The organism is Empedobacter sp. GD03739 (genome assembly GCF_029843245.1).
GTDB classification, from domain to species: domain Bacteria; phylum Bacteroidota; class Bacteroidia; order Flavobacteriales; family Weeksellaceae; genus Empedobacter; species Empedobacter falsenii_B.
In genome coordinates, this window is record NZ_JAOCHX010000015.1 from 1 (window position 1) to 57,671 (window position 57,671).

A 57,671-nucleotide genomic window follows, 5' to 3' on the forward strand; every position below is an offset into this window, starting at 1 on the left:
TTTTTGAATTATTGTTCAAATGTCTTGATATTTAATAGATTATTAACATGGGAAAGTGAATCTTAAGCGAATCTTAAGTTTGCGATTCTTGAATGAAAGATAGAAGCAGAAAACGTTAATAATTCGTGAAAAAATGGTTTTGATTAGAAATAGTTGTAAATTTGTAATTGGTTTATAAAGTAGGTATAATGGAAGAGATATTAATCAATGAAAAAGAAGAAAAGTTTTTAACATATTGGGAGAAAAGATTCTCTACAATTTTTAAAGACAATACAAGTTGGACAACTTTGTTTATGACAGTTAACAAAGCTACTTTTCCAGATTCATTAAATATAGAAACGTTTTGCAAAAAGTTTATGCAAGATTTCAATATGAAATTATCATATAAATATGATGAATCAGACAACGAATACGATTTGACAATTACAAGATAATTACGTAAAACGAAAAATCCTTATCAATTTTGATAAGGATTTTTTTGTGTCAAAATGGGACATTTGATTGATAATCATGCTTAAATTTTAAGAAAAATATTTAACCAAAAAATTAAATAAAATATTGTTGATTTAGATTTGATTTTACTAATTAAAATGTTTAATTTTGCAGTTCACTTTTAAAGGTGATTTAGTTTTTAAAGTTTACAACATTTGTATAGCTCATAATAAGGTTGAGCGTCTCTACGGCAGACCATAAAAAATTGCCACTACAAATGAATTTTTTTTCTACAAAATGAGTCTTGAACCACTCTTGTTAGAAAATAGTTTGTTTGTTGATGTAGATGATACAAATGGTTTAAACACATTAAACCAAATAGTACAGCAAACAATACAATGAACCACAGACTTTTCATTCAGAAGAAATCGAATTTTGACGTTATCAGTCAGAAGACTACAATAGAACTCAAAAACCTTGTACCTACAATTGTGTGCAAGGTTTTTGTTATTTATGATCTATTTAATATAGAAGAAAGCCAATTACAAGAGGTTCAAAATAAGGTGTTTGTCGATCCTGTGACAGACATTGTTTTCAAATACGTAGAAGACGCAGTTAACGAAAGCATTCCTTATTCTAAAAACTATTTTGCAACCGAATTTTTACCTGGTCAATACAATCAACGCGATGATTCTTCGGAACAATGTTTAGTGTTGATGAATGTTGAAAATGTAACCGTAAAATCTGGTTTATTATATGTTTTCAATGATGATTTGTCTGCGGAAGATTTAAAGAAAGTAAAAGATTACTTAATCAATCCAATTGAGTCGCGCGAGAAAGATCTTTCTAAAATGGAAATTCCAGCAAATCCAGAAGCTACTGAAGTTCCAATTATTGAAGGTTTTATTTCTGCTGACGAAAATAAACTACAAGACATTTACAACCAATTCGGATTATCGTTAGAGATGGATGATTTAGTTTTTATTCAAGACTATTTCAAATCAATCAATCGTAATCCAACCGAAACTGAGTTAAAAGTTTTAGATACTTATTGGTCTGATCACTGTCGTCATACAACTTTTGAGACGGAGATTACAGATGTTCAATTTAATTCTAAATTTAACGAAACACTTCAAAAAACATTCGATTATTACCAACAAGTTCGTCAAGAATTAGGAATAACTAAACCAATTCGTTTGATGGATTTAGCAACTGTGATGGGAAAATATCTTTCTCGTACAGGAGTTGTGAAAAATATTGATGTTTCTGAAGAAATTAACGCATGTTCTATTGTCGTTCCAATCGATGTAGATGGTGTTGAGGAAGAATGGTTATTACAATTCAAAAACGAAACACATAATCACCCAACAGAAGTGGAACCATTTGGTGGAGCTTCGACATGTGTTGGTGGAGCAATACGCGACCCTTTGAGTGGACGTTCTTACGTTTTCCAAGCGATGCGTATTACAGGAGCTGCAAATCCTTTAGAAAAAATTGAAGATACGTTACCAGGTAAATTACCACAACGTAAAATCTCTAAAGAAGCAGCAAACGGATACAGTTCTTATGGAAATCAAATTGGTTTAGCGACAACTTTTGTGAAAGAAATTTATGACGAAGGGTACAAAGCAAAACGCATGGAAGTTGGTTTTGTGGCTGGAGCTGTAAAAAAAGAATATGTTCGTCGTGAAGAACCCGTTGCAGGTGACCGAATTATTTTATTAGGAGGAGCAACAGGTCGTGATGGAGTAGGAGGAGCTTCTGGTTCATCTAAAACACACGATGGTCTTAAATTAGACGATTTATCAGCAGAAGTTCAAAAAGGAAATGCAATTGTTGAACGTAAAATTCAACGTTTATTCCGTAATCCAGATGTTTTAGCATTAATCAAAAAATGTAATGACTTTGGAGCAGGAGGTGTTTCTGTTGCAATTGGTGAAATTGCACGCGGAATTAATGTTAATTTAGATTTAGTTCCATTGAAATATGCTGGATTAAACGGAACAGAATTAGCGATTTCTGAATCTCAGGAACGTATGGCTGTTGCGGTTGAGGCTAAAGATGTGGAAACATTTATCTCATTAGCAAAAGAAGAAAATCTTGATGCGACTTGTGTTGCTGAGGTAACGGGAGATGATACAATGACTTTGGTTTGGAAAGGAACAAAAATTGTTGAATTAGACCGTAAATTTTTAGATACAAATGGCGTTCGTAAACAAGCTAAAATCGAAGTTACGGACGAAGAATATACAAATCCTTTTGAGAATAAAGCCTTCAATAAAGAAGCGTTTATTGCAATGATGCAAGAGTTAAATCATGCGTCGCAAAAAGGTATGGTAGAAATGTTTGACAATAACGTTGGACGTTCTACTATTTTGAATGCTTTTGGTGGACAAACAATGGATACACCAGAAGATGTTTCGGTACAAAAATTCCCAACAGACGGATTTACAAATGCAGTTTCTATTGCTTCATTTGGTTACAATCCTACAATTTCTCGTTGGTCAAATTATCACGGAGCTTATTTTGCGGTAATTGATTCGATGACAAAAATTGTTGCTGCTGGTGGAAATTACGCTGATATTCGTTTAACTTTTCAAGAATATTTTGAAAAATTACGTGATGAAGCTACGCGTTGGGGAAAACCATTTGCGGCTTTATTAGGAACGATTGAAGCACAAAAACAGTTCGGAATTCCTGCAATTGGAGGTAAAGATTCGATGTCTGGTTCTTACCAAGATATTGATGTTCCGCCAACGTTGATTTCTTTTGCAGTTGCGCCTTCTTTGGCTGAAAAAATTGTACAAGGAACTTTAGTTGAAAAGAATTCTAAACTTTCAGTTTTTATTCCAACATTAACAGAAGATTATTTAATCGACGAAGCAAATACAAAAGCTATTTTTGATTTTATCGGAACAATTAATGCTGATGTAAAATCAATGATGACGGTTAAATTTGGTGGAATTGCAGAAACTGTAGCGAATATGGCTTTTGGTAATGAAATCGGATTTGAAATCAAAACTGATTTAGATGTAGCAAAATATTATCCAGCTTCGATTGTAATTGAACATTCAGATGATTTAAATATTCCTGCTGAAATCGCTCAAAATTATCATGTTTTAGGTCAGACAAATGATTCAACTTCGTTCAACTTTAATGGAGAAGAAATTAATTTGATTGAATTAAAACAACAATGGAAAGAAACATTCAATTCATTGTTTCCATATAAATCAACTACTGAAACTGTTGTTGAGGAAAAAGATTTAAAAGCAGAACAAATTTGTTTTGCCTTCGCCGATCATAAAGTAGAAAACCCAAAAGTTTTCATTCCAATTTTCCCAGGAACAAATTCAGAATATGATTCAGCAAAAGCGTTCCGTAGAGAAGGAGCAATCGTTTCGACTTTGCCTTTCCGTAATTTAACACAACAAGATGTTGAAGAATCAGTTGATGCTTTTGTAAATGAAATCAATCAAGCCAATATTTTCTTTGTACCAGGAGGTTTTTCAGCTGCTGATGAGCCAGATGGATCAGGTAAATTTATTGCAACGGTTTTACGCAATGAGAAAATCAAAAATGCAATTCACAATTTATTAGAGCGCGATGGTTTGGTTTTAGGAATCTGTAATGGTTTTCAAGCATTGATTAAATCAGGATTATTGCCTTATGGACGTATTCAAGATTTAGAAGAAGATACACCAACATTAACGTTCAATGAAATTGGTCGTCACATTACACAATTAGCGAAAGTGAGAGTGAATAAATCGCACTCACCTTGGTTAAAAGGAATGGAAGGTCAAGAATTCTGGATTCCATTTTCGCATGGAGAAGGTCGTTTCGTAGCAAATGAGGTTGAATTAGAAAAGTTAATTGATAAAGGACAAATCGCAACTCAGTTTGTAGATTTGGATGGAAAATTAGCTGGAAAAATGCCTTATAATCCAAATGGATCTACGTTTGCGGTAGAAGGAATTGTATCGCCTTGTGGAAAAGTTTACGGACGAATGGGACATCCAGAGCGTTACGAAGAAGGATTATTCAAGAACATTCCAGGAAATGGATATATGAATATCTTCAAAAATGCGGTGGAGTATTTTAGAGGGTAGATTATAGATATGAGATATTAGAAGTTAGATATGAGAAAATTTAACTTCTAAAAATTAAATAAAAAATGTCATTTAGAGTTTGTTGAGGAATCTAAAAAGATTTTTCATTACGCCAAGGCTTCATTCAGAATGACAATTGAAGAATAAAGTTTGAGTCATCCTGAACTTGTTTCAGGAACTCATCTTAAAAAAGTGAGAAGCTGAACTGAATTCAGCTTGACATTGAAAATAAAATAAGGAATTTTGAAGTTAGAAATAAGGTAGAAGAAAAAAAATCTAAATATTAAATATCTAACATCTAAATACTAAAAAAAGAAACAAACAACAAACTAATACCAATTTCGATCCTGAACCAATCGAAATTAATCTCGAAAGTTAACCTTGAACAAGTTAATTTTCAAAACAAACAACAAACACGAAGTGGACTTTTTCATTTCAAACAAAACAAAAAAACGATGTAATGAAGTTAGAAATAAGAAACTAGAAGTTAGATGAATTATAACTTTGAATTTCGAAAATCGAGCTTCGAAAAAACAAACAACAACGATGAGCTTAACAAAAAAAGACTTCATTTACGAAGGGAAAGCAAAACAAGTTTACTCAACAGAGGAAGCAGACAAAGTAATTGTTTATTACAAAGATGACGCAACTGCATTTAATGCACAAAAGCGCGGAACTGTTGAGGACAAAGGAGAAATGAACAACAAAATTTCGACTTTAATTTTCAACTATTTGATTGAAAAAGGAGTTAAAACTCATTTCATCGAGCAGTTGAATGATCGTGAGCAATTGGTGAAAAAAGTATCAATTATTCCAATTGAAATGGTTGTGCGCAACTATGTAGCTGGGTCTATGGCTCAACGTTTAGGATTAGAAGAAGGAGCGAAATCTCCAGTTACAATTTTTGATATCTGTTACAAAAAAGATGAATTAGGAGATCCATTAATCAACGATCATCATGCGGTTTTATTAGGAGCTGCAACATATGATGAGTTAGATGAAATGTACACACAAACAGAAGTAATTAACGAAGCGTTGAAAGAATTGTTCTTAAAAGCTGGATTAATTTTAGCTGATTTTAAAATTGAATTTGGTAAAGATGTTGATGGTAATATCATTTTAGCTGACGAAATTTCTCCAGACACATGTCGTTTATGGGATGTTGAAACAGGAAAAAAATTAGATAAAGACCGTTTTCGTCGTGATTTAGGTGATGTTTCAGAAGCTTATCACGAAGTATATAATCGTTTGACAGAAGTTTTAAAATAAACATTTTTTTCATTCTATAATGATTGATAAAAAATTACATAAAAGCCAATTAAAAGCTGAATATTTAACGAATTTCTACGAAAGAAATTTATTAAAAAAATATGCAGCCGATACTGTGGATAGTGTAAACGAAGAATGTGGTGTTTTTGGGGTTTATTCGCCAAATAATATCAACACATATTCTATTGCACAGTTTGGTTTATTTGCGCTTCAACACCGTGGACAGGAAGCGTGTGGTGTTTCTTTCTTGAAAGATGGAAACATTAAAACGGTGAAAAAAACAGGATTGGTATTAGACGTTTTCAAAACAATGGAAGCCGAGATTGAAGAATACCAAGGAAATGCTGCGATTGGACATACACGCTACACAACTGCTGGAGGTGGAAGTCGTCGTAACATTCAGCCACTTTACACGTACAATATTTATGGAAAACCTCATTTCTCTATTGCTCATAACGGAAATTTAATTGAAGTTGAAGCATTAAGAGCTGAATTAGAAGCAGAAGGTTTACCATTTTTAGCAACTTCGGATACGGAGGTTTTATTACGTTCTATTCAAAAATATTCGCATTTAGATATTGTAGAAGCTATACAGAAAGGTACAGAAAAGGTAAAAGGAGCTTATTCGGTTTTGTTATTAGCGAATAATCAAATGGCAGCTTTTCGCGATCCAAATGGTATTCGTCCTTTATGTTTAGGAAAATTGGACGATGCCTATGTTTTCTGTTCAGAAACATGTGCATTAGACGCTGTCGGAGCTGAATTTATCCGTGATGTAGAGCCAGGTGAATTGATTGTTGTAAATGAACAAGGTTTGAAATCTTATTCATTAAATCAACCAACGCAGCGTAATATTTGTGCTTTTGAGTACATTTATTTTGCACGTCCTGACTCGAATATCGAAGGAAATGAAATCTACGATTTACGTGTAGAATCTGGTCGAAAATTATACGAACAATCTCCTGTTGCTGCCGATATTGTAATTGGTGTTCCAGATTCTGGGATCCCGTCTGCAATTGGTTATTCAGAAGCTTCGGGTATTCCTTACGAACCAATTTTGATTAAGAATCGTTATATGTCGCGTTCGTTTATCGTTCCTTCACAAGAAATGCGTGAACGTGTGGTCAACTTAAAATTGAATCCCATCAAAAATAAAATCAAAGGAAAACGTTTGGTTGTTTTAGATGATTCGATTGTACGTGGAACAACTTCGAAACTTTTAATCAAAATCTTAAAAGAAGCAGGAGCAAAAGAAATTCATTTCCGTTCTGCTTCGCCTCCAATTATTGCACCTTGTTATTTAGGAATTGATATGCCTTCTAAAGCAGATTTAATTTCAGGAAATAAGTCAATTAAAGAGGTTGAAGATTATTTGAATGTCGATTCGTTAGATTTCTTAACAGTTGATAATCTGATTGATTTATTAGGAAGTAAAGAACATTGTTTTGGATGTTTTACAGAAAAATATCCCGTAAATTATTCTAATGAAGAATGTAAAGAGGTAAAACCTTTGCATATAGATTAATAAGTTATACGAATTTCGAATCTCGTATTTCGAAAAACTAAATCATAATTAAAATGAGCAATACATATAAACAAGCCGGAGTAGATAAGGAAGAAGGTTATCAAACGGTATCGAAAATTAAAGATGCAGTTGCAGCAACACACAATTCAAACGTGTTGAATGGAATTGGAAGTTTTGGTGCATTTTACCAATTAGGAGGTTACAAAAATCCTGTTTTGGTATCAGGAACCGATGGTGTAGGAACTAAACTACGTGTGGCTTTAGATTCTAAAGTTTACGATACAGTTGGGATTGATTGTTTCGCGATGTGTGCAAATGATATTTTGTGTCATGGAGCAAAACCATTATTTTTCTTAGATTATTTAGCTTGTGGAAAATTAGATTCTGATATCGCAGCAGAAATTGTAGGTGGAATTGCACAAGCGTGTAAAGAAACTGGAACAGCATTAATTGGTGGAGAAACAGCAGAAATGCCAGGAATGTACCAAGTTGGTGATTATGATGTTGCAGGATTTTGTGTTGGAGTAGTAGAACGAGATGAAATTATCGATGGTTCTAAAATAAAAGCTGGACAAGTAATTATTGCGTTACCATCAAGTGGTTTCCATTCGAATGGATTCTCTTTGGTTCGTAAAGTTTTCCCAGATTTTAACGAAGAATTTGAAGGTAAACCTTTGTTCGAAACATTATTAGTTCCAACAAAATTATATCAAAATGATATTTTCAAAATCAAAGATGCTGGAATCGAAATGTCTGGAATTGCTCATATTACAGGAGGTGGATTAATCGAGAATGTTCCTCGTATTATAAATGACGGATTAACTGCTGTAATAGAAAAAGCAAAAATAAATGTACCAACAGTGATGCAAGAATTAGCTAAACGCGGAGGAATTGCAGAAAACGAAATGTTTGGAACATTTAATATGGGTGTTGGAATGGTTGTCATCGTTGACCAAACTGATGCTGAAAAAGTATTGAATATTATTGATGGAAGTGCGTTGATTGGAGAAATTCAAGAAGGTGCTGACAAAATTATATTGAAATAGTAGATTAAATAGTTTAAAAAAGCCGGATAAGATTTCTTATCCGGTTTTTTTATTTTTTGGGGTTATTTGTTTTTGATTAAGATTGATCCTTGTTATAAAATTTTGTAGTTATTTTTCTTAAATAAAAAAGCTTAATTAAAATACAATAGCTTTTAAAGTTAATTCATTTTCTTTTTTTTAATTTATTAAGCATTTCCTCACCTCATTCAATCTTCGTATCTTTGCATTTCATTCAAAAAACTCCAAATTCACTCATAAGTTATGCAACAATCAAAGGCTTTGGCAATTCTAAAATCTGGTCGAAATGTATTTTTAACAGGTTCTGCGGGTGCCGGAAAAACTTATGTGTTAAATCAATACATTCAATATCTTAAACAACATGGCGTTCCTGTTGCTATAACGGCTTCTACGGGAATTGCTGCGACGCACATGAATGGTCAAACGATACATTCTTGGGCTGGAATTGGAATAAAAGATTATGTTTCTGATCGATATTTGGCTTCGCTTCGCGACAAGAAATATTTCCGAGATAAAATGGACAAAGTAAAAGTCTTAATTATTGATGAAATCTCGATGCTGCACCGAAATCAGTTGGATGCGGTTGATTATGTTTTGAAGTTTTTTAAACAAAACGATGAACCTTTTGGAGGTGTTCAAGTAATTTTTTCGGGAGATTTTTTTCAGTTACCGCCGATTGGTGAAGAGTGGGAAGAATCGAAAGATAAATTCTGTTTTATGTCCGATGCTTGGGTTCAAGCAAAAGTGCATATTTGTTATTTGACAGAGCAATATCGTCAAACAAATAATGCATTGAATGATATTTTGAATGAAATTCGTTCGGGGAATATTTCGCAAAAAACAGTTGATTTATTAGAAACTCGAATCGAATATTTTCCAGATGAAATAGATTCACAAACTCGTTTGTATACACATAATATGGATGTGGACCGAATTAATAAAGGTCAATTGATTAATATTGATTCTTCTTCCAAAACATTTGAAGCAAAAGTTGCGGGAAATCCAGCTTTGGTTGAGGTTCTTAAAAAATCTGTTTTAGCAGAAGAAGTTTTAGAATTGAAGATAGGAGCGAAAGTGATGTTTGTTCGTAACAATTTCGAAGTTGGTTTTGTAAACGGAACGCTTGGAAATGTTTCGGGGTATACTGAAAAAGATGAGCCAATTATCAAAACATTAGATGGAGAATTTTACGTTGCAAAACCAGAAACGTGGGCAATAGAGGACGAAAGCGGAAAAGCATTGGCTTCATTCACACAAGTTCCGCTGCGTTTGGCTTGGGCGATTACAATTCATAAATCGCAAGGAATGACGTTAGATTCTGCGTTTATAGATCTATCAAAAGCGTTCGAAAAAGGACAAGGGTATGTTGCACTTTCACGTTTACGAGATTTAAATTCGTTGATGTTACACGGATTGAATCAAACAGCTTTAGAAATTGATTCACTTGCAATGAAGGCAGATAGACGTTTTCAGGTTTTATCGAATGAAATGGATGAGTTTCTAGATGAAAAAGAATTGCAAAACTCTTGGGCTGCTTTTATCCGATATTCTGGTGGAACTTTGGATAAAAAACAAATTGCAAAAAATATCGAAAAGAATAAAACCAAAGAAAAAGGACAAAAGAAATCGACTTACGAAATTACATTAGAATATGTGAAAGAAGGTTTGTCTTTGGATCAAATCGCAGAGAAAAGAGGTTTAACTACTTCAGCAATTGTCGATCATATTGGTAAAATCAAAGAAAGTGAGCCTGATTTGGATTATTCAAAATTTAAACCTTCTGATAAAATTATTGATAAAGTTCGATTAGCGTATAGTGAAATCGAATTTGAAGAGAATAAAGTTTTAAAACCAATTTATGATTATTTCAATGGTGAAATTGGTTATGAAGACATCAAAAAAGCATTACTTTTTATAGATTAAATAAAAATTGTCAGTTCAAAAATCTAAATAACTGACAAAATTGGTCAAATTATTCGAAAGGAATAGTTGTTGTTAAAAGATAAGTATTAAAAATGAACGCTTTTTAAAAGCATCCATAATTTACAATTTATGTCAATAGAAAACAATAATGTAGTTTCAGTAAACTACTCATTACATACCATCGAAGCGAATGGTGAAAAAGTATTTGTAGAACAATCAAATACAGAAGAGCCATTAACTTTTTTATTTGGAGCTGGAATGATGATTCCAAAATTTGAAGAAGAATTAAAAGAATTAACAATTGGTGATAAAAAATCATTCGTAATTACTCCAGCAGAAGGATACGGTGAAAGAGTAGAAGAAGCTGTTGCTCAATTACCTTTAGATATGTTCAAAGAATCTGGATTGCCACCAGTTGGAGCAATTTTACCTTTGACTGATGATGCAGGAAATCAATTCCGTGCTTCAGTTGTAGAAGTGACAGAAGAGGCTGTAATTGCAGATTTGAATCCTCCAATGGCAGGAAAAACATTAGAATTTGAAGTTGAAATTCTTAATGTTCGTCCAGCAACTGAGGAAGAATTATCTCACGGACACGCACATGGAGTTGACGGAACTCAAGGGCACTAAAAAATATTTTCAAAAGGCTATTTCAATTTGAGATAGCCTTTCTTGTTTTTAATTGTGAATAAATCATTAATAAATAGATTAAATCCACGTTATATTTTTCGACTTGCATCAACTAAAATCTTATCTTTGTAAAACAAACAAGATTACTTACAAACAAACATGAAAATAGCTGTATTTGTTTCCGGTGGCGGAACAAATCTTCAAAATATTATTGATGCAGTTGAAGACGGAACGTTACCAAATGTCGAGATTTCGATGGTAATGGCAGACCGAGATTGTTATGCAATAGAACGATCGTTGGATAAAGATATCCGAACGTATGTCTTAGACCGAAAAACTTTTTCGGAAGATGCTGAACATAATTTAGAAGGAGAAGAAATCGACTTAATTGTTTTGGCAGGTTTTTTAACCATATTATCTCCAGAATTTACCTCGAAATGGGGCTCGAAAATGATTAATATTCATCCTGCATTATTACCAAAATTTGGTGGAAAAGGAATGTATGGCGCGAAAGTTCACAAAGCAGTTTTAGAAGCTGGTGAAAAAACATCAGGAGCAACTGTACATTTTGTAACGGCTGGTGTAGACGAAGGACAAATTATTTGTCAAGGAATTTTTGAAATTGAAGAAGGTGATGAAGTAGCAGATTTACAGCGTAAAGTTGCTGAGGTAGAAAGTGAAATCTACATTAAGGCAATCAAGCAAATCAGCGAAGCATAAAATATAGAATGCCTCAATGTTGTGTACATTGAGGTTTTTCATTTCCAATAAAATAGTAAACAAACAATAAACTTTAAAAACTAAACACAATGCAAAAACAAGCGCTAATAAGTGTTTCGGACAAGTCGAACTTGTTAGAATTTGCAAAATTCTTGGTTGAACAAGATTACAAAATCTTATCAACTGGAGGAACATTCAAACATTTACAAGACAACGGAATCGAAGTTACAGAAGTAAAAGATGTAACTGGTTTTCCTGAGATTTTAGATGGTCGCGTAAAATCTTTACATCCTGCAATTCATGGTGGTATTATGGCGCGTCGTTCGGACGAAAATCATATGGCAACAATTGCGGAACATGGAATTAACCCAATTGATATCGTTATTGTAAATCTTTATCCTTTCTTCGAAAAGATGAATACAGGTCTTTCTGAAGCGGAAATGATTGAATTTATTGATATCGGTGGTCCATCAATGTTACGTTCTTCTGCAAAGAATTTTTATGATGTAACAGTTGTAACGGATGTGAATGATTATGAAGTAGTGATGAATGAAATTCGTGAGAATGGTTCAACTTCTATCGAAACGCGTAAATTATGTGCTGGTAAAGTATTCAACTTAACTTCTGCTTATGATGCGGCGATTTCTACTTACATTTTAGGAGAAGATTTTCCTCAATTTTTAGAGTCTTCTTACGAGAAAGTGATGGATTTACGTTATGGAGAAAATCCACATCAAAAAGCAGCTTATTATGTTGATAAAACGAAAAATGGCGCAATGAAAGATTTCGAATATTTACAAGGAAAAGAACTTTCTTTCAACAATATTCGTGATATGGATTTGGCTTATAAAGTGGTTTCAGAATTTGAGGAAACAACTTGTTGTGCAGTGAAACATTCAACGCCTTGTGGAGTGGCAATTGGAGAGAATGTTTTAGAAGCTTATGAAAAAGCGTATGAATGTGATCCAATGTCAATTTTCGGTGGAATCATCGCTTTCAATAGAGAAGTTGATGGAAAAACTGCGGTTGAATTAAATAAAATTTTCTTAGAAATTGTAATTGCACCTTCATTTACAGAAGAAGCGTTAGAAATTTTTAAACAAAAGAAAAATTTACGTATCATCAAAGTGAAGAATCCTGTGTCGGATAAAGTAACTTACGTAAAAGTTGATGGAGGATTAATTGTTCAGTCTACAGATAATCAGTTTTCAACAGATCTTAAAGTTGTAACAGAAGCTCAACCAACAGATCGTCAAATGACTGATTTAGTTTTTGCTCAAAAAATTGTAAAATGGGTAAAATCTAACGCGATTGTTGTAGCGACAAATGGTCAAGCTTACGGAATCGGTGGAGGTCAAACGAATCGTATTTGGGCGGCTCAACAAGCGATTGCACGTGCAAAAGAAAAAGTGGAAGATGATTTAGTTTTAGCTTCAGATGCATTTTTCCCTTTCCGTGATGTAGCTGATTTTGCAGCAGAAAATGGAATTAAAGCAATTATTCAACCAGGAGGATCAATCAAAGATCAAGAGTCTATCGATGCTTGTAATGAACGCGAAATTCCGATGGTTTTCACAGGAATGAGACATTTTATGCACTAAAATTCGATATGCGATATTCGTTTTGCGATGTTGGAATTTAAGATTAACTTAGTGTAAATGAGAAGTTATAGAAATTTAGACATATGGCAAAAAAGTTTGGAGATTTTGAGATTGGTTTACGATCTTTCGAATAAATTTCCAGAATCAGAAAAATATGGATTAACTGTTCAAATAAAAAGAGCCGTTGTTTCAATTCTTTCAAATATCGCGGAAGGTTCTGGAAGAAATTCAAATCAGCAAATGATTAATTTTCTATCTATTTCAAAAGGTTCTGCTTTTGAAGTTGAAGCTCAATTAATAATAGCTTTTGAGTTGAATTATATAACAGAGGCAGAATTAAATGAAGCTTTAGAATTAATTGATCATTATTGTAGAATGAATCAAAATTTTCAAAACTATTTAACAAAGAAAAACAATGGAACAAAATAATAGCGCAAACCGCGAATCGCAAACCGCAACTCGCATCTTAGTAATCGGTTCAGGTGGTCGTGAACATGCAATAGGATGGAAGTTTGCTGAAGATTTCAAGCAAAAAGGACAAGATTTAGAATTGTTTTTTATTCCAGGAAATGCAGGAACAGCTCAAATCGGAACAAACGTTTCAGTTTCTTCGATTGAAGAAATGAAAAATTTCGCGAAAGAAAATCAAATCGATTTAACTTTTGTTGGACCAGAAGCTGAATTAGCAGAAGGTATCGTTGATATTTTTCAGAAAGAGAATTTAAATGTTTTTGGACCTCATAAAGCAGCTGCGCAATTAGAAGCTTCTAAAGCTTTTGCGAAGGATTTTATGGATAAATATGGTGTGAAAACAGCAAAATATAAAAATTTTCAAGGACCAATGTTGGCGATTGATTATTTGAAAACACAAGATTATCCAATTGTAGTGAAAGCCTCTGGTTTAGCGGCTGGAAAAGGAGTTATTATCTGCCAAGATTTTGAAGAAGCAAAACAAGCTGTTTTGGATATCATGGAAGATAAAACCTTTGGTGATGCAGGAAACGAAGTGGTTATTGAAGAATATTTAGAAGGTTTTGAAGCCTCTATTTTGTCTTTCTTTAACGGGAAAAAAATCGTTCCATTTGTTTCGGCAAAAGATCACAAGAAAATTGGTGAAGGAGAAACTGGTCTTAATACTGGTGGAATGGGCGTTATCGCTCCAAATCCATTGTTTACGGAAGAGCATTTCAAAATGTTCGAAGAAGAAATTATGGAGCCAACAAAATGTGGTTTAATTAAGGAAAGATCAGAGTTTGCTGGTGTTATTTTCTTTGGATTGATGATTACAACAAAAGGTGTTTATTTGTTGGAATATAACCTAAGAATGGGCGATCCAGAAACGCAAACAACTTTACCTTTGTTAGAAAATGATTTGGCTGAGGTTGTAAATAAAGCAATTAAAGGAGAAGATTTTGACTTGACTTTCAAAAATCAACATGCGTGTTGTGTGGTGATGGTTTCGGGAGGATATCCAGGAAATTACGACAAAGGTTTTGAGATTCGTGGTTTAGAAAATGTAACTTGTCCTAATTTTATTGCTGGTGCAAAATTATCAGGTGAACAAATTGTTACTTCTGGTGGACGCGTAATCAACATAGTTGGATTAGGAAATACATTAGAAGAAGCACGTGAAACTGCTTACGAAAACATCAAAAAAGTACATTTTGATTACGAATATTATCGAAATGATATTGGAGTAATTCAATAAAAAATACAGTTTATATTATTAAAAAATGCGTTTCAAATGAAACGCATTTTTTTTAATTTATTCTGAAAATTCGACGTGATAAACATCGCTTTTATTTCGATTTATTTTTCGATATTCAAATCCTCCAGCTTGCGGAATAATTTCGACTAAATCAAATGATTGACAACTTTTTGGCAAACCATTAAAAATTAAAGTGAAATGAAGAGACGAACCTTCTTCGATATACGTCCAATTTGGATACATTGTAATTCCGTCCGCAAAAACCAATTGACAACGTTTTCCTGATTGATTATCAATAATAAAAGTAGAAGGCCAAATACGTGCAGCATTTGCATATTCATCTGCCGCCATACAACAATGTATAATAACCTGACTTTCTTCTTCGATATTGGTTAAGAGCTCAGAATCAATAAAAATCTTTTCTTCAAGAATAGTTGCACTCATTATTTTGCAATTTTCTTAATGTACAATTCTTCTACTTTTGCACGTGCCCAATCTGTTTTTCGAAGAAATTTCAACGATGATTTCAAACTTGGATTATCATTAAAACATCTGATGTTAATTTGATTTCCCAAACCTTCCCAACCGCCGTAATAAATTACTAATTCTTCGATAATATCGTCTAAACGTTTTCCGTGTAATGGATTATTTTTTTGACTTTCCATTTTGCAAATTTACGAAAATGTTTTTGGTGAATTTAGAATAGTTCAAGCTTTCTAAAATTCATATTTTTCTTCCAATTGTTCTGCTAAATGTAAAATATCATTCACTCGCGCTAATTGCTCAATCCAATTGGTCGGAATTGTTTCTGCATCATAATAAATCCCTGCAATTCCACCAGCAATACAAGCAATTGTATCGGTATCATGTCCTAAATTCACCGCTTTCAAAACACAATCTTTATACGAACTTGTATGTAGCAAACACCAAATAGAAGCTTCTAAACTATCCATGACATAACCAGTTGATTTAATTTCATCTTCTTTTAAATCAATTAGTTTTCCACTTAAAATTCGTTCGAAATATGTAAATTCATTTTTATAAATTTCATTTTCTTCTAAGAATAATTTTAACCAAAAATTTGTGTTCAGATAAGCTTCTTCTAGATTTTCGGCATCTAAAACGTTCAACGCAAATTCAATATAATAAATACACGCCAAAACAGAACGATTGTGCGCATGCGTGATAGAAGAAACTTCTTTGACGATTTCACAGCGTTCATCAATCGATAAATCTTTCGTGAAAATTGCTAAAGGAAGAATACGCATTAACGATCCATTTCCATTATCAGATTCGGATGTAGAACCAGCCTCAATTGGATTTTTTACAACTCGTAAACGATTTATTGCTTTTCGTGTAGAAATTCCAACATCAAAGACTTCTCCGTCAGCCGTCCAATAACCTTCGTGCATCCACATCTGAAATTTTTCTGCAATATCATTCACATTATAACCATTACACAACGATTCAGCCAAGCAAAACATCATCGAACTATCGTCAGAAAAAGTGCCAGGAGGCATATTGTATGTTCCATAACCCATCATATCTGTGACAGGATTTTGTTGTAAATATTGCCTACTTTTAAACTCAACTGGAACTCCTAATGCGTCACCAACCGCCGATCCAATTAATATATTTTTCGAAAAATTTTTTCTATTCATAACTTTCTTTTATAAATGAAAAATAATTGATTTTTTTGAATATATCCAAATTATTTTAAAATTTTTATAAATTAATCATAATAAATTTATCTTTTTCGGATAAAATATTAAAAAGTTTAAAATAGATAAAAAAGTATAAGTCGTATTGTCAGTTTTGATTAAATTGGAACTGATTTTGATTAAATTACCACACAAACTTATTATTACTATGGCTTTTATAGATTATTATACAACATTAGGTCTGCAAAAGACCGCATCACAAGATGAGATAAAAAAAGCTTATCGGAAATTGGCACGTAAGTATCATCCCGATCTTAATCCAAATAACGATGAAGCTGCACAGAAATTTAAAGAATTAAATGAAGCAAACGAAGTGTTGAGCGATCCAGAAAAACGTAAAAAATACGATAAATATGGAGAAAATTGGCAACATGGTGAAGAATATGAAAAAGCTCGTCAGCAACAACAACAGCAACAATATCAATATAGTAATAGCGATTTTGATGGAGCTGAAGGTTTTGGTGATTTTGATGGCTATTCAGATTTTTTCAGTTCGATGTTTGGACGCGAAGGAAGGAGTAGATCAACAGGTTATAAAGGGCAAGATGTTAATGCCAGTTTGACACTAAATTTGACAGATACATTGACTTCGCATAAACAAACTTTTGCTGTGAATGGTAAAAATATACGAATTACAATTCCAGCTGGAGTAGAAGATGGGCAAACGATTAAGATAAAAGGTCACGGAGGAAAAGGTTATAACAATGGTCCAAATGGAGATTTGTATATCACGTTTCATATCGAAAATAATACGTCTTTTGAAGTTAATGGAGCAGATTTATCTACAATTGTTGAAATCGACTTATACGATGCAATTTTGGGTGGAGAAGCAATGGTTGATACGCTTTCTGGAAAAGTAAAAGTTCCGATAAAAGAAGGAACGGAAAATAATAAAAAGGTAAAATTGAAAGGAAAAGGTTTGCCAATTTATAAGAAAGATGATCAATTTGGAGATTTGTATGTGACATTTTCTGTAAAAACTCCAACTAATTTATCAGCAGAAGAGAAAGAATTATTCGAGAAATTACGTTCACTTAAAAAAGCTTAAAACCATGAAAAATGTAACGATATCTGTTATTCAGTTTAGTAAATATCATCAGATTGAACCTCAATTTGTGATTGATTTGTACAAAAATGATTTGGTTGTTTTGCATGAACGTAACCAAGAATATTTTATCGAAGAAAATGATTTGAAATTAATCGAACGATTTATTGAATTTCATTATAATTTGGGCGTTAATTTAGAAGGTTTAGAAGTGATTCATCATCTTTTGAAACAAATCGAAACTCTACAAAAACAACTTAAATAATCGAAATCAAAAGCAACCTTTGCAGAAAACTGCAAAGGTTGTCTTATTTTTGCATAAATATTTTTGTATGGATACTCCCGAAAAGAAGAGTAAATTAAAAAAATTACATTCGCGCAATCGTCATTTAGCGCCTTATAATTTCGAAAAATTGTGTGCGATTTATTCGCCACTTTCCAAATATATCAAACCCAATAAAGAGAACGAACCAACGATTAATTTCTCGGATAGAGAAGCTGTAAAAGCGTTGAACAAAGCGTTGTTGAAAACATATTATGACATCGATTATTGGGAATTGCCAAAAGATAATTTGTGTCCGCCAATTCCTGGTCGCGCCGATTATATTCATTACGTTGCCGATATTTTGGGCGAAAGTTTCGATGGAGTAATTCCGCGAGGAAAAGATGTAAAAGTCTTGGACGTTGGTGTTGGTGCGAATTGTATTTATCCGATTATTGGAAATTACGAATACGATTGGAATTTTGTTGGTGCAGAGTTGGATTATGCTTCTTTCAAAAATGCGGAAGAAATTGTCAAGAAAAATGCTCGATTACGTAACAAAGTTGAGATTAGAATGCAATTTAATCCAAACAATATTTTCAAAAATATCATCAAACAAGGCGAAAAATTTGATATTACAATTTGTAATCCTCCATTTTTTAGATCAAATCAAGAAGTGATGGAGCAAACAATGCGTAAACTGAAAAACTTGGGTCAAAAATCTGATCAAAAACCAATTCAAAACTTTGGTGGAAATAATTCTGAGCTTTGGTGTAGAGGAGGAGAGCGCCTGTTTATCACAAAAATGATAAAAGAAAGTGCAGACTATAAACATCAAGTAAAATGGTTTACAACATTGGTTTCTAAGAAAGAAAATGTTCGAATTTTAGAAGGAATTTTAAAACGCGAAAAAGTAAGAGATTACCGAATTGTAAATATGCAACAAGGGAATAAAATTTCGCGTTTATTAGTTTGGAGATTTTAATTGATTTATTTTTAATTAATTAAAGATTTTATTTAAAATTATTCCAAATTTTTCTGAAGGGTTTATTCGGTTTAAGATTTGTTTTACCTTGTATAAACAAAATTATTACAAATGAAAACAAATAGAATAATGGCTTCTTTGGTAGTTGTAGCGTTGATGTTTAGTATTTTTTCGTTTACGACTTCTCGTCAAATTGACACAGGAAAAGCAATTTCAAGTTCAGAATGGAAAAATCTAAAAGTGTTACCACAAAACATTTCGGAAGATAGTTTGAAAGGTTTGATGCGCGGATACAACGCTGCTTTAGGAGTGAAATGTAATTTTTGCCACGCCGAAAATCCAGATACGAAAAAGATGGATTTTGCAAGTGATGCAAAAAAAGAAAAGGAATTTGCACGTCATATGATTGTAATGACACGTGATATTAACGCGAAAAATTTCAATTGGGAAAATGCAAAAAATCCTGAAATGATCAATGTTGTAACATGTGTAATGTGTCACAGAGGAAATGAAAGTCCTACAAAATCATTGATTGAGCCTGTAAACGCTGAGTTAAAAAACGTGAAAGATGTTGCAAAAGAAAAATTAGCTCCCACATCTGGTTCAACGAAAGTTGAGAAAAAATAAAGAATAGAAATATAAGCTCCATTTTTGGAGCTTTTTTTATTTTCAAAATTCAATAAATCGTATAACTTTGCTTTCAAATTTAAAGAAATAAAATGTTTAAATTTATTCGTAAGGTTATACTTTATCTTTTTGTAGCTCATCTTGTATACATTGTTGTGTTAAAGTGGATTAATCCGCCGTTCACGATTACGCAAGTTCAGCAAGGTTTTGAACAAGGAAAATTTAAGCGCGATTATATTTCCTATGACGAAATGGGACGAAATATAAAATTGGCTGTAATTGGTTCTGAAGATCAAAAATTTCCTGTGCACAATGGATTTGATATGGATGGAATACAGGAAGCGATTGAAAAGAATAAAGAAGGTAAAAAACTTCGTGGAGGTTCTACGATTTCTCAACAAGTCGCGAAAAATGTGTTTTTGTGGCAAGGTCGTTCTTGGTTGAGAAAAGGATTGGAAGTTTATTTTACGTTTATGATCGAAAAAATTTGGGGCAAACAACGTATTTTAGAAATGTATTTGAATACTTCTGAAATGGGAATTGGTGTTTTTGGTGTTGAAGCAGCTTCTGAATATTATTTTAATAAGCCTGCTAAAGATTTAACTAAAAATGAAGCGGCTCGAATTGCAGCAGCTTTGCCTTTGCCACGAAAATATAATGTGAATCCGCCTTCGTCTTTTATCAGTAGACGCGCCAATCATATTGAGCGACAAATGCGAAATATACAAGGAAGCACTGATTTGGAAAAGGTTTTAGGAGAATAAAATAGAAAAGAGAAGTTAATAAGCTTCTCTTTTTTTATTTTTATTACTCTCTCCAATTAATTTTAACCGCAGAAATTTTATCCAATTCCAAACGGATTTCAGGAAGTAATTTGAAATCATTTTTTATGTAAAAAGCCAAAGGAGAACGATAAGGCTCTCCATTCGCTTTTGTATCTTTTTCGTGGTCGATTACCCAACCATTTAGTTCTGTCGAAAATGTTTTTAATCGATTAAGAATTTTACGTCCCAAACCAATTTGATGCAATTCGCTATCCACAATTATTGCAAACCATTTTTCATAATCTCTTTCGAAAATCACCGCCCAAGCTTGCATTTGATTGTTTTCATCTACAGCAAAAAAATGTTTAGCTTCAATCAAACTATTCAAATAATTTTCGGTATCTTGTAAACTTTCAAAAGCTAGATTAATAGGATATTCATTGTTCCAAATTTTAAAAATATAGTCTTTATGAATTTGGTTTAATGTTGTAAATGAATAGATTTCGAATGAGTTAAGTTGAGGCATAAAATGATTTCTTATTCCGCTAAATATACTAATTTATTTAGTCAAAATTTCTTTTAAAATCAAAGGTTTATCAGTTGTAATATAATCAGCTTTCATATCAATCATTTCTTGCATCACTTTTGGGTCGTTAACTGTCCAAACATTAACCAATAAGCCCAAATCTTTCGCTTCTTTCACCCAAGTAGGATTTTTCTGAAAAACGCTATAATGATAATCAATTCCATTCCAATTTCTTGCTTTTACTTCTTGAGGAGACAAATCTCCAGCTAAATAAGAAACGTGAAATTTAGGAGCTAATTTCTTGAATTCATCACAAATATTTTGACTAAATGAAATGATTTCAACTTGTTTTTCTACTTTATGTTTTTTGATGATTTCAATCGCTTTTTTTACCGCACGATCTTCATTTTCTTTTGATGAGTGAGGTTTTAATTCGAAAATTAATTTAACTTTCTTATTCTTTTTTCCTTGTTCAAAATATTCTTCTAAAGTTGGCATATTTTCGTTGTTAGCCAATTTCAAGGTTTTCAAAATCGAAGAATTAGTCATTTCTATTGCATGACCTTGAAAATTATCATCATGATTTACCATCAAAACATCATCAGCGCTGATTAAAACATCAAATTCAGAACCATAAGCACCAATTTCTTGTGCAGATTTTAAAGATTTGATCGAATTTTTTGCATTATTCTCGGTGTCCCAATAACCGCGATGAGCAATAATTTTTTGAGCATTTGCCATATTCGTAAGCATAAAAGTTGTTAAGGCAGTAAATATAAATTTTTTCATGATGAATTGTTTTTTCGAAGTAAAATTATTTTGTTTAAAGGATTTTGACGTTACCTAAAGATTAAGAAGTTGAATTTATAAAAGAATCTGTCGAAAAGCAGTAAATTTTGACTGGAATAAAATTGCGATTGCGCCGAATTTCACTTAATTTTGCACAAAGACAAACACAATGACGCAAGGAATTATTATTTTAGATTTTGGCTCGCAATACAATCAATTAATCGCGCGCCGAATTCGAGAATTTGGAGTTTACACAGAAATTATTCCCTACAACACTTCGATCGAAGAAATCAAAAAACACAATCCAAAAGGAATTATTTTATCAGGAGGACCTTCTTCAGTTTTTGGAGATGAAGCCGCTTTGGTAGATAAAGAATTATTCGAAATGGGCGTTCCTGTTTTAGGAATTTGCTACGGAATGCAATTGATTTCGCACTTATTAGGCGGAGAAGTTAAGAAAGGTGAAAAAGGTGAATATGGAAAATCTGAATTAACAGTTTTAGCTCAAAACAGTTTATTTGCAGGTGTTCCAGAACAATCTACAGTTTGGATGAGCCATTTCGACGAAGTAATGACAGCGCCAACTGGATTTACAATTTCAGGAAAATCAAACATAGATATTGCGGCAATCGCAAATGAAGATAAAAAGATTTTTGCGGTACAATTTCACCCAGAAGTTACACATTCAGAATATGGTTCAACAATGTTAGAAAACTTTGTTTTCAATATTTGTCAGGCTGAAAAGAATTGGGTTTTAAAAGATTTTATCGAAACAGAAATTGCTCGTATAAAAGAAGTAGTTGGTGATAAAAAAGTAATTTTAGGACTTTCTGGAGGTGTTGATTCTTCTGTTGCTGCGGTTTTGATTCATCGTGCAATTGGCGATCAATTAACATGTATTTTTGTTGATACTGGTTTATTGAGAAAAGATGAAGGAAAAAAAGTAATGGAAAATTACGGAAAACACTTCAACATGAACATTAAAATGGTAGATGCTTCAGAACGTTTCTTAACAAACTTGAAAGGTATTGACGAACCAGAAGCAAAACGTAAATCAATTGGTAAAGATTTCGTGGCTGTTTTTGATGAAGAATCAAATAAATTTGAAGATGCAGCATTCTTAGCACAAGGAACTATTTATCCTGATGTAATCGAATCGCAATCTGTAAAAGGACCTTCTGCAACAATCAAATCGCATCACAATGTTGGTGGATTACCAGAAGATATGAAACTTCAATTATTAGAACCATTACGCGAATTATTCAAAGATGAGGTTCGTAAAGTTGGAGTAGAATTAGGTATTCCTCGCGAATTAGTTTACCGTCATCCATTTCCAGGACCAGGTTTAGGAATTCGTGTTTTAGGTGAAGTAGACGAAGAAAAAGTTAGAATTTTACAAGAAGCAGATCAAATTTTTATTGACGAGCTTTATGCACATAATTTATACGACGAAGTTTCTCAGGCTTTCGTGGTTTTATTACCTGTAAAATCTGTTGGTGTAATGGGAGACGAGCGTACGTACGAATATACGGCGGTTGTTCGTTCTGCAAATACGATTGATTTTATGACAGCAACTTGGTCAAAATTACCTTACGAATTCTTAGAATTAGTTTCGAATAGAATTATCAATGAGGTAAAAGGAATTAACCGTGTAGCCTACGATATCAGCTCAAAACCACCAGCAACAATCGAGTGGGAATAAGCTAAAAAATATATCAAAGCCAGCCAATGTGCTGGCTTTTTTTCTATGTAAACTTTAAAAAACTAAATATTAAATGGAACTTTTAAAAGAAAGAATTCTGAAGGATGGAAAAAGTTTCGATGGTGGAATTCTAAAAGTTGATAGTTTTATCAACCACCAAATGGATCCTGTTCTGATGAAAGCAATTGCGTTGGAATTTGTCCAGCGATTTTCGGATTTAAACATTAATAAAATCATTACAATCGAAGCGAGTGGCATTGCACCAGCGATTATGGTTGGATTAGAATTGAATTTGCCTGTTGTTTTTGTGAAGAAAGCAAAACCTAAAACGATGGCAGATTTTTATGCGTCGCAAGTGTATTCATTCACGAAAGACCGAACGTACGATGTTTGCGTAAGTAGTCAATTTTTGAATGAAAATGATCATGTTATTTTTATTGATGATTTTTTAGCGAATGGAAATGCAGCTTTAGGTGTTAAAAGTTTAATAAAACAAGCAGGTTCTGATTTGGTAGGAATGGGATTCATCATTGAAAAATCATTTCAAGAAGGAAGAGAGAGATTGATAGATCAGGGAGTGAGAGTAGAATCTCTCGTTCGTATTGATTGGCTTGCTGAAGATTCAATTGAATTCGTCAAATAATTTGACAAAATTGTTAAATTTATTTTTTTATAATTTTAAAGATTAACTTAGAAATAAATTAAACACTTACTATTATGAAAAAAACTTTATTTATAGCAACAATATTACTATCTCAATTTTCTTTTTCTTAGGAAAAACCATATTTAGACGCATATGAAAGTAAAATTACTTGCTTTAACACTTACAATCTTACTATTTACAGCTTGCAATTCGTACAAAACGGCGAATTCAGCATTAGTTTCTGGTAATTTTAAGCAAGCTTTTGAGCAATCTACACAAGCTTATTTCAAAAATCCATCGGAGAAAAATGGAATCAAATATGTTCCATTAATTTTTGAAGCTTATCATAAAGGACAGCAAGAAGATGAAAATAGATTAAAACAAATTGAAACGTTGACTAATCCTTCTAAATATCAGGAAGCGTATCAAATTATTAATCGTTTGCAAGAAAGACAAAAAACGATTGCTGGAATTGATGGAAGATCGATTAGCGGGAAAACCTATAATTTCAAAACCAAAGATTATTCAGTAGCTTATAAAACAATTCAAGAAAAGTATGCGCAATTTTTGTACGATGAAGGAAAATCTTTTCTAAATCAAGGAGGAAAACTGAATGCACAAACGGCTTATCAAAAGTTTCAAGTTTTAGAAAGTGTTTATTCAAATTATAAAGATACTCGTAGTTTGATGAATACGGCTCGTACAAACGGAATGTATAAAGTTTTGGTGCAATTGGTGAACAACACCGAAGTTGTTATTCCTAAACTATTAGAGAAAGATTTGTTAGATTTTAATTCGTATGGATTGGATTCTAATTGGACTGAATTTTACACGGGAAAATTAAATAGTTCTTATGATTATGTAATTCAATTAAGTTTTGAGACGATAAATGTTTCACCTGAACGAGAAAAAATTGAGGTGCATAATTTTGAGAAAAAAATTGTTGATGGTAAAGAAGAATTGGTGCAAAATGGAGTAGTGGTAAAAGATAAAGACGGAAAACCCGTGATGGTAGATCGTTATATTACAGTAAAAAGTAGATTCGAAGAAGTACAACGCATCAAGGAAGCTGCAATTACGGCAAAATATTATTTGATCGATAATCAAAAAGAGCAAGCCATCGATTCTAAAAATTTAGCAAGTCAGTTTATTTTTAGAGATTCTTACGGAACTTACAAAGGTGATCGACGTTCTTTGGATCGAGATTATATAAATATGATTGGTAGAAGACCAGCTCCATTTCCATCAAATGAGCAAATGATTTTTGATTGTGGACAAGATTTGAAACGTAAATTCAAGAACGAAATCATCCGTATGAAGCTTTGATAAAAAAAATGTAAAAAATTTAATCATTTTTTAAAATTCATTTTCAATAGCTTATCACATAAAACGTCTGTTTTAGCTAAAAACTTGTAAAATTAGTTTTGGTGAATTAAAAAACCTTTCTATATTTGCACAGCAATTAAGACATAGACCCATGGTGTAACGGTAGCACATCGGTTTTTGGTGCCGCTAGTTGGGGTTCGAATCCCTGTGGGTCTACAAAAGTCTTATGCCTCGATAAGCAATTGTTGAGGCATTTTTATCTAACCTAGTTAAGAGAAAAGTTGCAAAAATTGAAATAAAATTTAGTCAGACCCATGGTGTAACGGTAGCACATCGGTTTTTGGTGCCGCTAGTTGGGGTTCGAATCCCTGTGGGTCTACAATTTTTTCTTTTCAATTTTAACATAATAATCATGGACAGACCCATGGTGTAACGGTAGCACATCGGTTTTTGGTGCCGCTAGTTGGGGTTCGAATCCCTGTGGGTCTACAGATTTTAAGCTTCAATATTTTTATTGAAGCTTTTTTTATACTATATATTTTGTTATATTTATCATAATTGATTTAGTAAATGACATTAGAGGACATAATTTTAGAAGCTAAAAAAGGGAAACGAAATGCTCAGAACGCAGTGATAGAGGTTTTGTGGAACAAAGTTTATCATTATGTATTTTCTAAGATTAGAAACGAAGAAGAAGCCGAAGATATCGCTATAGAAACGTTTACGAAGGTTTTTACAAAATTGAAATTATATAACGAAGATTTTGACTTTACGACTTGGGTAATTTCTATCGCACATAATACGATGATTGATCATATCAGAAGATCTCCAAAACTGAATATTTCTCTTGATGATGAAACCAATTTTTTAGAAATTTTAGAAGATCATCCTTCGCCAGAAGAACATTTGATTTTAAAACAAGATAATGACACGCTGATAAAAGCTATTGCAAAATTGAGAGAACCTTATCAAAAAATTATAGAATTGCGTTATATCGAAGATAAAACATACAAAGAGATTGCTGATGAACTCAATTTGACCTTGCCAAATGTTAAAGTTCGTCTTTTAAGAGCCAAACAATTGTTAACAGAGGTGATGCAAGATAATATTTAGTAAATTTATTCGTTGAAAATTTGTTGAAGAAAACCGGACCGAAAATGAAGAAGCATATATACCTTACAACAATTATTATCGCAAGTTTATTCTTGACGTCTTGTGGAAGTAGTAAAGTAACTTCGTATAAGAAAACTGGTTCTAAAAAAGTTTATACTTCTTCCAAAAAAAACGAATCTATAGAGGTTTTTCGTTCTAAAAATGCTGATGATAGTGCGCCTCGTGATATAAATAAAATTCTAAAAACTGCAAAATCTTACTTAGGAACACCTTACAAATATGGTGGAGTTACGAAAACAGGTTTCGATTGTTCGGGATTGGTATATATAAGTTTTAAAGAAATGAATTTAGAATTGCCTCGTCGTTCGAGTGATCAAGCTGAATATGGAAAAGAAATTACAATCGAAAATGTTAAAATAGGTGATTTAATATTTTTTAATACTTCAGGAAATTCAATCTCTCATGTAGGTATTGTAGAAAGTATTAATCATGACGGATCAATCAGTTTTGTACATTCTTCAACTTCGAAAGGTGTCATCATTTCTTCCCTTGATGAAAATTATTGGAAAACTAGATTTGTAAAAGCGGTTAGACTTTTATAACTTGACGTGTGCTTAAAAAAAGAACTATATTATTAACTTTTTTTGGATTACTATTTTTTAGTTTATCCATAGTTGTTAATGCTCAAGAAGATAGTGTCAAAATTGATACAGTTAGAATTGAGAATAAAAATCATTCTAAGTTTAGAAAGTTTTACCAAAAATTATTATTCAAGAAAAAACCAACGAGTTTTCCTATTCAGCCCAATAATAATGTAGGTGATGGAAAATATCAAGGAAAAATTATTCGAAATATTTACTACAAAACACAAGACCCTTTCGGATATTCTTTGCAGGACACGACAAGAAAACCGACAAAATGGATTGAAAGAACTGGAAATACACTACACGGGAAATCTAAGCAATTTGTGTTGCGCCAAAATATGTTGTTAAAGCCTGGAGATAGATATGATTCTGTTAAGGCAGCGGAATCCGAGCGTTTGATTCGTACCAATCGTTCTATTCGTCGAGTAGAGATTAAGGAAGAAGCTGTCGGGAATGATTCGGTTGATTTATATGTCAATTCAATTGACTCTTGGAGTATGTTTATCACAGGTTCGGTTTCGAGCTCGAAAGCTGGGATTCGCATTCGTGAGCGAAATTTTTTAGGTTTAGGACATGTGTTTGATAATCGTTATCGTCACAATTACAAAACAGGAAATTCGTTGTATCAATTTAATTATACGGTTCCAAATATTGCTCAAACTCGAATTATTGGGAATGTACGTTATTTCAAAAATGAAGACAATCATTATACAAAATCAATCAGTTTTGTACGACCTTTTTATTCGCCATTAGCGCATTATGCAGGTGGAGTTTCGGTTGGACAAGTGTATTTTAAAGATTCATTAGATTTCGAAAAACCTATTTTGGTTGATAACCATTTCAAATATAATTACCAAGATTATTGGTTGGCAAGAGCGTTTAGAATTGATGATGGTCATTCAGAAAATATTACCAATTTTATTGTCTCAGGGAGATTTTATGATCGATCTTATACCGAAACACCAACTCCAGAAAACGATCCTGTGAACTTTTTTTCTGACCAAACGAATTATTTAGTAGGGATAGGAATTTCTTCGAAACGATATATCAAAACAAAATATATTTTCAATTATGATATTGAAGAAGATATTGCGATAGGAAAATCATTGGGAATTATAGGAGGTATTCAAAATATTCGTCAAACTGATCGTTATTATCTCGGTGGAAAAGCATCTACTGGAGGTTTTCTGAATACTGGTTTTTGGGGATTTGGAGTTGAGTTTGGAGGATTTTTTAATAAAGGAAAATTTGAACAAAAAACGCTGTCTGTAGAATTACAATATATGGCAAAATTGATAAATTGGGGAAAATGGAAGTTTAGAAATTTCATGAAAACTAATTATCTTTTGGGACATGATCGTTTAGATTCTCCTGCGGATCAACTTTCGCTTCATGAACATGATTATTTGGGAATGGCAGGTTTCAAATCGGATAGAGGGTTAACAGGTCAACAGAAATTAATGTTCGAGTATCAATTGCAATCTTATACGCCTTACGAGTTTTTAGGATTTCGTATTTCGCCATTTTTCAATGCGATGGTTGCGGCAATTGGAGATAACAAAAAATTTATACTGAATAATAATCCAATTTATTCGCGTTTTAGTTTGGGTGTGATGTTGACAAATGATTATTTTGTGTTCAACAATATTCGTTTTTCATTGTCGTATTATCCATCAATTCCTGCACAAGGCGATAATCTAATCAAGACAAATTTGATCGATAATAGAGATTACCAAATGATGGATTTCGACTTCTCAAAACCAAATTATATTCGTTGGAATAGGTGGGATTAAGATATAAAAAAAGCTTGAAGATTTCTTCAAGCTTTTTTTATGTCTTAATATTTTTTATTTCACTTGTCTGGAAACAATCCACGAAACCAAGCTTCCCAAACCTAAAACAGTTACAATAACTGCAACAAAGTTTTCGACAGAAAAGATAAATGGAAACGGAACAGTTGGCGAAGCCATAACCAAACCAAAATCTATTTGTAATAATCCAATAACAGAGGCGATTAATAAACCTGTTGTCATCGCAATAAAGGTGATAATAAAACCAGTTTGGAAGAAAATATTACGAATGTTTTTTCGTGATAATCCAAAACTATACATCGTCTGAATTTCTTTCTTTTTATCCAAAATCAAGATAATAATTGTTCCTGCCAAATTGAAACATGCAATGATAATGACTAACGTGAAAATCAAATAACTGATTAAATTTTCCATATTCATTACTTTCAAGAAAGCTGAATCTAAATCTTGTCTAGTTTCGATTTTATAATGAGAACCTAATGCTTTTTGAAGTTGAATTTTCACTTCGTTAAACGATTTTTTTCCAGTTGTTTTTACCTCAATTGAATAACATTGATTTTCATTTAACAACAATAATTCTTGCGCCAAACCTAAAGTCGTAAAGACGTGTTTGTCGTATTGTTCGTTCAAAATAAACACGCCAACGCTGTACGCATCTTTGCGTGTAAAAGCATCACTTTCTTGTTTTATTAAACCTGTTCCAGCTTTTGGCATCATCAAATCTGCTGGCGTTATCGGATCGATATAAAGTTGCAAACGCTCTGCAATTCCATTCGAAACAATAAAATTATCATCGCGATTAAAATCTAAATATTGTCCACCATAAATCACCGTATCTAAACGCGTAACTTTGGTAAAATTTTCGTCAACACCTTTCAAATAGGCAATATCTTGCTTTCCTTTGTAATCGATGTAGACTTTTTCTTCGATGATTTTAGAAAAAGCTTTGACATCTTTTTGTTGCTTTAATTGATCCACAACAAAAGTTAAACTGTCCAATACTTTTCCTTTCGAAGGTGATATTTTAATTTCAGGATTTACATTGCTATAATACTTTAAATTCATTTTTTCTAATCCCGAAAAAACGGATAAAATAATGAACAAAGCCGCTGTAGCAACCAAAATAGCACCAACAGCAATCGATGTAATAATGTTTACGGCGTTTGTATTCGTTTTCGAAAAAATGTAGCGTTTCGCAATGTAAAGTGAAATGTTTCTCATTATAAGATTGGATTATTTCCTTCTCCTCTTAGCGCTTTGTCGATTTTATCCATTTCGTCTAACGAATTATCTAAAATGAAAATTAATTCTGGTGTAATACGCATTTGTTTAGAAGCACTTTTTGATAAAATTCCTCTAAATAATGGTGTATTCACTCTAATTTCTTTGAAAATTTCGTCTTTTTGAGTACTTGGAAAAATACTTACATAGATTTTAGAAACGCTTAAATCTGGTGTTACTTTTACTTCTGTAACACTAATCAAATTTCCAGGGAATTCCTTTACAGCCCATTTTCTAAAAGCTTCTGCTAATTCTTCTTGAAATAATTTACTTACTTTTTGTTGTCTATTGCTATCCAATTCTATTCATTTTTATAAGACCGTAAAATTACTGCATTTTTTCGTGATTAAAAACATTGATGAATTGAATTAAGTTCTTTGTAAATTTGTTTTAATGAAAAAAGATATCGAAACTTCAGAAGATGTTGCTTTATTGGTAAATACGTTTTACGATAAAGTGCAAAAAGATGATGTCATTGGTTACTTTTTTTCGGAAGTTGCAAAGGTAAATTGGGACGAACATTTGCCGCATATGATTCAGTTTTGGGAAACTGTTTTATTAGGAAAAGCAACTTTTGAAGGTTGGCCAATGCGAACACATTTGGTTTTGAGTCAGAAAGAGAAATTAAAACCGCATCATTTCGAGCGTTGGATTGAATTGTGGTACGGAATAATTGACGAAAAATTTGAAGGAGAAATAGCAAATGAAGCAAAAAATAGAGCAAAAATTATGCGTGATTTAATTCTTTTCAAAATTGACCAAATGGAACAAAAACAAGGGTTTATTCAATAAAAAAAATGCAGCTTCATAAAAGTTGCATTTTTTGTATAATTTGATTAATGATTGAAAAATTATTTCGCAATCATGATTAATTTTTTATTGATAAACTCCATAATTCCAGCTTTAGAAAGTTCGCGTCCGTAACCCGAATGTTTCACACCACCGAAAGGTAAATCTGGGCTTGAAGAAACTTGTTTGTTTACGTAAACCATTCCCGAATCTATTCTGCGAGCGATTTTCTCCGCATTCGGAACATCTTCTGTATAAATAGAAGCACCTAATCCATAAGGCGTGTCATTCGCAATTTTGATTGCTTCTTCTACATCTTTCACTTTCCAAATACAAACCACAGGTCCAAAAACTTCTTCGTCATAAGCCTTCATTCCAGGTTTTAAATCTGTCAAAATTGTTGGTTGTAAAAAGAAACCATCACGATCAATACGTTTTCCTCCCGAAACAATTGTTGCACCTTTATTAGCTGAATCATTAATTTGATCCAATAATTTTTCTAATGCACTTTCCGAACTTACAGGTCCCATGTTAGTATCTGTCTGTGTAGGATCACCAACTTTCATTCCGTTTACATAATCCGTAATTTTTTTCAAATATTCGTCGTAAATACCTTCTTGTACAATAATACGTTTCGAAGAAGTACACGCTTGTCCAGCATTACGTAAACGACCATTAATTGTTCCGTTCATCACTTTTTCGATATCCGCATCATTCAAAACAATCATTGGATCAGAACCACCAAGTTCTAAAACTGAAGGTTTTACATTTTTACCAGCGATACTTGCAACCACTGCACCAGCAGCTTCGGAACCAGTTAAAGAAACACCAACAATTTTTGGGTTATTGATAATTGCATCTGTGTCTTTTCCTGACATCAACAAGTTTTTATACAAACCTTTTGGAGCGCCAGCAGCTGTAAACATTTCTTCGAAAGCGATTCCACATTGCGGAATATTAGAAGCCGTTTTCAAAACAACTGTGTTACCAGCCATAATGTGAGGTCCAGCAAAACGCGCAATTTGAGAAAAAGGGAAATTCCAAGGCATAACACCTAACAACACACCAATTGGTTCTGAAACCACATAAGCGTCACCTTTTTCTGTTTGTAAAGGAACATTTGCCAAGAATTCTTCAGCATTATCTGCATAATATTCGATAATATTTGCACTATAATCAATTTCGATTTCGCTCTCATAGAGTGGTTTTCCCATTTCTGTTGTAATCAAAGCAGCTAATCGAGTTTTTTGCTTGCGCATTTCGTTTGCGACACGTTTCATAACAGCTTTTCTTTCTTCGAAAGATTCGAATCGCCATGTTTGATATAATTCGTTTGCGTCGTCTATATATTGATTGATTTCTTCGCTTGTGTAGGCTTGAAATTCTTTTTCGATTTTACCTGTAGCAGGATTTAATGTTCTGATTGAACTTGCCATTTCACTCTTTATTTAATGTATACAAAGTTGTAGCAATTCTCGTTCCTAACAAAACTTTTGGGATAAATAAAACTGATAGTTGATGAGATTTTAGAAGGTTTGAACAATAAAGTAAGTATAAATGAACAATAGAAATTAGAAGAATGATTATTTATCTAAATCAGTTGCTGAATTTGTTCGTGATAAAAACCAAATTGTTCCGTTTTTACTTTTCATTTTTTTATTTGCTAAAATAATTCCTAATATTAATCCTGTTAGAATGAAGATAGAACCAATAATTAAATTAGAAATTGATTTATTTTGAAAATAAATCAACAATCCAATTATGAAGCCAATAATAAAGGGTGATATAAAGATTTGAATCCAACCATAAAGTTCTGCAATAAATTCTAGATTCTTTTTCATAAAGTAAATATTTATGATTGATTAAAATTATCAAATCTTAATAGAACAATTCGTTCAAAATAAAATCATTCTTTTAAAACGGTAAATTATCGTCGTCGTTGTTCATCGAACTTGTGAATTCTCCGCCGAAATCTCCAAAAGCATCAGAAGGATCGATAGCAGATAAATTCATGGTACTTCCCATTTCTTGAGAACCATCATTCATCGAGCTTTGAATTTCGAAATCTCCACCAAATGAAGTTTCTAAATCGGTAAATTTAGCTTGCTCATTAATGAATCGTAGACGCACATTTTCTAACGCACCATTACGGTGTTTAGCAATGATAAATTCGGCTTGACCAGCGCAAGGTTCACTTTCATCATCCCAATATTCTAATTTATAATATTCGGGACGATAAATAAACGAAACGATATCGGCATCTTGCTCAATCGCTCCAGATTCACGTAAATCCGATAATAATGGACGCTTGCTTCCTCCACGAGTTTCTACCGAACGAGATAACTGCGAAAGTGCAATAACAGGAATACTTAACTCTTTTGCGATTGCTTTTAAGGAGCGCGAAATCATCGAAATTTCTTGCTCACGGTTTCCATTTGCTTTTCCACCAGCAGTCATTAACTGTAAGTAGTCAATCAAAATCATTTTTACACCATGTTGAGAAACCAAACGACGCGCTTTTGCTCTTAAATCGAAGATAGAAAGGGCAGGCGTATCGTCAATGTAAAGCGGTGCATTTTCAAGACCTTTTACTTTTGTATATAATTGTTTCCATTCGTGATCGGCTAATTTTGCTTTACGCAATTTTTCACCCGAAATTCCAGTTTCACCCGAAATCATACGCGTAATCAACTGAACAGAAGACATCTCTAATGAAAAAACAGCAACTGGAATATTTTTGTCCACCGTCATATTTTTCGCCATCGAAAGGATAAAAGCGGTTTTCCCCATACCAGGACGAGCGGCTAAGATAATCAAATCCGATTCTTGCCAACCCGAAGTAATTTTATCAATTTCTGTAAATCCAGAAGATAAACCAGACATTCCTTCTTTGGTAGATTGGGCTTTAATTTTGTCAATCGCTTCTGTAACTAAATCTCTTGCTTCCGAATAACTACGCTTGATTCCACCTTCTGTAATTTCGAATAATTTCGATTCAGAATAATCCAGTAAATCAAATACATCGGCAGTATCATCGTATGATTTTTCAATGACTTGATTCGAAATTTCAATTAAACGACGAAGAATATATTTTTCTTGAATGACACGAGCATAATACTCCACGTGTGCAGAAGAAGAAACTTTTTGCGTTAATTGAATCAAATAATAATCACCGCCAACACGATCTAATTTGCCTTCACTTTTCAACTCATTCGAAACCGTTAATAAATCAATAGGTTCTGAATCGTTAAATAATTTTTGAATGACAGCATAAATCGCTTGATGCTCTGGACGATAAAAAACTTGCGGTGTAAGAATGTCAATGACTTCATCCAACCCTTTTTTATCAATCATCATCGCACCAAGTACAGCTTGCTCTAAATCAACAGCTTGTGGAGGAAGTTTACCTTTCTCTAAACCAATGACATTGTGCTTGTTAGCTGGTATTTCGGGATTATAATTTGCTTGTTCCATAAGAGTTTCAAAATTAAATAAAAAAACGAGATATAACTAATTTTATATCTCGTTTTAAAATTGTATATTCTACAATAAGTATTATTGTAAAACAATATTTTATCCTGAAAATTCTCCGAATTTGATGTAACGTTCTTGACGTTGTTGTTGTAATTCTTTTGGAGAAAGTTTTTTCAATTCGTTGTAAGTGTCTAAAACTTTATTTTTCAAGTTTGTGTACGCAACTTCTGGTTTGTAGTGTGCTCCACCAAGCGGTTCTTGAATGATGTCTTCAATTAATCCTAATTCTAACATATCAGGACCAGTTAATTTCATTTGCGAAGCAGCTTGCTCTTTGTAATCCCAACTTCTCCATAAAATTGTAGAACAGTTTTCTGGTGAAATTACAGAATACCAAGTGTTTTCTAACATGAAAACTTTGTTCCCAACTCCAATTCCTAATGCTCCACCTGAAGCTCCTTCACCAATTACAATTGTAATGATAGGAACTGTAAGTTTCAACATTTCGTAGATGTTTTTAGCGATAGCTTCACCTTGACCTCTTTCTTCAGCTTCTAAACCAGGATATGCACCAGGAGTGTCGACTAAAGTCAAGACAGGAATATTAAACTTTTCTGCTAACTTCATCAAACGTAAAGCTTTGCGGTAACCATCTGGATTAGACATTCCGAAACGACGATATTGTCTTTCTTTGGTATTTTTTCCTTTTTGTTGACCAATAATCATAAAAGTTTGACCATTGATTTTTCCCATACCACCAACCATTGCTTTATCATCAGCAAAAGTTCTATCTCCGTGAATTTCGATAAACGTGTTATCTGTGATCGCGTAAGCGTAGTCTAAAGTATAAGGGCGAGAAGGATGACGAGACAATTGTACACGTTGCCATGGCGTTAAATTACCATAGATTTCCTTCTTTTTATTTTCAATTGCAATTTCAATTTCAACGCAAGCCTGTTTGATGTTAACACCGCTTCCTTCGCCGACGATTTGACAGCTTTGTAACTGTTCTTCTAAATCTTTGATAGGTTGTTCAAATTCTAAATATTCCATACAAAAGTGTTTGTTCAATCCAACAAATATAGAAAAGGTTTTTAAGCCAATTATAATAAATGTCGAATGTTTTTCAGATTTTTTACAAGTATTTTAATTTCAAAAGATAAAAAAGCGTCTACAGATTAGACGCTTTCATCGTGTATTTGATCTAAAATTAGATTTTTTCGATAATCATTGCAGATGCTCCACCGCCACCATTACAGATAGCTGCACCACCAATTTTTCCTCCGTTTTGCTCTAAAACATTTAATAATGTAACCAAAATTCTTGATCCAGAATTTCCAAGTGGATGACCAATAGAAACCGCACCACCATTTACATTGACTTTAGAAGCATCAAGGTTTAATAATTTAGTATTTGCAATTCCAACAACTGAAAACGCTTCGTTAAATTCCCAGAAATCAACATCAGCAGCTGTCATATTTGCTTTTTTCAATAATTTTTCAACCGCTTTAGCTGGTGCAGTTGTAAATTTTGAAGGTTCTTGAGAAGCATCAGCATAAGCAATAACTTTTGCAAGAGGTTTTAATCCTAATTCGTTTGCTTTATCTAAAGACATTAATACTAAAGCAGAAGCTCCATCATTAATTGTAGAAGCATTTGCAGCAGTTACAGTTCCGTCTTTAGAGAAAACAGCGCGCAAACCTGGAACTTTATCAAAGTTTACATTTTTATATTCTTCGTCTTCTTTAAAAATAACTGGTTCTCCTTTGCGTTGAGGAATTTCTACAGGAACAACTTCGTTGTCAAATTTTCCAGCAGCCCAAGCAGCAGCAGATTTTTTGTAAGAATTAATTGCAAACTCATCTTGCTCTTCACGAGAAATATTGAACTCAGTTGCACAAGTATCTCCGAAAAGTCCCATCATTTCTTTGCTGTAGTAATCTTGTAAACCATCGTTCACAATTCCATCTAACAAAACAGTATTTCCGTATTTATTTCCAGTTCTTGCATTTGGTGAATAGAAAGGAACCATCGACATGTTTTCCATTCCTCCAGCAACTACAACATCTGCGTCACCTAAACGAATTGCTTGTGTAGCAAACATTACAGCTTTCATACCAGAGGCACAAACTTTGTTTACCGTTGTTGCAGGAATTGTATTTGGTAAACCTGCTTTTATCATTGCTTGCTTAGCAGGTGCTTGTCCTTCACCAGCTTGCAATACATTTCCCATATATACTTCATCAACCAAAGATCCATCTAAGTTGATTTTATCTAAAGCTCCTTTAATAGCTGTTGCGCCTAAATCTGTAGCTGGAACGTTAGATAAACTTCCCAAAAAAGATCCCATTGCTGTACGAACAGCTGAAACTATTACGACTTCTTTCATTTAATTTGTGATTTGTTGTTTTTATTATGATAACTTAATAATGCAAGATATAAAATTTATAGTAGTATTAATTTGATTTACTTTTTAAAGATTTTTTAAATTTGTTATTGACTTAATACAGATAATTGATTTTTTTTGTTAAAATGATAATTATCTTAGAATAGAATATTTTTTGAAGAATAAAATGATTAAAATGCTGAAGATAAAAATGATATTATTTGGTTTGATTTCGTGTTTTGTAATTACAATCGGAAATGCGCAAACCTTTGATCAAAAATATTTTAAATCAATTTTAGATTCGCTTACGTCAAATTCGTTTGCTGGCAGAGGTTATGTAGAAAATGGAATGACAAATGCTGGAATTTATTTACAAAACGAATTTCAAAAAAATGGATTGAAGTCTTTTTCTAATCGTTATAATCAAACATTTACTTTTCCGATTAATATTATCAAAGATGCAAAACTGAAAATTAATGGAAAAGAATTAAAATATGGAATTGATTTTATTGTAAAGCCAAGTTCTAAATCAATTTCGAAAACCAATTCACCTTTTTATATTTTTGACACAAAAGCCTATGTGGAATCTTTTCAGTCGAAAGATAAAACGAGGGATTTTATTGTGAAAGATGATGAATCGCAAAAAGGAAAACATATTATTTTGCCGCCTTTAGTGACTTCTGTAGATTCTATTCAGAAATATTACAAACAATGGGCGAATATTTATGAGAAAAATGAAAATAAAAATCGAGCGATTTTTAGATTTACATCAGATAAATTGACTTCAAGTCTTAGTCAACGACAATCTTCTATTTCAGAATTTATTATTTCGGATAAATTTTATTCTAAAAATTTAAAAATAAACGATTATTCTATTGATTCAGAGTTAAATAATTCATTCGAAGCAAATAATATAATTGGTTACATTGACGGAAAGAACAATGATAGCGTAATTGTGATTTCTGCTCATTATGATCATTTAGGGAAAGTTGGACAAACTATTTTTCCTGGAGCGAGTGATAATGCGAGCGGAACTGCAATGATGATGGCGCTGATGAAGTATTATTCAAAACATCAGCCTAATTATAGAACAGTTTTTATGGCTTTTGCAGGTGAAGAAGCGGGGATTTTAGGCGCAGATTATTATGTTAATCATCCTCTTTTTCCATTGAATCAAATCAAATTTTTAGTCAATTTAGATATTATGGGAGCGGGCGATCAAGGAATTCAAGTTGTGAATGGTAAAGTTTTTAAAAATCAATTTGAAAAATTAGTTGAATTCAATCAAACAAATAAATACCTAAAAGAAGTTAAAATTCGAGGAGAATCGTGTAATTCCGATCATTGTCCGTTTTATTTGAAAGGTGTTCCGTCGTTTTTTTTTTACACATTAGGAGGAAAAGGTTTTTATCATGATCCCAATGATACAGCTGAAAGTTTGGATTTGAGTTCCTCTGAAAAAGTATATAATTTGTTGAAAGCTTTTATTGATAAGCTATAAAAAAATAATCCGTTCAAAGTGAACGGATTACTAACCAACCTAAACTACTATAAAAAACTCTAAAAAGTAAAAAGAGTGCGAGTAATTCCAAACTTCATAAATCAATTTCGTTATACTCGTTGTTACTCTTTGTCTTACTATCTATGAATAAATTATTTGACACTGCAAATGTCTAACTTTTATGTCTTGTTTGGAAAAATTGTAAAAGATTTTATTTATAATAGTTATAGAGAATATTTATAATAAACGTTTGTTGTCGGATATTAAACTTTGTATTAATTTGTTAAAAACAAACAATAATAGTTAAAGTGTAATTGTATGAAAGCGTACTTTAACACCTTTTTAACTATTTGTTTACGAAAATATGATGAAATGATAAGATTTGAAATCTTTTCAACTAAATTTGATTTTTGAATCGTAAAGACTTCATAAATTTAAACAAATTTTAAACCAAAACGCCAAAATGAGACTTTTTTTATTGGTTTTTTCCTTACATATTGTGTTATTTGTTGATGCGCAAAATGTTAACCCAAATCAAATTCGAACAAAAATTTACGATACTATTTTACAAGATATCCAAAAACAAAGTTTAGAATTTCCGAACAAAAAAATTGTGGTAGATCCTACGATTAATAAGTTTGAAGATTATAAAATGGACGAATTTGGGCTGAAATTAGATTCGGCGAAATATCTACAAGACACTTCAATTTGTTCTAAATTAACAACCTATAAATGCGTTTCGAAATTTGAGATTGATAATTATTCGATTACCAATGTTTACAAAGATGAAGCAGATGCGTTATATCCTGACTTTTATGGGATTTATGCACCAATCGATTCGTGGTACAATTTGATTTATTATGCGGCTGTTAATCATTTTGAGAAGGATAGAGAATTTCAATTTAACGTCTTAATTCCAGTTCGAAATGTGCAAATGAAAAATAAAACGATGAAGGAAAAAATGTTCTTTTATAACGTTTTGTTTGATGAGCAATTTAAGATTCTAAAATTTGAAAAATTATTATTAAAACATTAAAATTCAATCAGAAAAGTTGTAAATTAGCAAGACTCAAATTTTTAATTGATGTTAAACGTTAGCGCTTATATAGACGAGCTTTTGCAGTTATCAAAAGGCAATTTACGGATTTGCCGTATGAATTGGTGGCTTTTAAAATACGAAGATGAATTTGAGAAAGCAATAGAACAAACGTCTTGTAAAAAGTGGCAAAGATGGCTTTATAATGGCGAACATCCGTATCCGTGTGTTTGTCCAAAGCGCGAAAAATTATGTGTTTTTATTGATTTATATCGCGAATTGGATCGTTTGACACAAGTGCAACGTTTAGAGAATTTTTTTCACGAATATTTTCAAAAATTTGAGTTGATTAAAGATTCAAAAGAATCTTTAAAAAACTGGATGAATGATATTCGTCCAACGATTTCGTCCATTTATTTATTGTTGGATAAGAATGATAATCTAAAGATTAGATTTTATAATTCGGATCCAGTTTTGGAAGTGAATATCAATAAAAATGATTATAAATACACTTTGTTGTGTTTGGATATTTTTAACTACAACATGTATGTAAGAGGCATGTAAATGAAAAGAGAGTTGACAAAATCAACTCTCTTTTTTATGAAATAATAGATTAAATATGGCTTATTTAATTAAACCAATTTCTCTTAAACGCTGAGTCAAGAAATCTCCAGCTGTAATATCTTCAAATTGTTTTGGATTTTCTTCTGTTACACAATCTTCTAAAACAGATAAATCCATTTCAGAAACTGGATGCATAAAGAATGGAATAGAAAAACGAGATGTTCCCCATAATTCTTTCTCTGGATTAACCACTTGGTGAATTGTTGATTTTAATCTGTTGTTTGTGTGACGAGATAACATATCACCAACATTAATCACCAATTCGTCGTCAGCAGCAATAGCATCAACCCAAGTTCCATCGTGACGTTGCACTTGTAATCCACGACCTTGCGCTCCCATTAACAATGTAATCAGGTTAATATCACCGTGGGCACCAGCACGAACTGCATCTTTAGGCTCTTCTGTGATAGGAGGATAGTGAATTGCTCTCAAAATAGAGTTTCCGTTTTTTACTTTATCATCAAAGTAAAACTCGTCTAAACCTAAGAATAAAGCCAAAGCACGTAAAACGTAAACTCCTGTTTTTTCTAATTGTTTGTATGTTTCTTCACCATAAGTGTTAAAACCTGGAACTTCATTTACATCAACATTTTCTGGATAGTTGTATTTCGCTTTATCTTCTTCAGATAAATACTGCCCAAAATGCCAAAATTCTTTCAAGTCACCAACAGTTCTACCTTTTGCATGTTCGTTACCGAAAGCTGTATAACCGCGTTGACCACCAATTCCTTCTACTACATAACTTTGTTTTGTTTCTGTAGGTAAAGCGTAAAATTCGCGAACGCTTTTATATAAATTTTCAACTAATTCGTCAGATAAAAAATGTCCTTTCAAAGCAACGAATCCTATTTCTTCGTATGCTTGACCAATTTCGTTGACAAATTTTTGTTTTCTTGCAGGATCATCAGATAAAAAGTCTGCTAAATTAACCGATGGAATTCCGTTTTGTGACATTTATATTTTGTTTTATAAAATTTCTTTTGCAAAGGTATAGAAAGATTTCTTTTGTGAATAATATTGTTAATAACTTTTTTGGGTTGCTATTGGTTTGATTTAAAATTAAATCGTTTAAATGATTTTAATTGGTTAAAACTGTTGTTGTAAGTGAAATATGATTTTATATCTGAATTTTTTAAATTTTTATATTAATAAATATAATTTATTAAAATTACATTATAAATAGTTATTAATAATAGTTGTTTTAAATAATATGAATTAATTTTAAGAATATGAAGAAATATTTATTTGTATTTTTTGTTTGTATTAGCATAATGTTGTTTTCACAAGAGTCTATAAAAACTCCTTTGATATATCTAAGTTGTAAAAAAGTTGAACAGAAGGGAAATGAGGAGTTGAATAAATGTTTTAAACAAAATTTTAGAAAAGATTTTTATAAAATGGTAAGTACGGAATTAAGGTCGAGAAACTTAATTACAAATTATCTTCTTAAAGCTGAATTCAATTTTACTTTTGATGAAAATGGTGTAATTTCTATTTCTGATTTTGAAGGAAGTGAGGATACGAAAGATATCTTAGAAAAGTCTTTATTTAGATTAAATGAGAGAATTAAAGGAGGTAAATATAAAATTATTCCAGCAAAGAATAATGAAGGGAAATTTATAAAAACCACTATAAAAGTTCCATTTCAATATGCATTTGTGAGAAGTTAATTATTAATCTTCTTTCTAATCGTTATCAATCATTCTATATTTGCAAAAATATTTATGATGAAAGATCAATTTTTTCAATATATACAAGACTTACAAAATAAAATTATTACTAAACTTGAACAAGTTGATGGTAAAGCTAAATTTTTAAGAGATAGTTGGGAACGCGAAGAAGGCGGCGGAGGTCTTTCATGTGTTTTAACTGACGGAGCTGTTTTTGAGAAAGCTGGCGTTAATATTTCAAAAGTTTATGGAGAATTACCAGAAACAATGCAAAAAGCGCTAAATGTTTCATCAGGTAAATTTTTTGCTTGCGGATTGAGTTTGGTTATTCATCCAACAAGTCCACATATTCCGACGACTCATGCGAATTGGAGATATTTCGAAATGTATGACAAAGAAGGAAATATTGTTGATCAATGGTTTGGAGGTGGTCAAGATTTGACACCATATTATTTGGATGAAGAAGATGTGATGCATTGGCATATGATTTGTAAAAAAAGTTGTGACGCGCATGATGCAGCTTTTTATCCGAAGTATAAAGAAGAATGTGATAAATATTTTTGGAATACACATCGTGAAGAAGCACGTGGAATAGGAGGTTTGTTCTTTGATTATCTGAAACCAACTCCAGAAAAAACAGTTGAACAATGGTATGATTTTGTAACAGAAGTAGGAAATTCATTTTTAGAAGCCTATATTCCGATTGTTGAAAAGCACAAAAATGATGAATTTTCTGATGAACAAAAGGAATGGCAAGAAATTAGAAGAGGTCGTTATGTGGAATTTAATCTAATTCATGATAGAGGAACTTTATTTGGTTTGAAAACAAATGGACGAATAGAATCTATTTTGATGAGTTTGCCAAAACATGTACAATGGCACTATAATCACCAACCAGAAGAAGGTTCGGAAGAATATAAATTAGTCGATGTTTTGAAACATCCAAAAGATTGGATTTAATCAATAAAATATAAAATGCCTGAACATTTGTTCAGGCATTTTTTTAATCTTCTCTCGATCCGTCATCTGCCATTCTGACCATTTTAGGTGTAAAAGTAGCCACAACATCAACCAGATCTTGTTGTGCAGCCATTACTTCGTGAATATCTTTATACGCCATCGGCGCTTCATCTTTTCCGCCTCCAATTAGTGTAATTCCAAAATCATTCAAATAATCGTTTATCTTGTTTTGTGATAATGATTTAATTGCTTGTGTTCGGCTCATCTTTCGACCAGCACCATGAGAAGCCGAATGAATAGAATTTTCTTCACCTTTTCCGCGAACCAAAAATCCTGGCGCAGTCATTGAACCTGGAATAATTCCCATCACATCTTTAGAAGCTGGTGTTGCACCTTTTCGATGAACAATTACTTCTTCGCCATTGTAAATTTCTTTCCAAGCAAAATTATGATGATTTTCTACTTTCGCTATAACTTCTGCACCGATAGATTTTGCAATTTTTTGATGAATAATTTCGTGACAAGCCGAAGCATATTCACCTGCTAAATTCATGGCAATCCAGTATTCTTGACCTTCTGCAGAATCCAAATCCAAATAAGCTAAATTTTGTGCTTTGTATGGTAGTTTACATATTTCTTTAGCTATTTTAGTATAATGTCCAGCGATTGTAGCACCGAAACCTCTCGATCCAGAATGCGTTAATAACGCTAAATAAGAACCTTTTTTAATGTTCAGTTTTTCATCATCTTCTTTGAAATCAATCAAACCAAATTCTACAAAATGATTTCCGCCACCAGAAGAACCCAATTGCGACCATGCCTTATCTTTTAGATTCTGAATAAATGAATTCGTCTCAAATTTTGCATCATCCAAAATCTGATGTTCTGCTTTGTATTGACCATGAAAACCATGTCCAGCACCAAACTTTGTATTTTTCATCAAAGTTTCTTTTAACGAATCGTGATGTTCAAAATAATGAGAAGCAGGTAAATCATAAATCGATAAAGCCATTCTACAACCAATATCAACGCCGACACCATAAGGAATAATTGCATTTTTTGTTGCTAAAACTCCGCCAATCGGTAAACCATATCCTTGATGCGCATCTGGCATTATTGCGCCAGCAACTGTTACAGGAAGTTTCATGGCAACTTTCATTTGTTCTAAAGCACCATCTTCAATATTTTCTGCACCATAAATGTTGAAATCGTTCGGATTTTCATTCAATTCAATTAAGTTTTCATCTTGTTGAGGTAAATGAATTCCATTGATAAAACCATTTGCAAGCGTTTTGAAAATTTTATCTTCTAAGAAATCTTGGGGAGAAGATAAAACTTGCGCATATTTATCAAGCATTTCTGCTTTTGTGTAACCATTTCTTTTTTTGTTGATTTTTAAGGCAATTCCTAAAATTTCATTTTCAGGATAACCCAAGGCAATCAAATCATTTCCATTGATTGGTTTATTTTGTTGTTCATTTGTTTTCATATAATTTGGTTCTAAGGTTGATTAAAAAATTTTCTATTTTCGAAGAGTTTATTTCGGTTGGAAGAAAATTTAGTTTAGATTTTTCTTCAATTTCTTGTCGTAAATTTTCAGCTTTTTCGATTACTTCTTCATAAGAAAAATCTCCGCTTTTTATTGCCAATAATTCGTCGCGATCTTCTGTTCGTTTTACATTTATATTTCCTGTTTCCACTAATTCTTTCGCAACTTTTAATAGGCGAATCGTGTGCATCATATTTTTACTATCGTAATTTTTTTCATGTGCAATATTTGTTGTGTAACGATCTTCATTTCGCAATTTTATCCAATCCCAATATTCTTTATATTGTTTACAATAAGTGGAATATTCGTCTTTTTGGAAAATGAAATAGGCAATTGGTTTTTCATTTTTAGGAATTTCACTCAAACGAATATCATCATTATTTTCATCTTTTACGATTCCTTTAAAATTCGATTTTTCGTTGTAATAAAGCGCAAATAAATCTTTTGAATGATTGATCTTACTTAATCCACAAAATGCTTGTTTGTAAGAATTTGAAAACATCCAATCAGCGAAAGAAATAGTTTTGTTATCATCAATAATATAACAAAAATCAAGAACTATTTTTCTGTTTTTATCTATTGGATTTAGAAATTTCTTGTTTAAACCTTTTGCTTTTTTGATTTGACTCAATGCATATCCAACAAATGTTTTCTCAACTTCTGATGTGATAAAATCTTTGTAATTTAATTCATCTAACAAAGGCGATTTGTACAAAATATATTCTTCTGGAGTCGCTAAAATTTCTAAACAACTTGGATTATTTTTCAATAACAATTCAATAAATCGACCGATTTCGTAATACAGAATATCATTGGTTTCGTTGCTAATTTGTGCTTGATATTCGAAACCATAAAATTCATTTTTAGGTAAATAAAAAATGCCACGAATATCAGTGTCCGAATTTTTAGTTGCCAAATTATAGGCTTTGCTTCCGCTTATACATTCAAATAGAATTAAATTTTGACTTTTTAGATCTTCTATTGTTAGTTTCATTTTGTTACGGTTTTAATGAAAAATACATTGATTTTGTTTTTATCAAATTCAATTTTTGGTAATTTTTCGGTTTCGATTTTTAATTCATTTTTCAAATTAATTAACCAATCGAAAAGTTCATCATTTTTCGAAATTCTAAAACTTTCATCAACATTTGCTTTGATTTCAAGATATTTATCCACTCGGTTTTCGATTGTTTTATCTCCGATTAAATGTTTTAATTTTTCAAATTCCATCGGAGGAATTGTTTTATTTTCTACAATCCATTTCGCTGAAAGAACCGAACGTAAAGTATAAAACAAACTTTTGAGTTTAATTTCGTTTTGATGTTCCATTTCAATCAATCGCTTTGTTGTAATTCCCAAATAATGCATGGTAACTTTTTGAGAATTGAATTGTGAAGCAGCTAAATTGAACAATTCTTTTTCGAAAATTTCATCAGAAATATAATGAATCGGAGATTGTAAATATTCGTTAATACTCGAATTTGATTTCAACATTAAGCGCAAAACTTTTTGAATATCCCAACCTTTAAAATCCAGTTCATCTATAATTTCTAAATCAATAAAATCATCAATTGGGTCAATTTTTAGATAATCTTCAATTTTTCGTTTGTAAATAAATCGAACATCGTAATCGCTGTCAGTAGAAGGGAAGCCCCAAGCGCGGCTCCCAGATTCTATAGCAAAAAGAATTTTGACGTTATATTTATCTTCTATTTCTTTTAATTTATTTATAATGATTGGTTTCATTTCGTAAACATTGTTTTTAGTTCATTTAACACATTCGATCCGCCAGAAATTGAGATTTCTCCCACTTTATCAGCAATTTTTTCGATGTATTCCATTTCTTTCAATTTCCATAACGTTTCGTTTTCTTCCATCAATTTTGCTGTGTTCAACAAACTTCTTGTCGAAGCAGTTTCCTCACGACGCGTAATCGAATTGGCTTGAGCCGTTTTTTCGGCAATCAAAACGCGGTTCATAATTTCTCTTATTTCTCCTGGAAGAATAATGTCTTTCATACCTGCGTCAATCAATTTTAGACCAATTTCTTGGAATTGAGCTTGATATTTTTGAATGATATAATTCGTTACCGAATTTTTATCCGACATCAAATCATCAAAATTCATGTTTCCAATAAATTCTCTCAAACCTAATTGAATCGCTTGATAAATCATTTTTTCGAAATCTTTGTTCGATTGATAAGCGTTCAACAAATCAGTAATTTGATAATTTACCATAAAATTGATTCGCAATTGCGCTTTATCTTTTGTCAAAATTTCTTGTCCCGAAATTTCAATTGTTTGCGGACGCATATCAAAAGAAACCATCGAAATTTTTGTTTCGTTGTTGTAAAATTGGTATTCACCAGCTTTTAAAACCGAATCAAATTCATTGTCTTTGAACAAAATTCCTTCGAAATATGGTACAACAGAAATGATATGAATTGCACCCGCTTTTCTCAAAATATCAATTTCTCTTTTTGTTAAATTTTTAATTTCTTCAGTAGAATTCAAATCAAATTTTATCGCTTTTAATTGAGTTGAATTCTTCCAAATCATCACGTTTTTATTGTAAAACGAATCATAGATTTGATTGTTTTTGTAAATAATCAACACTTCGTTATGTAATACTTCGATAAAATCTACCATCGATTTCAATGTTTCATTTTCTAAAAACATTGTGTGGTATTTTTCATCAATTATTTCGTTGATGTTTAATTTTTCGATGTTTTTATTAAAGAAAATCCAATAATTTCCTTTTGAGTAAATTTTATCTACTTCGTTATTTTTGATATAGATTCCAATTTCTTGGTTGTTAATTGCTAATTTTTTCATTTTATTATTTTTTATAGGTTTTTACTATTTTTTTTGTCATTCTGAGCCTGTCGAAGAATCTTTATTATGAGATACTGAAACGAGTTCAGGATGACTATTTTTTAATTCTATTCTCGATACAATTTTTCTTTATTTTCATTTCGAAAAATCACTCGAATTGACGAATTATTGTCATTCTGAGTTTATCGAAGAATCTTTTTCTAAATTTTTTAATTAAAAAAGCTAAATCATTTTTCTTTTTTAAAACGGAATTTGAAGTTTGAGCAGCTTATTTTGATTTCTTGTTTTAATCATTTTTTTCAAATCATTTTGACTTGATTTTTTAGTTTAAACTTTTGAAATCAATCATCAACTAAAGTTTCAAATTCAGGTTTTAAGCAAGTTTTTGATCTTATTTCAAATTTATTTCTACGAAATAAACTTTCTATTCGAAAAGAAAACTTTTTAGCTTTTTTTGTTTCCAATGGTGCCCTTTCGGGCGATAAAAAACAGATTAAAAGTCTGATTTTAATGATTACTCTAACCAACTGAGTTATTTCAGTTTACTGAAAGTAGGAATCGAACCTACGACCCATCATTAATGATTGCTATACCGCTTAGCTATTCCAATCGAAATTGAAAATGGGATTCGAACCCATGTGCATCATTGGGATTTTAATTATTCAGAATAGAAGTGATGAAGCATTTTCTACTACAATGCTATACTGAAACATTTGTCAAGGAACAATTAAAATCGTTTGGTTGTTAAACCTTTGACAAAGTTGGAGTAGAAGTGTGCGAATGAATTGCGCAATAAAATATTTTTTCGAAATAATTTGTAAATGATGATGAATAGAGGATTTTATATTGAAAATATTTTGAATAAAAGTTGAAATAAAAATTTCTACGCAAATAGATTGCGTACTTTGAATTGAAATTTGTAGTATTGAACAAAGAAATCAACCATGGCAACCAATAAAATTGCATTAATACGTTATCAAACGATTGATAAATGTCTTCAAAATCATTTCAGAAAATGGACATTAGAAGATTTGATAGAAAAAGTTTCGGAAGCTTTGTATGAATATGAAGGAATAACTTCTGGTGTTTCGAAACGTACAATTCAGGGCGACATTCAGGTGATGCGAAGTGATAAATTGGGTTATAATGCGCCAATTGTTGTTCGAGAAAAAAAGTTTTATGAATATGAAGATCATGACTATTCGATTCATAATTCACCAGTTTCTTCTGCTGATTTAGATAAAATGAAAGAAGTGATTTCGGTAATGAAACAATTGAATGGGTTTAATTATTTTGATGATATGAACGAGATTATTACGCGTCTCGAAAATAATTTATCCAAACAAACGCATCAACAACCAAATTATATTCAGTTTGAGGAAAATCCATTGTTAAAAGGTTTGGAGCATTTGAATCGATTGTATCAAGCAATAGTGAAGAAGCAACCTCTGTTGATTTCTTATCAATCATTCAAAGCAAAAAATCAAGAACCAAAACAACAAGTTTATTATCCGTATTTGTTGAAAGAATACCGTAATCGCTGGTTTTTATTGGCTAAATCGAGAAAAGATAAAAATTTGTATACGTTGGCTTTGGATAGAATTGTTGAGTTTTATGAATTGGCAAATGAACCTTTTGTAGATGAGCAAGAAATTAATTTTGATACGTATTATAACAATGCGATTGGCGTAACGAAAAGTGTGAAAGAAAGGGAGCAGCGTGTTGTTTTTCGTGTGAATAAAAAATTAGCGCCCTATGTGGTGACAAAACCAATTCATGCGACGCAAAAAGTGTTGGAAGTGACGGACGAAGGAACTTTATTTTCGATAGAAGTTGTACATAATTTTGAGTTGGAACGAGAACTTTTAGGATTTGGAGAAGAAATAGAAATTCTTGCTCCAAGATTAGTGAAAAAAAGAATCAAAACACGATTAGAAAAAGCATTAGAAAAATATAAAAAATAGAATTTCTTTCATACATTTAATTCATTAAAAACTAACTTAAATGATATGGAATAAAAGAATAATGACACTTTTGAGTGTCTTTTTATTAATCTTCTCGACAAGTTTGTTTGCACAGAAAGCGAGTGATTCTGTGAAAAAATATATCTATTTAACTTTTGATGATGGACCTTTGAATGGAAGTGAAAATATTGATGAGGTTTTCAAAAATGAGAAGTTAAAAGTGACTGTTTTTCTTGTTGGAGAACATGTGGAGAAAAATAAAACAATGACGGATTATTTTAAATATTACGAAGATAATCCTTACATCGAAGAATGTAATCATAGTTGGACGCATGCGAATGATCAGTACAAAAAGTTTTATAGTAACGAGCAAACGTCGGTTGAGGATATTTTGAAAAACCAATCGATACTAAAATTACAAGATAAAATTGTTCGTTTACCAGGAAGAAACATGTGGAGATTGGACGGAAAATCGAAGAATGATGGAGCTTCTGGTGTACAAACGGCTGATGGTTTAGCAAAGTTGGGTTATAAAGTTATTGGTTGGGATTTGGAATGGACGCATCATGGAAAAGATGGAACACCGGTGCAATCTGTTCAAGCGATTTATAAACAAATTGTTAATCAATTAGAATCGAATAAAACCTTTACAAATAATAATATAGTTGTGTTAATTCATGATGAGATGTTTCAGAATAAATGGGAAGAGTCCGAATTGAAACAATTGGTTGATCTTCTTAAAAAACATGATAACTATATTTTTGAGCAAATAAAATTTTATCCTCAATAAAACTTTTATAAAATACAAAAGCTGTCCAAAATTAGACAGCTTTTTATATGTAGTAATTTGTATAAATTAGTCTCCCATCATTCCTCCAACTAAAGAATTGACAATTGCTAAAACAATACCAAATAATAATGCGTACCAGAATCCGTCAACATGGAAACTGTCTCCCATAATTGCGCTTGCTAATAAGATAATAATTGCTGTAATCACAAAAGAAAATAAACCTAATGTTAAGATTGTTACAGGTAAACTAATAATGTTTAAAATTGGTTTTACAACAGCATTTAAAAGTCCGATAACAAGTGCAACAATAATCGCAGAACCATATCCTTTTACAGATACTCCAGGTAAAATGTTAGCAAGTCCGAAAACAACTAATGCTGATACCAAAAGATTAATAATAAAGCCCATAATTTGTATTTTTTAGATTAATATATCTAAATTAAAATCAAAAGCTTTGCCAAATTGTTAAAAATTTTAATAAAAATAAAAAAAGCTCAGAAATTTCTGAGCTTTAGTATTATTGTATTGAGAAGATATTCTTTTTATAATTGTTCAAAAAGATATTTCATGTTGACTTCTTTGTCGATAATTTGAGCTAACTCATTAATATTAACACGTTTTTGCTCCATTGTATCACGGTAACGTAAAGTAACAGAATTATCGTTTAATGAATCGTGGTCAACAGTGATACAGAAAGGTGTTCCAATCGCATCCATACGACGGTAACGTTTACCGATAGTATCTTTTTCTTCGTACATTACGTTGTAATCTAAACGTAATTTCTTCAAAATTTCTTTCGCTAATTCTGGTAAACCATCTTTCTTTACCAATGGTAAAACAGCAGCTTTAATTGGCGCTAATGCAGCTGGTAAAGATAATACAACACGTTCTGATCCATCTTCTAAAACTTCTTCTTTCAATGAATTTGAGAAAACTGCTAAGAACATACGATCCAAACCTACAGAAGTTTCTACCACGTAAGGTGTGTACGATTCGTTTGTTTCGTTATCGAAATATTGAATTTTTTTACCTGAATGTTGTTCGTGAGCTTTCAAATCGAAATCTGTACGAGAGTGAATTCCTTCTAATTCTTTGAATCCGAATGGGAATTTAAACTCAATATCAGCAGCAGCATTTGCATAGTGCGCTAACTTTTCGTGGTCGTGGAAACGGTAATTATCATTTCCTAAACCTAATGTTTGGTGCCAACGTAAACGTGTTTCTTTCCATTTTTCGTACCAATCTAACTCTGTTCCTGGTTTTACGAAAAATTGCATTTCCATTTGTTCAAACTCACGTTGACGGAAAATAAATTGACGTGCAACAATCTCATTACGGAAAGCTTTACCAATCTGAGCAATTCCGAAAGGTAATTTCATACGTCCAGATTTTTGTACGTTCAAGTAATTTAAGAAAATACCTTGAGCCGTTTCTGGGCGCAAATATAAATCCATTGCCTGATCAGCTGTTGCACCTAATTTTGTTCCGAACATCAAGTTGAATTGACGAACTTCTGTCCAGTTTTTAGAACCAGTTACAGGATCAGCAATTTCTAATTCTTCAATCAAAGCTTTTACATCATCTAAATCTTCGTTTTCCAAAGATTTTCCCATGCGCGCTAAAATTGTATTGATTTGATTTTGATATTCTACAACACGAGGATTTGTCGCAACAAATTGATCTTTATCAAAAGCATCACCGAAACGTTTTGCAGCTTTTGCAACTTCTTTCTCGATTTTACCTTCAATTTTTGCACAATGATCTTCAATTAAAACATCGGCACGGTAACGTTTTTTAGAATCTTTGTTATCAATCAAAGGATCATTAAACGCGTCAACGTGGCCCGAAGCTTTCCAAGTAGTAGGGTGCATAAAAATAGCAGAATCAATGCCGACAATATTTTCGTGCATTTGTACCATTGCTTTCCACCAATATTGTTTGATGTTATTTTTTAGCTCAGCTCCGTTTTGACCATAATCGTAAACGGCTGATAATCCATCATAAATCTCACTCGACTGAAAAATGAAACCATATTCTTTCGCATGAGAAACTACTTTCTTGAAAATATCTTCTGACATAATTAATTGTGTGTTCTTATTTAAAGTGCAATTTTAGTGATTTTTGATGACTATTGAGGTATATTTTGATAAAATCGTAAGGCTTTAATCGCTTATTCTATTTTTTGAGAAGATTATTAACAAAATGATTGATTTTACTATTCGAGTTATTTCAATTTCAATCAAAAAAAACATACTTTTAAATCATAAAAAAAAGATAACCCTATGAAAAAAATTATTCTTCCTGTTCTATTATTAAGTTTTGTTACAAGTTGTAATTCTAATAATTCATCTAGTTCATCAACAGAAAATAAAATTGAAAGTGAAGTGAAAGATTCGGTTAAAGAATCGGATGTTAATTATAATGTTGCGCTTGATTTTATGAATAATTATGTTGATTATATCATGGATACAATTGGAAAAATAAACGAAGATGAGTATATCAAGCAAAATGAATTATTGACGCAAAGTTTTAAAGATCGATACAAATTTGTGCAAGATTCTGCTTTTAAAGTTAAGCCAGAAGTTGGGTTGGATTTTGATCCGATTGTCGATGGACAAGATTTTCCTGATAAAGGATTTAAAATAAAATCGATTGATAAAGCAACAGGTTTAGTGACTTTGCAAGGGATAGATTGGCAAAATTTTGAAGTTGTTTTGAAAATTGTTAACGAAAACGATAAATCGTTGGTAAATGGTTCTGGGATTATTAATATTCCGACGAACAAACAGGCAAGAAGATAAAGTGATGAAAACTGAAAATTCTATAAGAAACTTTGAAAATGATATAAATTTCAGTTTGTTTTGATTTGAATTTTTTGTTTATTTTTGTCCAACATGAAAATGCAACATTACATAAAGTATGTTTTGTCGGTGGTTTTGATTTTTTCAAATCTTAGCTACGCATTTTCTATGCATTTTTGTCAAGGAGTGGTGGAGCAAGTGAAGTTGAATCATTTGGATAATAATTCGCACGAAATGGGAGTTTCTACTTCGTGTTGTCCTCCAAAAACAGAAAAAAAACATTGCGAATTACCGGAAAACAATAAATCTAAAAAAGATGATTGCTGTAAGGATATTTCATATTCGGATAAGTTTGTAGAAAAGCAAACTGTCAAAATTCAAAAACTTATTCCGATTAGTTTTATAGTTTCTGAAATTCTTCAAATTAGAATTCCGATTCAAGATGAAGAGGTGAGCAATCAATCTAGTTTCCTTGATTTTTATGTTGCGTCAAATGCACCGCCAAATTATATACTCAATTCTCAGTTAACATTTTACGAAGGGTAATACCCGTTTATTTTTTGATTAAATTAATCAGAAAACAATACGCTATTATCTAAATATTAAAGTATTTGATGAAAATCTAATCAACAAGTACACAATAATAAATAGGCATTGAGCCTTAAATCGTAAAAATGAAAAAAATATTCACTTCAGTATTTATACTAAGTGCTGCGTTTTCTTACGCACAATCTACTTTAAAAGGAAAAATTACAGATCAAAATCAACAACCAATCGTTGGAGCAGAAGTGTTTTGGCAATCGTCAGATATTACTGTTATTACAGATGAAAAAGGAAACTTTGAGATCGAAAATTATCAACCAACCTCAATTTTAGGTGTTTTTTATGACAATGAAACAACAACTTTTAAGGAATTAAAAGACGAATTTCAGAATATCACCATCAATGTAAAAGATCATTTTGGGGATACTTCGTTGAATGAAGTTGTGGTTCGTGATACAAGTAGTTCGCTTAAAAAATCGAAGTTTGCAACCAATATGACGACAATGACTGGAAAAGAATTGTTGAAAGCAGCATGTTGTAATTTAGCTGAATCTTTCGAGACAAATCCTTCTATTGATGTCAATTTTTCGGATGCTGTGACAGGAAATAAGCAAATTAAAATGTTAGGTTTAACCTCTCCTTATATTTTGATTGCAGAAGAAAATATACCAAATGTTCGTGGAGCTTCTCAAGCTTTTGGGCTTAGTTTTACGCCAGGAACTTGGGTAGAAAGTATTCAGGTGACGAAAGGTGCTGGAACGGTGATTAATGGTTACGAAAGTATTTCTGGGCAGATTAATACAGAATTAATAAAACCTTCAAATGATATTCCGTTGTTTGTGAATCTTTATGGTTCGACAGATTCTCGTTTTGAAGGAAATGTGCATTTGAACAAAAAATTGAATGATAAATGGAGTACTTCTTTGTTTATGCATGGAAATGCACGCGTTTCGAAGAATGATATGAACGATGATGGATTTTTAGATAATCCGCTTGGACACCAAGTTAATGTAATGAATCGTTGGCAATATCAAAACTTAGAAAAAGGTTGGGTCGGATTTTTATCTGCAAGATATTTGAATGATACAAAACAAGCAGGACAAGTTGATTTTGATAAAGATCGTGATAAATTAACAACAAATTATTGGGGGTCAGAAATCAATACAAATCGTGTGGATGTTTCGTCAAAAATTGGGTATGTTTTTCCAGAAATGCCTTATCAAAGTATGGGATTACAAACGGCGTTTAGCTATCATAAACAAGATTCTTACTTTGGATTGAATCAATATGATATCGAACAACAAAGTTTTTATGCCAATTATATTTTTAGTTCGATTATTAGCAATACAAAAAATAAATTCTCTACAGGAGCTAGTTTTACATACGATAAATTCAAGGAATTTGTAGCGCTTCCAACGGATGCGAATTATGATCGAATTGATAATTCTGCAGGAGCATTTTTCGAATATACGTTTGATAATATGAAGAATTTCAATATGATTGCTGGGCTTCGTGGAGATTATCATAATCGAATGGGCTTTTTCTTGACACCGCGTTTGCATACGCGTTATATGCCAGTAAAAGGAACAACAATAAAAGCGTCGGTTGGTCGCGGAAAACGAATCAATAATATATTTGCAGAAAATCAGAATTTATTTGCATCTTCAAGACAATTTAATATTCTGGGCGATGGAAATGGAAAAATATATGGTTTAGATCCAGAAATTGCATGGAATTATGGATTTAGCGTAACACAAGAATTTAAATTATTTGGTAAAAATGCAGATGTTACAGCAGATTTTTATCGAACAGATTTTCAAAATCAAATCGTAACTGATATCGATTATTTGGCTCGTCAAGTAAGATTTTATAATTTAGAAGGAGATTCGTATGCAAATTCGTTCCAATTTGATTTTAATTATAATCCATTCACAAATTTCAAAATTAGAGCATCTTATAAATATTACGATATCGCAACAGATTATGAAAAAGGAAAATTAGAACGTCCGTTGCAAGCGAAACATCGTTTCTTTACAAATTTAGAATACGAAACACGCGAAAGAAATGGTAAAAATTGGCGTTTTGATGCAACGTATAATTGGATTGGAAAACAGCGTTTACCAAATACATCAGATAATTTACCAGAAAATCAGTTGAATGAATATTCGAATCCATTTGGGACAATTAATTTCCAGATTACACGTGTTTTTTCAAAACGTTTTGAAGTATATATTGGAGGAGAAAATGTAACGAATTATCAACAACATCGCGTAATTTTAGGAGCAGATAATCCTTTTGGTTCAAATTTCGATAGTTCGATTGTTTATGCGCCAATTTTTGGACAAATGTATTACGCTGGATTAAGATTTAGTTTAAAATAAAAATCATAAAAAATATAAAATAATGAAAAAATTATTAGCCTTTGCTTTGGTTGCGACTTTAGGAATTAGCGCACAAGCACAAAATAAAAATGCAAAACACGATTTACACGTTAAAGGAAATTGTAGGCAATGCAAAGATCGTATAGAAAAAGCAGCTTATGGTGTAAAAGGTGTAAAATCTGCTGAATGGGATAGTAATACGCAAAATTTACATATTATATTGAATGAGAAAAAGAGTAAAGTGGATGATGTAGAAAACGCTGTAGTAGCGGTTGGTCACGATACTGATAATAAACGTGCAGAAGAAAAAGTGTACGGAAATTTACCTTCTTGTTGTTCATATGATCGTGAAGGTTCAGCTGGGGAAGCTAACACGCATAGTCATTAAAAGATTTTAAAATACAAAAAAGGGATTTCAATTAGAAATCCCTTTTTTGTTTATAAGATGTTAATAGTTTAAAAATGAAAATTTTATTTTTAACTTTTAGTTAACATTAACATTCTATATTTATGGCTTTCCTTTTTTGGAAAGAAACAAATAAATTAATTGAAGTGAAAATAGGTCAAATTGTAGAAATTCCAAAAAATTCTTCTATTTATAATATGGAAAAACCATCTTTTCAATCAAAAGAAGAAGAACTTTCTTGGAAGGTAAACCAAAGAAATTATTCTTTGTTTGATGGTTTTATTGTGGGAGAACATACTGGAATAGAAAAATTTGAAATAGGACAACGAAAAGGTTTAAATGTTAGCGGAAAAGAATTTCCGGTTTATGTGATTGGAATTGATGAACGCGAAAACAGAATTTTTATAGGACAAGGAAAAAATCATCCAGGCCTTTTTACAGATGTATTCTTTTTTGAAGAACAAAATATAAGTTGGTTAGAAAAACCATTTTTAATCAATGAAATAGAAGCTAATGTTGCATCTACATATTTGAAAGAAGAAATAAATGCGAGGTTTTATCAATTTGGAAAAATCTATTTTTTGGAGTTCGAAAAACAAATTCCTTTGATAATGAAAAATTACACATTAAGGCTTTCTTATGAAAACAAGGAAGTTATACTATTAAACAAATAATTGTTATTAAAATGAAATTGAAATTTACTTTTTTATCATTTGCTTTAGCATTATTCGCACAAGCTCAAAAAGCACCTGCGTATTATTCAAGCATTAATTTTAGTAAAACGAAGAATGAGTTGAAAAATGATTTTGCTAAATTAATTACTGATACTCATAAGCAAAATGTTTCTTATTCAGAAGGTTTGAAAAATTTATTTCAAACAAGTGATGCCGATCCTCAAAATCCATCTAATTTATTGTTGATTTATGGATCTCAGAGTTCTGGTACACATCAAAGAAGTCGTGCTTTTTCAGGATCTTGGAATAGAGAGCATGTTTATGCAAAATCTAAAGGAACACCAAATTTAGGAACTTCTGGACCTGGATCAGATGGACATCATTTACGTCCTGCTGATGTCACATTGAATAGTACTCGTGGAAGTTTGCTTTTTGATGATGGAGTAGGAGCAATGGCAATGAAAACGAGTCGTGGTGGTTGGTATCCAGGTGATGAATGGAAAGGAGATGTTGCGAGAATTTTAATGTATATGTATGTACGTTATGACAAACGAACTTTACCTCTTAACATTACTTTTGGACCAAGTACATATTCATCAGATTTCCCTGATATTCTTTTGAAATGGAATGTAGAAGATCCTGTTTCGCAATTTGAAATTCAAAGAAATAATGTTGTAGCGAATGTTCAAGGAAATAGAAATCCGTTTATTGATAATCCATATTTAGCAACTGTTATTTGGGGAGGTCCTAAAGCGCAAAATAATTGGCCAGAATCTTTTGGTGAAGGAGGAGGTTCTGAAGAGGATACTGAAAAACCTACTGTGCCAACAAATTTAGCTTCAACAACGATTACATCATCAAGTGTGTCGTTAACTTGGACAGCTTCTAGAGATAATGTAGGTGTTAATAAATATGATATTTATGTAGACAATACATATAATACAACTGTTTATAGTAATAACGGAACAGTTTCTGGATTAAATCCTTCGACAACTTATTCTTTTTATGTTGTAGCAAAAGATGTAGCTGGAAATAAATCGGATAATAGTACTGTAATTCAAGTAACAACAAA

At 31.9% G+C, this 57,671-nt stretch carries 55 protein-coding genes, 3 tRNA genes and 1 riboswitch (1 of these 59 running past the window's edge); of the genes, 39 read left to right on the top strand and 19 right to left on the bottom strand.

The genetic code is table 11. From position 1 onward, the window contains the following. Positions 1-188 precede the first annotated feature (188 nt). The 11 genes from N5E64_RS06545 to purD all read left to right on the top strand — a co-directional run bounded on the left by N5E64_RS06545 (position 189) and on the right by purD (position 14,978). On the top strand, positions 189-434 hold the full coding sequence (locus N5E64_RS06545) for a hypothetical protein (RefSeq protein ID WP_038332385.1): 246 nt from the start codon (positions 189-191) through the stop codon (positions 432-434). Positions 435-627: 193 nt separating this feature from the next. After that, positions 628-726: riboswitch (purine riboswitch) on the top strand. A 104-nt stretch (positions 727-830) separates the two neighbouring features. Then, positions 831-4,538, top strand: coding sequence for a phosphoribosylformylglycinamidine synthase (locus N5E64_RS06550; RefSeq protein ID WP_280036520.1), 3,708 nt, complete (start codon positions 831-833; stop codon positions 4,536-4,538). Positions 4,539-5,084: 546 nt separating this feature from the next. After that, positions 5,085-5,807 (top strand): phosphoribosylaminoimidazolesuccinocarboxamide synthase, encoded by a 723-nt coding sequence (gene purC / locus N5E64_RS06555; protein ID WP_038332381.1) that lies wholly within the window; start codon positions 5,085-5,087, stop codon positions 5,805-5,807. A gap of 19 nt (positions 5,808-5,826) precedes the next feature. Beyond that, a complete protein-coding gene (gene purF, locus N5E64_RS06560) occupies positions 5,827-7,332 on the top strand; it encodes an amidophosphoribosyltransferase (protein WP_125349020.1) in 1,506 nt (501 codons plus the stop codon). Positions 7,333-7,385: 53 nt separating this feature from the next. Next, positions 7,386-8,378: a phosphoribosylformylglycinamidine cyclo-ligase gene (purM, locus tag N5E64_RS06565; RefSeq protein WP_114999539.1), complete on the top strand. Its 993-nt coding sequence runs from the start codon at positions 7,386-7,388 to the stop codon at positions 8,376-8,378. Positions 8,379-8,639: 261 nt separating this feature from the next. Next, the gene (locus tag N5E64_RS06570; protein ID WP_280036522.1) at positions 8,640-10,319 is read left to right on the top strand and encodes an AAA family ATPase; all 1,680 of its coding nucleotides are present in this window, start codon (positions 8,640-8,642) and stop codon (positions 10,317-10,319) included. Positions 10,320-10,448: 129 nt separating this feature from the next. After that, positions 10,449-10,949: a peptidylprolyl isomerase gene (locus tag N5E64_RS06575; protein WP_038332370.1), complete on the top strand. Its 501-nt coding sequence runs from the start codon at positions 10,449-10,451 to the stop codon at positions 10,947-10,949. Between the two features lie 159 nt (positions 10,950-11,108). Then, positions 11,109-11,669: a phosphoribosylglycinamide formyltransferase gene (purN, locus tag N5E64_RS06580; RefSeq protein WP_038332368.1), complete on the top strand. Its 561-nt coding sequence runs from the start codon at positions 11,109-11,111 to the stop codon at positions 11,667-11,669. An 89-nt stretch (positions 11,670-11,758) separates the two neighbouring features. Then, positions 11,759-13,270 (top strand): bifunctional phosphoribosylaminoimidazolecarboxamide formyltransferase/IMP cyclohydrolase, encoded by a 1,512-nt coding sequence (gene purH / locus N5E64_RS06585; protein ID WP_280036526.1) that lies wholly within the window; start codon positions 11,759-11,761, stop codon positions 13,268-13,270. Positions 13,271-13,327: 57 nt separating this feature from the next. Then, a complete protein-coding gene (locus N5E64_RS06590) occupies positions 13,328-13,699 on the top strand; it encodes a four helix bundle protein (protein ID WP_280036527.1) in 372 nt (123 codons plus the stop codon). After that, on the top strand, positions 13,686-14,978 hold the full coding sequence (gene purD / locus N5E64_RS06595; protein WP_125349024.1) for a phosphoribosylamine--glycine ligase: 1,293 nt from the start codon (positions 13,686-13,688) through the stop codon (positions 14,976-14,978). Before N5E64_RS06590 ends, purD begins: the two co-directional genes overlap by 14 nt. A gap of 57 nt (positions 14,979-15,035) precedes the next feature. Here the strand turns inward: purD and N5E64_RS06600 are convergent, their stop codons facing one another. Genes N5E64_RS06600 through N5E64_RS06610 form a run of 3 tightly spaced genes read right to left on the bottom strand, consistent with a single transcriptional unit; the run spans position 15,036 to position 16,639 of the window. Continuing rightward, positions 15,036-15,422 (bottom strand): hypothetical protein, encoded by a 387-nt coding sequence (locus N5E64_RS06600; RefSeq protein WP_114999543.1) that lies wholly within the window; start codon positions 15,420-15,422, stop codon positions 15,036-15,038. Continuing rightward, positions 15,422-15,643: a VF530 family DNA-binding protein gene (locus N5E64_RS06605; protein ID WP_038332359.1), complete on the bottom strand. Its 222-nt coding sequence runs from the start codon at positions 15,641-15,643 to the stop codon at positions 15,422-15,424. The genes N5E64_RS06600 and N5E64_RS06605 overlap by 1 nt, the downstream gene beginning before the upstream one ends. Positions 15,644-15,694: 51 nt before the next feature. Continuing rightward, positions 15,695-16,639, bottom strand: a complete 945-nt coding sequence (locus N5E64_RS06610) for an ADP-ribosylglycohydrolase family protein (protein WP_114999545.1) — start codon at positions 16,637-16,639, stop codon at positions 15,695-15,697. 208 nt (positions 16,640-16,847) lie between these two features. On the opposite strand from N5E64_RS06610, the gene N5E64_RS06615 reads away from it, so the two are divergent. The 5 genes from N5E64_RS06615 (at position 16,848) to mtgA (ending at position 20,382) form a co-directional block, all read left to right on the top strand. Continuing rightward, on the top strand, positions 16,848-17,747 hold the full coding sequence (locus N5E64_RS06615; RefSeq protein WP_125349026.1) for a DnaJ C-terminal domain-containing protein: 900 nt from the start codon (positions 16,848-16,850) through the stop codon (positions 17,745-17,747). Between the two features lie 4 nt (positions 17,748-17,751). Continuing rightward, the gene (locus tag N5E64_RS06620) at positions 17,752-18,009 is read left to right on the top strand and encodes a chaperone modulator CbpM (protein ID WP_125349027.1); all 258 of its coding nucleotides are present in this window, start codon (positions 17,752-17,754) and stop codon (positions 18,007-18,009) included. 67 nt (positions 18,010-18,076) lie between these two features. Continuing rightward, positions 18,077-18,991 (top strand): 23S rRNA (adenine(1618)-N(6))-methyltransferase RlmF, encoded by a 915-nt coding sequence (gene rlmF, locus N5E64_RS06625; protein ID WP_114999549.1) that lies wholly within the window; start codon positions 18,077-18,079, stop codon positions 18,989-18,991. Positions 18,992-19,102: 111 nt separating this feature from the next. Further along, positions 19,103-19,618: a c-type cytochrome gene (locus N5E64_RS06630; RefSeq protein WP_280036532.1), complete on the top strand. Its 516-nt coding sequence runs from the start codon at positions 19,103-19,105 to the stop codon at positions 19,616-19,618. A 92-nt stretch (positions 19,619-19,710) separates the two neighbouring features. Next, on the top strand, positions 19,711-20,382 hold the full coding sequence (gene mtgA, locus N5E64_RS06635) for a monofunctional biosynthetic peptidoglycan transglycosylase (RefSeq protein ID WP_115001288.1): 672 nt from the start codon (positions 19,711-19,713) through the stop codon (positions 20,380-20,382). Between the two features lie 43 nt (positions 20,383-20,425). On the opposite strand, the gene N5E64_RS06640 is transcribed toward mtgA, so the two are convergent. Together N5E64_RS06640 and N5E64_RS06645 are read right to left on the bottom strand one after the other, a co-directional pair. After that, positions 20,426-20,908 carry a GNAT family N-acetyltransferase gene (locus N5E64_RS06640; RefSeq protein ID WP_115001287.1) on the bottom strand — a complete coding sequence of 161 codons (483 nt, stop codon included), beginning with the start codon at positions 20,906-20,908 and terminating at the stop codon, positions 20,426-20,428. A gap of 33 nt (positions 20,909-20,941) precedes the next feature. Then, complete coding sequence (locus N5E64_RS06645) at positions 20,942-21,697, bottom strand: glycerophosphodiester phosphodiesterase family protein (RefSeq protein WP_280036535.1); 756 nt, start codon at positions 21,695-21,697, stop codon at positions 20,942-20,944. Between the two features lie 169 nt (positions 21,698-21,866). Between N5E64_RS06645 and guaA the strand changes: the two genes are divergently transcribed. The 9 genes from guaA to N5E64_RS06690 all read left to right on the top strand — a co-directional run bounded on the left by guaA (position 21,867) and on the right by N5E64_RS06690 (position 28,918). Further along, entirely contained in the window at positions 21,867-23,399 is a 1,533-nt protein-coding gene (guaA, locus tag N5E64_RS06650) for a glutamine-hydrolyzing GMP synthase (protein ID WP_180906189.1), read from the top strand. Between the two features lie 73 nt (positions 23,400-23,472). After that, positions 23,473-24,042, top strand: coding sequence for a xanthine phosphoribosyltransferase (gene xpt, locus N5E64_RS06655; protein WP_115001284.1), 570 nt, complete (start codon positions 23,473-23,475; stop codon positions 24,040-24,042). A 153-nt stretch (positions 24,043-24,195) separates the two neighbouring features. After that, entirely contained in the window at positions 24,196-25,368 is a 1,173-nt protein-coding gene (locus tag N5E64_RS06660) for a hypothetical protein (RefSeq protein WP_280036539.1), read from the top strand. Between the two features lie 145 nt (positions 25,369-25,513). Then, a tRNA-Gln gene (locus N5E64_RS06665) sits at positions 25,514-25,584 on the top strand. A gap of 92 nt (positions 25,585-25,676) precedes the next feature. Next, positions 25,677-25,747, top strand: a tRNA-Gln gene (locus tag N5E64_RS06670). Positions 25,748-25,786: 39 nt separating this feature from the next. After that, a tRNA-Gln gene (locus N5E64_RS06675) sits at positions 25,787-25,857 on the top strand. Positions 25,858-25,938: 81 nt separating this feature from the next. Further along, positions 25,939-26,481 (top strand): RNA polymerase sigma factor, encoded by a 543-nt coding sequence (locus N5E64_RS06680; protein ID WP_280036541.1) that lies wholly within the window; start codon positions 25,939-25,941, stop codon positions 26,479-26,481. 44 nt (positions 26,482-26,525) lie between these two features. Beyond that, complete coding sequence (locus N5E64_RS06685; protein ID WP_280036543.1) at positions 26,526-27,083, top strand: C40 family peptidase; 558 nt, start codon at positions 26,526-26,528, stop codon at positions 27,081-27,083. Positions 27,084-27,091: 8 nt separating this feature from the next. Then, entirely contained in the window at positions 27,092-28,918 is a 1,827-nt protein-coding gene (locus N5E64_RS06690; RefSeq protein WP_280036545.1) for a hypothetical protein, read from the top strand. A gap of 54 nt (positions 28,919-28,972) precedes the next feature. On the opposite strand, the gene N5E64_RS06695 is transcribed toward N5E64_RS06690, so the two are convergent. Both N5E64_RS06695 and rbfA read right to left on the bottom strand, forming a co-directional pair. Further along, positions 28,973-30,157, bottom strand: coding sequence for an FtsX-like permease family protein (locus N5E64_RS06695; protein ID WP_125349036.1), 1,185 nt, complete (start codon positions 30,155-30,157; stop codon positions 28,973-28,975). Continuing rightward, a complete protein-coding gene (gene rbfA / locus N5E64_RS06700; RefSeq protein WP_038334637.1) occupies positions 30,157-30,516 on the bottom strand; it encodes a 30S ribosome-binding factor RbfA in 360 nt (119 codons plus the stop codon). Before rbfA ends, N5E64_RS06695 begins: the two co-directional genes overlap by 1 nt. Before the next feature lie 94 nt (positions 30,517-30,610). Between rbfA and N5E64_RS06705 the strand changes: the two genes are divergently transcribed. Then, entirely contained in the window at positions 30,611-31,009 is a 399-nt protein-coding gene (locus N5E64_RS06705; RefSeq protein ID WP_019975256.1) for a group III truncated hemoglobin, read from the top strand. Between the two features lie 59 nt (positions 31,010-31,068). Here N5E64_RS06705 and N5E64_RS06710 read toward each other — a convergent pair whose 3' ends face one another. From N5E64_RS06710 to N5E64_RS06730, 5 genes are all read right to left on the bottom strand, one after another. Beyond that, complete coding sequence (locus N5E64_RS06710; RefSeq protein ID WP_280036549.1) at positions 31,069-32,442, bottom strand: NAD-dependent succinate-semialdehyde dehydrogenase; 1,374 nt, start codon at positions 32,440-32,442, stop codon at positions 31,069-31,071. Between the two features lie 147 nt (positions 32,443-32,589). Continuing rightward, the gene (locus tag N5E64_RS06715) at positions 32,590-32,847 is read right to left on the bottom strand and encodes a hypothetical protein (RefSeq protein ID WP_125349038.1); all 258 of its coding nucleotides are present in this window, start codon (positions 32,845-32,847) and stop codon (positions 32,590-32,592) included. Positions 32,848-32,920: 73 nt separating this feature from the next. Continuing rightward, positions 32,921-34,480, bottom strand: a complete 1,560-nt coding sequence (gene dnaB, locus N5E64_RS06720; protein ID WP_125349039.1) for a replicative DNA helicase — start codon at positions 34,478-34,480, stop codon at positions 32,921-32,923. A gap of 99 nt (positions 34,481-34,579) precedes the next feature. After that, positions 34,580-35,533, bottom strand: a complete 954-nt coding sequence (locus N5E64_RS06725; protein ID WP_038334644.1) for an acetyl-CoA carboxylase carboxyltransferase subunit alpha — start codon at positions 35,531-35,533, stop codon at positions 34,580-34,582. Positions 35,534-35,690: 157 nt separating this feature from the next. Further along, the gene (locus tag N5E64_RS06730; protein WP_115001279.1) at positions 35,691-36,869 is read right to left on the bottom strand and encodes a thiolase family protein; all 1,179 of its coding nucleotides are present in this window, start codon (positions 36,867-36,869) and stop codon (positions 35,691-35,693) included. A 193-nt stretch (positions 36,870-37,062) separates the two neighbouring features. Between N5E64_RS06730 and N5E64_RS06735 the strand changes: the two genes are divergently transcribed. From N5E64_RS06735 to N5E64_RS06745, 3 genes are all read left to right on the top strand, one after another. After that, entirely contained in the window at positions 37,063-38,367 is a 1,305-nt protein-coding gene (locus N5E64_RS06735) for a M28 family metallopeptidase (RefSeq protein ID WP_280036553.1), read from the top strand. A 463-nt stretch (positions 38,368-38,830) separates the two neighbouring features. Beyond that, positions 38,831-39,403 carry a hypothetical protein gene (locus N5E64_RS06740; protein WP_125349041.1) on the top strand — a complete coding sequence of 191 codons (573 nt, stop codon included), beginning with the start codon at positions 38,831-38,833 and terminating at the stop codon, positions 39,401-39,403. Between the two features lie 117 nt (positions 39,404-39,520). Then, the gene (locus N5E64_RS06745) at positions 39,521-39,967 is read left to right on the top strand and encodes a hypothetical protein (protein WP_115001277.1); all 447 of its coding nucleotides are present in this window, start codon (positions 39,521-39,523) and stop codon (positions 39,965-39,967) included. Positions 39,968-40,027: 60 nt separating this feature from the next. On the opposite strand, the gene N5E64_RS06750 is transcribed toward N5E64_RS06745, so the two are convergent. Then, on the bottom strand, positions 40,028-40,981 hold the full coding sequence (locus N5E64_RS06750) for an isopenicillin N synthase family oxygenase (protein WP_115001276.1): 954 nt from the start codon (positions 40,979-40,981) through the stop codon (positions 40,028-40,030). A 443-nt stretch (positions 40,982-41,424) separates the two neighbouring features. On the opposite strand from N5E64_RS06750, the gene N5E64_RS06755 reads away from it, so the two are divergent. Both N5E64_RS06755 and hemF read left to right on the top strand, forming a co-directional pair. Further along, the gene (locus tag N5E64_RS06755) at positions 41,425-41,697 is read left to right on the top strand and encodes a hypothetical protein (protein ID WP_280036558.1); all 273 of its coding nucleotides are present in this window, start codon (positions 41,425-41,427) and stop codon (positions 41,695-41,697) included. 57 nt (positions 41,698-41,754) lie between these two features. Further along, entirely contained in the window at positions 41,755-42,657 is a 903-nt protein-coding gene (gene hemF, locus N5E64_RS06760) for an oxygen-dependent coproporphyrinogen oxidase (protein ID WP_280036560.1), read from the top strand. A 43-nt stretch (positions 42,658-42,700) separates the two neighbouring features. Here hemF and N5E64_RS06765 read toward each other — a convergent pair whose 3' ends face one another. Genes N5E64_RS06765 through N5E64_RS06780 form a run of 4 tightly spaced genes read right to left on the bottom strand, consistent with a single transcriptional unit; the run spans position 42,701 to position 47,040 of the window. Continuing rightward, complete coding sequence (locus N5E64_RS06765) at positions 42,701-44,146, bottom strand: RtcB family protein (RefSeq protein WP_115001273.1); 1,446 nt, start codon at positions 44,144-44,146, stop codon at positions 42,701-42,703. Further along, a complete protein-coding gene (locus N5E64_RS06770) occupies positions 44,133-45,200 on the bottom strand; it encodes a DNA polymerase beta superfamily protein (protein WP_280036565.1) in 1,068 nt (355 codons plus the stop codon). Before N5E64_RS06770 ends, N5E64_RS06765 begins: the two co-directional genes overlap by 14 nt. After that, positions 45,197-45,952 carry a nucleotidyltransferase domain-containing protein gene (locus tag N5E64_RS06775; RefSeq protein WP_180906203.1) on the bottom strand — a complete coding sequence of 252 codons (756 nt, stop codon included), beginning with the start codon at positions 45,950-45,952 and terminating at the stop codon, positions 45,197-45,199. The genes N5E64_RS06770 and N5E64_RS06775 overlap by 4 nt, the downstream gene beginning before the upstream one ends. Then, on the bottom strand, positions 45,949-47,040 hold the full coding sequence (locus tag N5E64_RS06780; RefSeq protein WP_280036569.1) for a slipin family protein: 1,092 nt from the start codon (positions 47,038-47,040) through the stop codon (positions 45,949-45,951). Before N5E64_RS06780 ends, N5E64_RS06775 begins: the two co-directional genes overlap by 4 nt. Positions 47,041-47,984: 944 nt before the next feature. Here N5E64_RS06780 and N5E64_RS06785 point away from each other — a divergent pair. Together N5E64_RS06785 and N5E64_RS06790 are read left to right on the top strand one after the other, a co-directional pair. Beyond that, positions 47,985-49,004: a YafY family protein gene (locus N5E64_RS06785; RefSeq protein WP_115001268.1), complete on the top strand. Its 1,020-nt coding sequence runs from the start codon at positions 47,985-47,987 to the stop codon at positions 49,002-49,004. A gap of 40 nt (positions 49,005-49,044) precedes the next feature. Beyond that, positions 49,045-49,794 carry a polysaccharide deacetylase family protein gene (locus N5E64_RS06790; protein WP_115001267.1) on the top strand — a complete coding sequence of 250 codons (750 nt, stop codon included), beginning with the start codon at positions 49,045-49,047 and terminating at the stop codon, positions 49,792-49,794. A gap of 66 nt (positions 49,795-49,860) precedes the next feature. On the opposite strand, the gene N5E64_RS06795 is transcribed toward N5E64_RS06790, so the two are convergent. Both N5E64_RS06795 and N5E64_RS06800 read right to left on the bottom strand, forming a co-directional pair. Continuing rightward, positions 49,861-50,202: a phage holin family protein gene (locus tag N5E64_RS06795; protein WP_115001266.1), complete on the bottom strand. Its 342-nt coding sequence runs from the start codon at positions 50,200-50,202 to the stop codon at positions 49,861-49,863. A 134-nt stretch (positions 50,203-50,336) separates the two neighbouring features. Further along, positions 50,337-51,872: a glycine--tRNA ligase gene (locus N5E64_RS06800; RefSeq protein WP_125349051.1), complete on the bottom strand. Its 1,536-nt coding sequence runs from the start codon at positions 51,870-51,872 to the stop codon at positions 50,337-50,339. 204 nt (positions 51,873-52,076) lie between these two features. Here N5E64_RS06800 and N5E64_RS06805 point away from each other — a divergent pair, with 204 nt between their 5' ends. From N5E64_RS06805 to N5E64_RS06830, 6 genes are all read left to right on the top strand, one after another. After that, entirely contained in the window at positions 52,077-52,595 is a 519-nt protein-coding gene (locus N5E64_RS06805; protein ID WP_280036573.1) for a hypothetical protein, read from the top strand. A 99-nt stretch (positions 52,596-52,694) separates the two neighbouring features. Next, on the top strand, positions 52,695-53,141 hold the full coding sequence (locus tag N5E64_RS06810; protein ID WP_125349052.1) for an HYC_CC_PP family protein: 447 nt from the start codon (positions 52,695-52,697) through the stop codon (positions 53,139-53,141). A gap of 128 nt (positions 53,142-53,269) precedes the next feature. After that, positions 53,270-55,519: a carboxypeptidase-like regulatory domain-containing protein gene (locus tag N5E64_RS06815; RefSeq protein WP_115001260.1), complete on the top strand. Its 2,250-nt coding sequence runs from the start codon at positions 53,270-53,272 to the stop codon at positions 55,517-55,519. Between the two features lie 22 nt (positions 55,520-55,541). Further along, positions 55,542-55,907: a heavy-metal-associated domain-containing protein gene (locus tag N5E64_RS06820; protein WP_115001258.1), complete on the top strand. Its 366-nt coding sequence runs from the start codon at positions 55,542-55,544 to the stop codon at positions 55,905-55,907. 122 nt (positions 55,908-56,029) lie between these two features. Beyond that, the gene (locus tag N5E64_RS06825; RefSeq protein ID WP_115001257.1) at positions 56,030-56,599 is read left to right on the top strand and encodes a tRNA methyl transferase PRC-barrel domain-containing protein; all 570 of its coding nucleotides are present in this window, start codon (positions 56,030-56,032) and stop codon (positions 56,597-56,599) included. A gap of 11 nt (positions 56,600-56,610) precedes the next feature. Then, positions 56,611-57,671, top strand: partial view of an endonuclease gene (locus tag N5E64_RS06830; RefSeq protein ID WP_280036581.1) — the 5' portion only. The gene runs 724 nt beyond the window's last position; the window shows 1,061 of its 1,785 coding nt (coding positions 1-1,061); it begins with the start codon at positions 56,611-56,613; the stop codon falls past the right edge of the window.

What these genes read in the sequence shown, in the direction of transcription:
- N5E64_RS06550 (WP_280036520.1), top strand. Translation starts at nt 831, where the DNA reads ATGAACCACAGACTTTTCATTCAGAAGAAATCGAATTTTGACGTTATC.
- N5E64_RS06825 (WP_115001257.1), top strand. Translation starts at nt 56,030, where the DNA reads ATGGCTTTCCTTTTTTGGAAAGAAACAAATAAATTAATTGAAGTGAAA.
- N5E64_RS06820 (WP_115001258.1), top strand. Translation starts at nt 55,542, where the DNA reads ATGAAAAAATTATTAGCCTTTGCTTTGGTTGCGACTTTAGGAATTAGC.
- N5E64_RS06765 (WP_115001273.1), bottom strand. Translation starts at nt 44,146, where the DNA reads ATGAAAACAAATGAACAACAAAATAAACCAATCAATGGAAATGATTTG.
- purM (WP_114999539.1), top strand. Translation starts at nt 7,386, where the DNA reads ATGAGCAATACATATAAACAAGCCGGAGTAGATAAGGAAGAAGGTTAT.
- N5E64_RS06615 (WP_125349026.1), top strand. Translation starts at nt 16,848, where the DNA reads ATGGCTTTTATAGATTATTATACAACATTAGGTCTGCAAAAGACCGCA.
- N5E64_RS06780 (WP_280036569.1), bottom strand. Translation starts at nt 47,040, where the DNA reads ATGAAAAAATTAGCAATTAACAACCAAGAAATTGGAATCTATATCAAA.
- xpt (WP_115001284.1), top strand. Translation starts at nt 23,473, where the DNA reads ATGGAACTTTTAAAAGAAAGAATTCTGAAGGATGGAAAAAGTTTCGAT.
- dnaB (WP_125349039.1), bottom strand. Translation starts at nt 34,480, where the DNA reads ATGGAACAAGCAAATTATAATCCCGAAATACCAGCTAACAAGCACAAT.
- purH (WP_280036526.1), top strand. Translation starts at nt 11,759, where the DNA reads ATGCAAAAACAAGCGCTAATAAGTGTTTCGGACAAGTCGAACTTGTTA.
- N5E64_RS06685 (WP_280036543.1), top strand. Translation starts at nt 26,526, where the DNA reads ATGAAGAAGCATATATACCTTACAACAATTATTATCGCAAGTTTATTC.
- N5E64_RS06710 (WP_280036549.1), bottom strand. Translation starts at nt 32,442, where the DNA reads ATGGCAAGTTCAATCAGAACATTAAATCCTGCTACAGGTAAAATCGAA.
- N5E64_RS06570 (WP_280036522.1), top strand. Translation starts at nt 8,640, where the DNA reads ATGCAACAATCAAAGGCTTTGGCAATTCTAAAATCTGGTCGAAATGTA.
- N5E64_RS06755 (WP_280036558.1), top strand. Translation starts at nt 41,425, where the DNA reads ATGGTAAGTACGGAATTAAGGTCGAGAAACTTAATTACAAATTATCTT.
- N5E64_RS06730 (WP_115001279.1), bottom strand. Translation starts at nt 36,869, where the DNA reads ATGAAAGAAGTCGTAATAGTTTCAGCTGTTCGTACAGCAATGGGATCT.
- purF (WP_125349020.1), top strand. Translation starts at nt 5,827, where the DNA reads ATGATTGATAAAAAATTACATAAAAGCCAATTAAAAGCTGAATATTTA.
- N5E64_RS06680 (WP_280036541.1), top strand. Translation starts at nt 25,939, where the DNA reads ATGACATTAGAGGACATAATTTTAGAAGCTAAAAAAGGGAAACGAAAT.
- N5E64_RS06800 (WP_125349051.1), bottom strand. Translation starts at nt 51,872, where the DNA reads ATGTCAGAAGATATTTTCAAGAAAGTAGTTTCTCATGCGAAAGAATAT.
- N5E64_RS06770 (WP_280036565.1), bottom strand. Translation starts at nt 45,200, where the DNA reads ATGAAACTAACAATAGAAGATCTAAAAAGTCAAAATTTAATTCTATTT.
- N5E64_RS06745 (WP_115001277.1), top strand. Translation starts at nt 39,521, where the DNA reads ATGAATTGGTGGCTTTTAAAATACGAAGATGAATTTGAGAAAGCAATA.
- N5E64_RS06790 (WP_115001267.1), top strand. Translation starts at nt 49,045, where the DNA reads ATGATATGGAATAAAAGAATAATGACACTTTTGAGTGTCTTTTTATTA.
- N5E64_RS06630 (WP_280036532.1), top strand. Translation starts at nt 19,103, where the DNA reads ATGAAAACAAATAGAATAATGGCTTCTTTGGTAGTTGTAGCGTTGATG.
- N5E64_RS06735 (WP_280036553.1), top strand. Translation starts at nt 37,063, where the DNA reads ATGCTGAAGATAAAAATGATATTATTTGGTTTGATTTCGTGTTTTGTA.
- N5E64_RS06645 (WP_280036535.1), bottom strand. Translation starts at nt 21,697, where the DNA reads ATGAAAAAATTTATATTTACTGCCTTAACAACTTTTATGCTTACGAAT.
- purD (WP_125349024.1), top strand. Translation starts at nt 13,686, where the DNA reads ATGGAACAAAATAATAGCGCAAACCGCGAATCGCAAACCGCAACTCGC.
- N5E64_RS06605 (WP_038332359.1), bottom strand. Translation starts at nt 15,643, where the DNA reads ATGGAAAGTCAAAAAAATAATCCATTACACGGAAAACGTTTAGACGAT.
- N5E64_RS06740 (WP_125349041.1), top strand. Translation starts at nt 38,831, where the DNA reads ATGAGACTTTTTTTATTGGTTTTTTCCTTACATATTGTGTTATTTGTT.
- N5E64_RS06750 (WP_115001276.1), bottom strand. Translation starts at nt 40,981, where the DNA reads ATGTCACAAAACGGAATTCCATCGGTTAATTTAGCAGACTTTTTATCT.
- N5E64_RS06575 (WP_038332370.1), top strand. Translation starts at nt 10,449, where the DNA reads ATGTCAATAGAAAACAATAATGTAGTTTCAGTAAACTACTCATTACAT.
- N5E64_RS06805 (WP_280036573.1), top strand. Translation starts at nt 52,077, where the DNA reads ATGAAAAAAATTATTCTTCCTGTTCTATTATTAAGTTTTGTTACAAGT.
- rlmF (WP_114999549.1), top strand. Translation starts at nt 18,077, where the DNA reads ATGGATACTCCCGAAAAGAAGAGTAAATTAAAAAAATTACATTCGCGC.
- N5E64_RS06610 (WP_114999545.1), bottom strand. Translation starts at nt 16,639, where the DNA reads ATGAATAGAAAAAATTTTTCGAAAAATATATTAATTGGATCGGCGGTT.
- hemF (WP_280036560.1), top strand. Translation starts at nt 41,755, where the DNA reads ATGAAAGATCAATTTTTTCAATATATACAAGACTTACAAAATAAAATT.
- N5E64_RS06660 (WP_280036539.1), top strand. Translation starts at nt 24,196, where the DNA reads ATGAAAGTAAAATTACTTGCTTTAACACTTACAATCTTACTATTTACA.
- N5E64_RS06590 (WP_280036527.1), top strand. Translation starts at nt 13,328, where the DNA reads ATGAGAAGTTATAGAAATTTAGACATATGGCAAAAAAGTTTGGAGATT.
- purC (WP_038332381.1), top strand. Translation starts at nt 5,085, where the DNA reads ATGAGCTTAACAAAAAAAGACTTCATTTACGAAGGGAAAGCAAAACAA.
- N5E64_RS06640 (WP_115001287.1), bottom strand. Translation starts at nt 20,908, where the DNA reads ATGCCTCAACTTAACTCATTCGAAATCTATTCATTTACAACATTAAAC.
- N5E64_RS06620 (WP_125349027.1), top strand. Translation starts at nt 17,752, where the DNA reads ATGAAAAATGTAACGATATCTGTTATTCAGTTTAGTAAATATCATCAG.
- N5E64_RS06545 (WP_038332385.1), top strand. Translation starts at nt 189, where the DNA reads ATGGAAGAGATATTAATCAATGAAAAAGAAGAAAAGTTTTTAACATAT.
- mtgA (WP_115001288.1), top strand. Translation starts at nt 19,711, where the DNA reads ATGTTTAAATTTATTCGTAAGGTTATACTTTATCTTTTTGTAGCTCAT.
- N5E64_RS06695 (WP_125349036.1), bottom strand. Translation starts at nt 30,157, where the DNA reads ATGAGAAACATTTCACTTTACATTGCGAAACGCTACATTTTTTCGAAA.
- N5E64_RS06725 (WP_038334644.1), bottom strand. Translation starts at nt 35,533, where the DNA reads ATGGAATATTTAGAATTTGAACAACCTATCAAAGATTTAGAAGAACAG.
- N5E64_RS06600 (WP_114999543.1), bottom strand. Translation starts at nt 15,422, where the DNA reads ATGAGTGCAACTATTCTTGAAGAAAAGATTTTTATTGATTCTGAGCTC.
- N5E64_RS06705 (WP_019975256.1), top strand. Translation starts at nt 30,611, where the DNA reads ATGAAAAAAGATATCGAAACTTCAGAAGATGTTGCTTTATTGGTAAAT.
- purN (WP_038332368.1), top strand. Translation starts at nt 11,109, where the DNA reads ATGAAAATAGCTGTATTTGTTTCCGGTGGCGGAACAAATCTTCAAAAT.
- N5E64_RS06785 (WP_115001268.1), top strand. Translation starts at nt 47,985, where the DNA reads ATGGCAACCAATAAAATTGCATTAATACGTTATCAAACGATTGATAAA.
- N5E64_RS06815 (WP_115001260.1), top strand. Translation starts at nt 53,270, where the DNA reads ATGAAAAAAATATTCACTTCAGTATTTATACTAAGTGCTGCGTTTTCT.
- N5E64_RS06715 (WP_125349038.1), bottom strand. Translation starts at nt 32,847, where the DNA reads ATGAAAAAGAATCTAGAATTTATTGCAGAACTTTATGGTTGGATTCAA.
- N5E64_RS06775 (WP_180906203.1), bottom strand. Translation starts at nt 45,952, where the DNA reads ATGAAACCAATCATTATAAATAAATTAAAAGAAATAGAAGATAAATAT.
- guaA (WP_180906189.1), top strand. Translation starts at nt 21,867, where the DNA reads ATGACGCAAGGAATTATTATTTTAGATTTTGGCTCGCAATACAATCAA.
- N5E64_RS06810 (WP_125349052.1), top strand. Translation starts at nt 52,695, where the DNA reads ATGCAACATTACATAAAGTATGTTTTGTCGGTGGTTTTGATTTTTTCA.
- N5E64_RS06795 (WP_115001266.1), bottom strand. Translation starts at nt 50,202, where the DNA reads ATGGGCTTTATTATTAATCTTTTGGTATCAGCATTAGTTGTTTTCGGA.